We start from the raw sequence: 57,671 nt of genomic DNA, 5'->3' as shown, positions 1-57,671 counted from the left end.
CCAACTATGATATCCAGCGGATCCGGAGTGGCGGAGCCGGTGGGGAAGAAGAGATACGCAAGAGTAGTTACCAGCTCATTGCCGAGAAATCGCCCGAGACTCCCAAGCCGACACGAACGCCCAGTGCCGCCGCGGAGGCTCCGGCGGTGCGGGAATTCATTCCCACCGCCCCGCAGCCGGGCGGCGGCGACCAGCGGGCCCAAGCTCAGCCAGGCCAGCCTGGCGGCGGGCTGATCAAACGCTTCCTCAACATCCTGACCGGTCAACGCATCGAGGACCAGCCTCCCTCTCAGGAGGCGTCTCAGCCGTCCGCTGGACTGCCGTTACCCGTACCTTTCGTACAGACGGGCAAGACGGCCGGCGCGCAGGCGGAAACGGGATCGCCTCCGACCGACGACAGCGATCACTCCGGAAGCCAGCGGCGCCGCGACCACCGGGACGGCAGCAGACGGGGGGGCAACCGCCGGAAACATCCCGCCCAGCGGGACGAAACGACCGACCGACGCCATGGCGGGCCGACTTCGGACACCGAAGCCATCCAGGCTTCCGGAGCCGAGGAACCGCCCCAGACGTCGACTGACCAAGAGGAGCGGCCCAAATCCGAGGGGGGCCGCGGTCGCCGCCGGGACGGCAGAGGCCAGCGCCGGCGGGCGTCGGTTCAGCCGATCGTGGAAGCGCCGACGGAGGGCATCGCGGACGAGACGGTCGTCACTGAAATTCCTCCAGCGGGCGCGGATTTGAGCGACCCTGTGCCTGCCGCCGATTCCGGCGAAACTCCCGACCAGGGAGATGCCGTCGGCCACGAGCCGGCCGAAGGAGACAGGGTGGATGCGGAACTCCGCCTGCGGACTCCACGGTCGCGGCGGGGCGGCGTGAGACGGCGTGGCCGCGGCAGGCGGGACCGTCGCCCGGCAGCACCGGGTGAGCAGGGAAGTGAAGCTCTCGAACCGGTCGGCATCGATTGGACCGACGACACCGCCAGAGGCCGCGGCGTGGAAGCCGAAGCCAATCCGCCCGGCCCGGCGGAAATCGACGATCACCGGCGCGAGCCGTATTCATCCCCGGCGGAGCGGAAAGAGACGGCGGAATCCGACGAATACCGTGCGCCGGGTCTGCCGCCCAGAGCATGGCAGTCCCCCGCAGCGGACCTCGCCGCCCGGGACGAGCACCCCGATTCTCCGCCGCCGGTCGAACGCGGCGCCGGCTCTTCGGATTGAGCCGGGCCGTCGGACACGGACCGACACTCCGTGTCCGACGGCCCTTGCGGAGGCATCCTTCCCGGGCCGCCATTCCCCGGCACTTTGAGTGCCGCCCGTCAGTGCCGGGAAGACAGCCGTTGCGACCACAGTTCCCGCAAGCGTTTGGCGGAAACCGGATGGGCGGTTTTCATCTGCTGGGCGAACAGGGAGACGCGGAATTCTTCCAGGGCCCAGCGGAACTCATCGCGTTCAGGAGGGAGGGATGTTCCCCCTTTTTCCACCGATTCCCAATAAGGTCGCCAGAAAGCCATGATTTCTGCCTGCAGGCGGGCGTCCCGCGCCGGGTCTTGGTGGCCTTTGTCGAGCCGATGCAGTAGGGCCTTCAAGTAGCGAGGATAGTGCCGCAGGCGTTCGTAAGGCGTGGTGGCCACGAAACCGCCATGGATCAGGCGGGCGAGCTGTTCACCCGAGTCCTCGGCCGCCGGGCCGGCGCGGAGTGTCTTCGAGCAGCCTCGGCATTCACCGTACAGTGCCAGAGTCTGCTCGACGACTTTTCCCAACTCGTTGGCCTTCGCCACCAACTCGCCGCGCAGCAGTTCCACCCGGGAGTGGAATACCTCACGGCTTCGCAGTTCCGGGCGGTCGTCGATAAACAGTGCAGCCATGACCCGGTCCAGCAGGTCTTCCCGCAGATCGCGTCCAGCCGGGGAGAGCTGGCGATAGAGCAGTTCGCTGGCCGGAGTGACGGGCAGATTTTTCCGCAGGTATTTGATCTCTCTAGCCAGCGTCAGGCGCAGCAGGCGAATCAGACCAAATTCATGTTGCAGCCGGGCCTCGTCGGCCCGATCGAACACCCGCACGCCGACGGTCTCGCCTTCGTCGACGATGGCCGGAAAACCATGCAGGTCCTGGCCGTCGACCCGTCCGCTGTAAGTGGTCGGCAAATCGTCGAAGTCCCAGACCCGCCGGCCGGAGACTGCGATTTCCTGGCGGGCGATGTTCTGGAAATTGCGGCCGGCTTCGGCGCCGTAACGGGCCTGGAGCTGGCAGAGATCGCGGGAGCGGGCGATCACCACGTTGTTTTCGTCGACTAGGGCATGGTTCATCCGCAGATGCGCCGGCAGCGCGGCTTCGTCGAAGGCCGAAACCGGCGGCGCCACCCTGCCGATTTTCTTCAGCGCCTTGGCCAATTCCGCCGTCAGTGAACCGTGGCGATAGTCCATCATGGGCAGAGCGCGGTCGGCGAAATCGGGGGCAGGCACGAAATGGATGCGCCAAGTCTTGGGCAAGGACTTGATCAGGGCCACCACTTTTTCGCGATACAGCCCCGGCACCAACCAACTCAGCGGTTCGGGGTCGATCTGATTGAGCACGTGCAGCGGGACGATGGCAGTGACGCCGTCGTCCTCATGGCCCGGCTCGAAACGGTACTCCAGCTTCAGCCGCACCGGTCCCAAGGCCAGCTCGTCCGGGAAATCTCCCGCGGTTCCTCCTCCGCCGCTGTCCAGCGTGATGTCCTCGCGCGACAGCATCAACAGCCGCGGCTCGCGACGCTCGGCGGCCTTGCGCCAGACTTCGAAGCTGGCGCCGTTGACTACTTCGGCGGGCACCCGTTCGTCAAAGAAGCGGTACAGGGTCTCCTCGTCCACCACCAGGTCCAACCGGCGCTCCTTCTGCTGGGAGTATTCCGCTTCTTCCAGCAATCTACTGTTCGCCAACAGGAAGGGGGCCTTGCTGTCATAGTCCATGCGTACCAGGGCGGAGCGTATGAAGAGCTCCCGCGCCCCGGCGGGATCGACGTTCTCATATGGCACCTTGCGGCCGTTTTGCACGGTGAGGCCGTACAGGGCGGTGCGCTCGAACACGGCACCGCGCGCGGCCTTGCGCTCCCAGTGCGGCTCGTAGTAGTGGCGTTTCAACAAATGTGCGCCACACTTTTCGATCCATTCCGGCTCGATTCTGGCTACGGTGCGGGCATAGACCCGGCTGGTCTCGACCTGTTCGGCGGAGATGATCCACACGGGTCGGGTCTTGAACAGAAACGAACCGGGAAAGATCTGAAACTTCTGTCCGCGGACTCCCACATATTCGTTCTGATCCTGGCGGAAACCGACATGGCACAGCAGTCCGGTCAGTAAGGCACGGTGGATCTCGCCATAGTCGGCGGGAACCTGATTCGGTCGAAGTCCCAGTTCGCCCTTGACGACTTCCAGAATCTGCTGATGAATGTCGCGCCATTCCCGCATCCGTAAGGCCGAAAGGAAATTGTCCCGGCAATACTGGCGCAGCTTGCTGCCGGAGAGATGCTGACGCTGCTCCTCGTAGTCGTTCCACAAAGCGAGGATCGCCATGAAATCCGAATCCGGATGGCGGAAGCGGGCGTGTTTCTGGTCGGCGGCCTGAGCCTTGTCCGCCGGACGCTCGCGCGGGTCGGGCACGCTCAGGGCGGCGACGATGATGCAGACCTCGCTCAGACAGTTTTCCTCAGCTCCGGCCAGAAGGATCCGGCCCAGCCGCGGATCGACCGGCAGCCGGGCGAGGCGGCGGCCCAGTTCGGTCAACCGGCCCTGGGCGTCCAGCGCGTTGATTTCCTGCAGAGTCCTGAGGCCATCCCGCACCAGCCGCTCGTCCGGCGGTTCGACGAACGGGAAAACGCGGATGTCGCCGAGGTTCAGCGCCTTCATTTGCAGAATGACGGCGGCCAGGTTGGTGCGCAGAATCTCCGGATCGGTGAACTCCGGCCGGTTCAGGAAATCTTGCTCCGAATACAGGCGGATGCACACCCCAGGCCCGACCCGCCCACAGCGGCCGGCGCGCTGATTGGCCGAGGCCCGGGAGATTTTCTCGATCGGCAGGCGCTGCAGCTTGCTGCGGTGGCTGTAGCGGCTGATGCGGGCGTAGCCGGCATCGATCACGCCGCGGATGCCGGGTACCGTCAGCGAGGTCTCCGCCACGTTGGTGGCCAGCACGATGCGGCGGCGGCCGTGCGGCTTGAAGATTTTCTCCTGCTCGGACACCGTCAGCCGCGAATACAGCGGCAACACTTCACAGTCCGCCGGATGATGCTTGCGCAGGGACTCGGCGGTATCACGAATCTCCCGTTCGCCGCTCAGGAAAATCAGGATGTCGCCGGTGTTCTCCCGGTGCAGCTCGTCCACCGCATCCAGGATCGCCTGCTGTTCGCCGCGCTCGGTCTCGTCGCTCTCCTCTTCGGCCGAGTCGGGCGGGCGGTAGCGAATCTCCACCGGATAGGTGCGCCCGGGTACACGCACGATCGGCGCATTGTCGAAATGGCGGGAGAAGCGTTCGGGATCGATGGTGGCCGAGGTGATGACCAGCTTGAGATCGTGCCGCCGGGGCAGCAGCCATTTGAGATAGCCCAACAGGAAGTCGATGTTGAGGCTGCGCTCGTGAGCCTCGTCGACGATGAGGGTGTCGTATTGGTCGAGGAACCGGTCGGTCTGGGTTTCCGCCAGCAGAATGCCGTCGGTCATCAGCTTGATGAGACTGTCCGGGCGGGTCTGGTCGTGGAATCGGACTTTGTACCCGACGGTTTCGCCCAGCGGTCGCTTCAATTCATCGGCGATCCGCGCGGCCACACTGCGGGCGGCGATGCGGCGCGGCTGGGTATGCCCGATGTAGCCCTGAATCCCGCGCCCCGCTTCGAGGCAAATCTTGGGAAGCTGGGTGGTCTTGCCGGAACCGGTCTCGCCACACACGATCACGACCTGGTTCTGCCGGATGGCTTCGGCGATCTCGCCGCGCCGTTCCGACACTGGCAGCTCTTCGGGATACTCCAGCGGCGGCACGGCGGCCATCCGCGCCGAACACAGGGCCATCGAGGACTCGATCCGCCGGGCTATCGCTTCCAGCGCCTCCTCTGGCGGAGGGGACTTTCCGGCCGAGGCCTTCAGGCGTTGGAGTCGACGTCGCAGCGCAAACCGGTCCTTACCGAAACATTGGTCCAGCGACCGTTCCAGTCGTACGATGCGGTCAAGCATGAGGAATCATTGCGTCAGCCTGCACTCGAGGCGCCAAATGGCAAGGAGAATCATCGACACGGCAAAGGCCAGTAGCACCGCCACGTGCCCAAGCAGGGCCAAATCCAGACCGCCGGCCAGCAGCGGACGGATCAGTGCCACGACGTGAAACAACGGCAGGCATTCGCTGCCGACCCGAACGGCGGCAGGCAGAGCGTCGGATGGAAAGAACACCCCGCTCAGCAGCACCATGGGCGTGATACCCAGCGTGATGTAGTACACGAAAAAGTCGTAACTGCGTGCGAAGGAAGTCACTACCAGGGCCATGCTGCCGAAGCAGACACCGGCGAGGAAGGCCAGCGGCAGTACCGCCAGCGCCGCCCAGCCGGAAGCCAGTCCGAAACCCGCCAGTACCGTCAGAATCAGACCTGCGGCGATCAGGCTTTTGGTGCCCATCCACAACACCTCTCCCATCACGACGTCCGCCAGCGACAAAGGCGCCGCCAGCATGCCGTCCCAAGTCTTCAGTACCGCCATGCGGGTATAAGCCAGATACAGTCCCTCGAAGGTCGCGGCGTTCATGGCACTGGTCGCGAGTATGCCGCCAGCGAGGAAATCCAGATAGGGCAGTCCGGCGACCCGACCGACGTAGCTCCCCAGCCCGAATCCGAGTATGAGCAGATTGAACAAGGGTTCGACGAAGCCGCCGAGCAGCGCGGTGCGCGCACCCTTGCGCCACACCCAGGCGTTGCGCCGCCACACGGATTTCCAGCGCCTCGCCGCCTCAAGCATCGTGCAGATCCCGTCCGGTCAGCTTCAGGAACACGTCTTCCAGATTGGCGCGGCGGTAGACGTAATGCACGCCCTCCCAGGAATCCAGCGAACGGACCAGGGTTTCCAGATCGTCACCGTAGTGGAAGATGCTTTCGCCGACGCGCTCGCAGCGCTGGCCTTCGAGCCGGACCAGCGAACGACGCCAGTTTTCGGCATTGGCACCGTGCACTTCCAGTACGTGTGGTTCGATATGGTCGCGAATCAGAACCTGGGGACTGCTGTCGGCCAGAATCCGGCCGCGGTCCATCAGGATGATGCGCCCGCACAGACGCTCGGCCTCTTCCATGTAATGGGTGGTCAGGATGATCGTCAGTCCTTCGTTTTGCAGCTGGCGCAGCATGTTCCAGATATTGTGCCGCACCTGGGGATCGAGGCCGGTGGTCGGTTCGTCCAGCACCAACAGCTCGGGTTCGTTGATGAGGGCGCGGGCGATAGAAAGGCGTCGTTTCATGCCGCCGGAAAGCTGGCCGATGCGGGCATGGGCCTTGTCGGTAAGCGCCGCGAGTTCGAGGAGCCAGGGGATTCGCACCTTCAGCGCCCGCTCGGCGAGGCCGAAATAGCCGCCGTAAATCCGCAGGTTTTCCACCACCGTGAAATCGATGTCGAGATTATCCTGCTGCGGCACCACGCCGATCCTGGCGCGCATCGTGCGCCCCTCGACAGGGATGGCATAGCCCAGCACCGAAAGTTCGCCCGAGCCCGGCGGCGTGTTGCCCACCAGCATCCGCAGCGTCGTGGTTTTGCCGGCTCCATTGGGGCCGAGAATACCCACGAATTCGCCTTGCCGAATGTCGAAGCACAAACCGTCCACCACCCGCTTCTCCCCGAAATATTTGGTCAACTGGCGCGCGACGACGACTGGAGGGCGGGGTGAATTCACGGAAAGCTTGTGGAAATGAACGGGTGGGGAAAGCTTGAAAATTATACTATTGTGCTCTCCGGCGCCGCCATGCGTCGGAGCGCACTTCCGTGGCGGACCGACCGTCCCCTACGCCTCGAACAGTACGCCGTCACCGATGGCAAGCCCCAGAACCTGGTCCGCTCTCCCCAGATTGACGGCGACCTCGACCAAATCCAGCGAGTTGCGGTACCACAATGCCGTACCCGCCTCGACTGCGCAAAAAACCTCCGCATGCCGCACATGCCGGTCGTTGATACGCAACTTCCGTCCCGCGAATTCAGGACGGTAGCGCAGACCGGTCAATGCATTGCCGTAATGGTCGAAATAGACGATCGAGGCTGTGTCCGACGGCCATGCGGTCAACTCGGGGCCTGCGACGGGCCGATGTTCCCACCCGAAATCCCGTCGGGCGATCCGGGCCGCGACCGGCGCGAACAGGTCACGTCCGTGGAAGCTGGCCGACAGGGTCGTCGGCCGCCAGTCGATCCGCAACCAGCGCCGGCGTTCCGCCTGCACGGCAACGGTGTTGAGCAGACCGTTGTCCGGGCCAATGAACCAGCGCCCGTCCGCTTCCAGTGCCAGCGCCTCCCGTTCACCCCCCACTCCGGGATCGACCACGCAGAGAAAGACGCTGCCTTGCGGAAACTGCCGACAGAGCGCCGCGAGCAGGTACCCTGCGGGACGCGGAGCGGGGGCGTCGCTCACCAGGTGGATCACGTCCACACCGGGCGCGTTCAGCCGCAGCACCGCTTCCACCTGCCCCAGATAAGGTCCGGCCGGACCGAAGTCGGTGAAGAGCAGGATCATGGCCGAAGGGATCCGGGATCAATCTCCGGAAGAAGAGGAATCGCGGTGTTCGATGGATCGGGGGGTCTCGTAGGCCGGCCGAGGCTCGAAAAACCGGGAGAAGAAGAAGCCGAATTCGAACAAGAGCCAGATCGGAACCGAAAGCAGGGTCTGCGATACGACATCCGGCGGTGTCAGGACTGCGCCTATCACGAAAGCGCCCACGATCACGTAGGGACGGTTGTTGCCGATGGTTTCACGGGAGACGATGCCGCTCCATACCAGGAGGATGGTTGCGATCGGCACCTCGAAGGCGACGCCGAAGGCGAGGAAGAGGGTCAGCACGAAATCGAGGTACTTGGCGATGTCCGTCATCACCGCCACGCCGGCCGGTGCGGTGGCGGTCAAAAAACCGAACATCACGGGGAATACCACGTAATAGGCGAAGGCCACACCGGCGTAGAACAGCAGCGTGCTCGCCACCAGCAAGGGCAGCACCATGCGTCGCTCATGGCGGTAGAGGCCCGGAGCGATGAAAGCCCAGGCCTGGTAAAGGATGAAGGGGATCGACAGGAATACGCAGACCATCAAGGTCAGTTTGAACGGCGTCAGGAACGGCGACGCCACGTCGATCGCGACCATCTGCGAGCCTTCCGGCATATGCTTCAGCAACGGGCCGGCGAGGAAGGAATAAATCTCGTTGGCATAGAACGCCAGGCCAAGAAACAGCACCATGACCATCGCGAGGGCGCGAAGAATCCGCTGCCGCAATTCTACGAGGTGGGAGAGGAAAGGCTGCTCCACATCCTCCTCGGCCATTCTCGACTTACGGCTGGTCATCGGTCTGTTCCGGTGCTGCGGTTCCCGGCTCGGACGCCGGCCGCGGATTCCCCGAGGGGTTGCCGGAGCCGTCCGACAGGGACTCGAGAATCCGGCCGGATTTGGCTTCCCGTATGGCCCGTTTCAGATCCTGCATTTCCATCTCGTGTTCGATTTCGGCCCGGACCGAGGCCAGTGTACTGCGGGCCTTGCGTATCCAGTAGCCGGTCTCCCGCGCCACCTTCGGCAGCCGCTCCGGCCCAAACGCCAGCAGGGCGACCAGGCCGATCAGCAGCATTTCGGTGAAGCCGATATCGAACATGATCCGATCAGACCTTGTCCTTTTCCTTCTTGTCCACCACTTCCCCCTCGAGGGTGCGCGCCCCGCCCTCCGAGGGTTTGTCTTCGTTCTCGCTCATCGCCTGGCGGAAGCTCTTGATCGCGCCGCCCAGATCACCCCCGATGTTGCGCAAACGCTTGGTGCCGAAGACGACCAGCACGATCAGAAAAAGCAGCAGCAATTCCCAAACACCTATGCCCATGGCTCAGACCCCCGGATCGAACGTCATTTGACGAGCAGCAGCGGCTTGCCTTCCGATGCGAATTTGCAGTAGGTGCCGAGAAAATAGTCACAGTCCTTGGACTGGTCGATCACGGCCGCATCGCCCTTGAGGTGGATCTTGAGTTCGCAGTAGCGCGCTTCGCCTTCCACCTGTTTCTTCAGGACCAGCTCGTTGTCGGCCACTTTCTCCGCACTGCCACTGACCGTGTGGGAGCAGGGCCGCTTGCCTTCGTCGACGCTGCCGACCGGCTCGAAGTCAACATCCACCTCAACGCCGATTTCATCGCCGACCTTGTTGATCTTCATGTGCTGGACGTGGCCGCCATCCTGGCGCACGTAATGCTGGGCGATGGCGAACACGTTGGCGGAAAACAACAGGCCCACTACCGCGGCGGAAACTCGTTTCATGACTCTTCCTCGATTCGTTTGTTGTTGGATACTCAGTCTCTGAGCAGCTCGTTGATACCGACCTTGCCGCGGGTCTTCTCATCCACCTGTTTGATGATCACCGCACAATACAGGCTGTGACTGCCGTCCCTGGCCGGCAGGTTGCCGGACACCACGACGGAGCCGGCGGGCACCCGACCGTAGCTGATCTCGCCGGTCATCCGGTTGTAGATCTTGGTGCTCTGACCGATGTAGACGCCCATGGAGATCACCGACCCCTCTTCCACGATGACGCCTTCCACGATTTCGGAACGCGCGCCGATGAAGCAGTTGTCCTCGATGATGGTCGGGCCCGCCTGCAGCGGTTCCAGCACGCCGCCGATGCCGACGCCGCCGGAGAGGTGGACATTCTTGCCGATCTGGGCGCAGGAGCCCACCGTGGCCCAGGTGTCGACCATGGTGCCGGAATCGACGTAAGCACCGATGTTGACGTAGGACGGCATCAGGATGACACCGGGCGCGATGTAGGCGCCACGGCGGACGGCGGCGGGCGGGACCACGCGCACGCCGGCGGCGCGGAACTCCTCCGGCCCGAAGCCACCGAACTTGGGTTCCACCTTGTCGAAATAGCGCGTCTCGCCGCCGTCCATCACGCGGTTGTCGTTGATGCGGAAGGAGAGCAGCACCGCCTTCTTGAGCCACTGGTTGACCACCCAGCCGCCGTCTTTCTTCTCGGCGACGCGGGCCGCGCCGCTGTCCAACAGCCGCAGTGCCTCTGCCACCGCCTCACGCACTTCGGCACCCACCGTGCCCGGGCTGATCTGCGCACGATTCTCGAAAGCTTCGTTGATGATGTTTTCCAAAGACATGTGATCGCTGACTCAAAGGGTTTGAATGAACTGCTTGATACGGTGCGCCGCCACGACACACTCCTCCAAAGGAGCGACCAAGGCGATGCGGACGTGGCCCGTGCCCGGATCGACGCCGCCACTCGGGCGGGACAGGAAGCGCCCCGGCAGCACCGTGACATTCTGTGCCTCGAACAGGCCGGCGGCAAATGCAGTGTCGTCGATGGGGGTGCGCAGCCAGAGATAAAACCCCGCCGAAGGCACGGTCAGGTCGAGGACGTCTCCCAGCACGGTGGCAACCGCATCGAACTTCCGCCGATAAAGCGCCCGGTTCTCGCGCACGTGGATTTCGTCGGCCCAGGCGCGTTCGCTGGCCTTTTGTACGGTAAGCGGCATGGCGCAGCCATGGTAGGTCCGGTACAACAGGAAACGGCCCAGGATGTCGGCATCGCCGGCGACGAATCCCGAACGCAGGCCGGGTGCGTTGGACCGTTTGGACAGGGAATGAAACACCACGCAGCGGCGGAATTCGGTATTACCCATGGCGGCCGCGGTCTGGAGCAAACCCGCCGGCGGATCGGCCTCGTCGGCGTACAGCTCCGAATAGCATTCGTCCGATGCCACGATGAAATCGTATCTTTCCGCCAGTTCCAACAACCGCCGCTGCTGGTCGCCCCCCATCACCGCGCCGGTGGGATTGCCGGGGGAGCAGATATACACCAGCCGGCAGCGCCGCCACACCGTTTCCGGCACCGCATCGAAATCCGGCAGGAATCCCGACTCGGCCGTGGTATTGAGGAAGAAAGGTTCCGCCCCGGCCAGGATCGCCGCGCCCTCGTAGATCTGATAGAACGGATTCGGCATCAGCACGAGAGGCTGTTCCGCCGGGTCGATCACGGCCTGGGCGAAGGCGAACAACGCTTCCCGGGTGCCGTTGACCGGCAGCACCTGCCGCTCAGGGTCTACCCCGCCCTCTCCCAGGTCGAACCGCCGTTCCAGCCATTGCGCGATGCAGCGGCGCAATTCCGGGCCACCCTTGGTGGTCGGATAGGAGGCCAGACCGTGCAGGTGCTGCAGCAGAGCCTCGGCGATGAAATGCGGCGTCGGATGCTGGGGCTCGCCGATGGACATCGCAATGTGAGGTTTGTCCGCCGGCGGCAGCCGGCCTCGCTTGAGATCCGCCAGCTTCTCGAAAGGATAAGGGTGCAGGCTGGCGAGCTTGGGATTCATGTCGGGAAGAATGGAGGGCGCCGTCTTCGTTGAAAAGGGCCGCAAGTATAAGTCATGGCACCCGCTTTCTTCCAGAATCGGTCCGCGCCGGCTTCAGCCGGACAGACCGGACAGGGGACCTGGCGAGCTGTCCTGGTCCCCGAAACTGTTGATGTTCACCCCCATGAACCGCGCGATCGACACCAAGAGTTTATTGTGCGGAACGCCGCCGAACTTCAGACTGCGCCCGGTCGCCATGCCGCCGGCTGCGCCGCCTGCCAGGATGAAGGGCATGTCATCATGGTTGTGCCAGCTGCCGTTGGCGAGACAGCTGCCGTGGAAAACCAGGGTGTTGTCCAGGAGGGTTCCGCCGCCGTCAGGCGTGGCTTGCAACCGTTCGATCAGACGCGCGAAGCGCTCCATGTACCAGGCCTTGATGGTCACGAAGTCCTGTCCCGCTTCGTGCGACGCGCCGTGGCAAGTCATCGGGCTGCCGGCTTCCTTGATTACGTTGTCGTGCACCGAGTTGTTCCACTTGAGGGTGACGACCCGGGTCAGATCGCAGGCCAGGGCGTGTATCGCCACGTCCGTGTGGAGATCGGCGATCGTCCCCATCCGGCCGGCGTCCATGAACTCCGGATTCTGCCACAGCGCCGTACGCGTCACCCGGAAGCCGGTCGGATTGAAATTCCATGCGGGGCAACTTCCGGCCGCCGCCGACTGCAGCTTCTGCTCCAGCTCGCGCAAGGCGTCCAGATGGGTGTCCAGCTTGACCTTTTCCGTCGTACCCAGCCGGGCGCGCAGGGCGTTCAGTTCGCTCAGCGAATGATCCAGGGCACTGATACGGCGCTGGGCCCGCGCGCTGTCGCCGGCGCTGGCGCCGAACAGCGAGTCGAACGCCGCCAGGGGATTCATTTCGGGTACGACGGGAACGCCGTTGTTGTCGTAGGTGATGTGCTTGTCGGTGTAGATCGGGACGATGTTCAGGTTCAAATGTGGCCGTATCGTCTGGGTCTTGAAGACCTGGCCCAGGTAGTGGTCCAGCGATACTCCCAGCGTGCTGTTCTGCCCCCCCGTACCGGTCAGCAGCTTGATGACACCCCCCTCGTGGGTACCGCCGGGACCGACCATGTTCAGCCCGCTCAGGAAGATGCAGTGCTGGCGCACCCGTTCCAGCGGTTGGGTCATGGCCGGCAGCGTGAAATCGGTGCCGGTGCCCTGCGCGTGCCACTGGGCCGGGATGGCGCCATCCGGAGTGTAGACGAAGATCACCCGACGCGGGCTGGAGCCCGCCCCCTGTGCCAGCCGCGCGAAGCTCAGGCTGAGTCCGGTGGCCCCGGCCAGTTTGAGAAAGTCCCTGCGTTTGATCGAGAGATTCATTGCATTCTCCTTATTGATCGGCACGGCGCACGGTGAAGCCGGGTGCGTTGACGATGCCGAGCAGCATGGTCTGCAGGTTATGGCCGTTGGCCGAATAGGTCTGCAGGAAACTGTCGAGGGCGCAGCTGTCGGACGATGCCTCCCGTCTGCCGGTGGCAAATCGGTAGTACTGGCGCGCCGCGCACTGCGCCGCGGTCGGGCTGGCCGCGATTTTCCGGCTGAGGTCGGGGAGATCGGTGAAGCTCAGCTCCTCGGTGGGCGTGAACGTCTCCAGGCCGCGCAGGACGCCGCTGGCATCGATGGCCTGTCCGTTTTCGGATGCCCTGAAGATGCCGGCGCCGTCGTAGTTCTCGAAGCCGAAGCCCGGTCCGTCCAGGTACTGGTGGCAGCCGTAGCAGCTGGTATTGGACTTGCTGTGGAACTCGAAGCGCTGCCGCGTCGTCGCATTCGGATCCGGCTGCGGCGCCTGGATGAAGCCCGCGTTGGCCGGCAGCGGCAAATCGCGGCAAAGCAGGCGCTTGTACAGGAAACCACCGCGCTTGAACGGATGCGACTCGTTGCTGTTGGCATAGCGCGACAGCACCGCGCCGAGCGTGAGGATGCCGGTGCGGGTTCCGTCGCTCACCGTCACCGGCGCGAATCCGCTGCCCCCCGGACGGCCGAGCCCGTAGTAGTCCGCCAGGGTGTCGTCGACGACGACGTAGTTCGCGGTGAACAGCTCCGGAAAGCTCTGGGTGGACTCGAAGGCGACGTGATCGAAGAAGCCGATCAGTTCTTCGGACATTGCGGACCTGACCGCGGCGTCATACCGCGGATACACCGCCTGGTCCTTCTCCGGCAGCGTGTACGGGCTGGTACCCAGCAGCCACTGGCCGACGAAATGGCCCACCCGGTTGCGGCTGCGCGGCAGGCTCAACAGGCGCGAGGCCTGGGCGATGCGCTGGTCGGGCGTGTCCAGCAGGTTCTGGTCCGCGGCACTGACCAGTTCGCCGTCGGGCAGCGACCCCAGGAACAGATAGGAAAGGGCGCTCGCCGTTTCGTACGGCGTCAGCTTGTACGTCCCGTCCGCCTGCACCTCTCCCAGCTCGGAACGGTAGAGGAAATTCGGCGAAACCAGCATATGGGTGATGGTCGCCTCCACGCCTTCCCGGAATGAGCCCTGCCCGAACAGCGCAGCGTAGGCGTCGGCCTCTTCCGGGGTCAATGGCCGCCGGTAGGCGCGCTTGCCGAAAGCTTCGACGAACCGACGGGCACAGGCCGCATCCTGCTGTGTGCACGGCAGCAGTGCGTTCCAGTTTTGCTGCACCGCCTTTGCGGCGAGGGCTTCGGCCTGGGTCAGGAAAGCCTCGAGGCGAATGCTCGTCACCAGGTTGGTTGCGACATTGTTGTCGAAGCCATCCACGCGGTTTTCCTCCGGCAGGAGATGCACCAGGTTTTCGGACAGGCCGAGCAGGTCGTTGACCGTGTTCTGGTATTCCTGGCGGGTGAGCAGGCGCAATGCCCGTCCACCGGGCGGCGGGCTGCCGGCGCAGGCGTTGCCGCCGCCTCCGCCGCCTCCCGAAGCGGCGGCGGCAAGCACCTCGATGATGTACTTGGCGGTACCCGCCGCGCAGTTGCTGACGCAGTTCGCAGGCTTGGACGGGGGCATGCGGACGCGGATGATCTCGGTGAGCGTCGCGAGCTGGTCGGCCGTGAAATGGACCAGCGGCTTGTTGGTGAAGCCTCCCTTGCCGTCCTTCCCGTGGCAGCTGGCACAGCCCTGTTTCTGGTACTGCGACTCGCCGTACTTGAGCAAGGTCGGCAAGGAAGCGGATGCCGTCGCGGGCGGGCTGTTTCCCACCGCGTTGAAGGCATAGACCCGGTACTCGTAGTCGTTCCCCATGGCCACCGTGCCGTCGCCGAAGGACGGAACACCGGCGGCCGTTTCGGCCACGAGAGCCCAGTCGACACCGGCGGCGGTGCGGCGCTCGATCCGGAAACCCTGGGCGAATGCGTCGGCCGCCGTCCAAACCAGGTTGACGACCGCGTTGTCGGCCACGGTGGCGGACAGACCGGCCGGTGTCCCCGGCGCCACCGGCACCGGGGTCGGCGTGGGGGTGCCGCCGCCCGTGGTGGTGGCGCAAGCGGCACCATTCAGCGTCAGCACGCCGGGTACGGCGTTGGTGCCCGAATGGCTGCCGTTGAAACCGAACTCGATGGAAGCGCCGCTTGCGATCTGGCGATTCCAGCCGGCGGGCGTCACCGCGACCTGGGGGCCGGTCTGGAGGTACTGGCCGTTCCACATTCCCGTCACGGTTTGGCCGCTGGGCATGGTCCAGGCGACCGTCCAGCCGTCCAGGGCGGTGCCGTTGTTTCTGACTTTCACGTTGGCAGTGAATCCATCATTCCATTGCGCCGTCACCTGGTAGTCGGCCTGACACGGTCCGGTCGGCGCAGGCGTAGGGCTGGGGCTGGAAGTCGGCGCCGGTGTCGGCGTGGGCGCCGGACTCGGGCTCGCGGGCGGTGCCGGGCTGGGCGTCGGCGTCGGGATGGGGCTCGGCGTAGCGGTCGGCGCGGGCGTCGGGGACGGCGCAACCGTGACCAGCGCACAGGCGACACCATTGAGGCTCAGGCTCGAAGGTGCGCGGTTGGCACCGGCGTGGCTGCCGTTGAAGCCGAACTCGATGTTCGAACCCGTGGCAAGGTCCCTGTTCCAGTCGAGATGGCCGACTTCCACATGGGACCCGCTCTGGGCGAACCGACCGTTCCAGGAATTCGTGACCCGCTGGCCATCGGGCATATCCCAGACGACCGTCCACCCCGCCAGCGGGTCCCCATCGTTTCTGATCCGGACGTTGGCCGTGAAGCCGGTGTTCCACTGATCGGAAATCTGATAGGTGGCTTCGCAGGACGCCGGTCTCGGCGAGGGCGGGGGCGTGATCACGGCCATCGTGCATTTCACGCCGTTGACGCTCAGGCTCGCGGGCGTACGGTTCCTGCCGGTGTGGCTGCCGTTGAAACCGAACTCGATGTTCGAACCCGGGGGAATGTCCTTGTTCCAATCCAGGTTGCCGACGTCGACGTGTGCGCCCGTCTGGACGAAGCGGCCGTTCCAGGAATTCGTGATCTCCTGGCCGTCGGGCATCTCCCAGGCGACGTTCCAGCCCGCCAGCGCAGGGCCGTCGTTCCGGATCTTCACTTCGGCGGTAAACCCGCTGTTCCACTGTTCGGAAACCCGATAACTGGCTTCGCATGTCTCCGCGGCGGTCGCGGCAGTGGCTACAGCCGGGGACACCGTCCCGGCGCACCGCGTTCCGTTCAGGGCGATGTCCACCGGAATCCGGTTGCTCCCCTTGTGGCTCGCCTGGAAGCCGAACTCGATGACCTCGCCGGCGGCCACTTTACGGTTCGACGCATTGTTCTTCACGCTGACGGCCCCCTTCTTCCGAACGTATTTGCCGTTCCGGAGCCGAGTGATCTTCTGGCCTTCGGGCATGGTCCAGGTCACGGTCCAGCCATCGACCGCGTCACCCTGATTGACGATCCGTACCGTCACCTTGAAACCGGATGCGGTCTGATTCTCCACGACGTAATCCGCGCTGCAGGATACGGCCGCCCACGCCGCGCCGCAGAACAGGCCCCCCAGGCAGAGCCCCCCCGCCCAAAGCCAAAGGTACTTTTTCATCTTCATCGGTTCCTTCATCATCCAAGGGTATTCCGGTTCGGCGCACGAGTCGCGAAGACGGCCTGCGCCGGCGCCCGGACGGACTGCCTACGTGTCAGCAAAGATCACACCGCCGTTCCCGGTCCAAACGACGATCCTTCCCGTCCGGTAAATCTAGTTCAACCCGGAAAAACCGGGCGAACCCCGGCGCGGGAGAATCTAACCCTCGGCAAACCCGGAGAATTGGAAAAATCTGACACCCGCCCGGATCACGGTGACGCGGGCAGCGGGCACCGGCCGGCACGATCGCCCTGGGCGATCGTAGTTCGCCCGCCGAATCGTTGAAGCTATAATGTCCTGCCGGCCGTCACCCATCCGATCCCGATCTGTCCCGATGAACGCGAGTCCCGAATCCACGCCCCCTCGATCCACCGGCTGTGATGTGCTGGTCATAGGCGGGGGACCCGCCGGGTCTACGGTTGCCGCCCTGCTGGCCGAGCGCGGTTACCGCACGGTCGTGCTGGAAAAATGCCGCCATCCCCGCTTCCACATCGGCGAATCCCTGCTGCCGGCCAACCTCCCCTTGCTGGAACGATTGGGGGTCAAAGAGGAAGTCGAGCGCATCGGCATGTACAAACCCGGCGCGGAATTCGTGTCGCCCGATCACGACGGGACACTCATCTTCGAATTCGCCGACGCCTGGGACAAATCCATGCCATATGCTTACCAGGTGCGGCGATCGGAGTTCGACCACATCCTCGTCCGCAATGCGGTGAAGCGCGGCGCGGAAGTCCTGGAGGGCTGGCGCGCCACGGACATTCGGTTTCTGGCCGACGGACGGGGCGCGGAGGTCGATGCCCAGGACGACGACGGCCGGAGCCGGCGCTGGCAGGCGCGCTTCGTGGTCGATGCTTCCGGCCGTGACACTTTCATCGCCAACCGGCTGAAGCTCAAGCAGCGCAACCGGAAACACAGCAGCGCTGCGGTCTATGGCCATTTCGCCAACGCGCGCCGCTTGAACGGCCGTCACGAGGGCAGCATCTCGGTGTTCTGGTTCGAACATGGATGGTTCTGGTTCATTCCGCTGGCCGACGGGACGACCAGCGTGGGCGCGGTGACCTGGCCCTATTACATGAAACGCAGGAACAAGCCGCTGCGCGAATTCTTCCTCGACACGATCGCATCGTGCCCTGCCCTTGCCGAACGCTTGAGCGCCGCCGAACTGGTTTCGGAGGTGCAGGCCACTGGCAATTTCTCCTATGTGTCCACCCGGACGCACGGCGAGTCCTATTTGTTGATCGGCGACGCCTTCGCTTTCATCGACCCGGTGTTCTCGTCCGGCGTTCTGTTCGCCATGCAGGGCGGAGTGACCGCCGCCGAGACGGTGGATGCCTGCCTGCGCCAGCCAGGACGGGCGGCTGCGGCGCTCCAGCGCTTCGATCGGCGGATGCGACATGGCCCGCGCGAGTTTTCCTGGTTCATCTACCGGATGACCGACCCGACGATGCGGGAGCTGTTCATGGCACCGCAGAACGTGCTGCGCATGAAGGAAGCTCTGCTCTCGTTGCTGGCGGGCGACATCTTCGGCCGCACGCCGATATGGTTTTCGCTGTATGCCTTCAAGGCGGTCTATTACCTCAACAGTCTGTGGCATTTCCGCCGCACACTGGAAGCGCGGCGGCGGCGCAGCCTGAACATCCAGGACGTCGATCTCGCCTGATGTTCCCGGCCATGGTTACGCCGACGGACGGCATGCTGGCAGTCCTTTACCTGCGGCAAGCCGAACTGCCGGCCGTGCTCGACCTGATCGGGGAGCGAGGCCTCGGCGCCGTCGCCTTCGGAGCAGCGCCGCCGGCCACACTCCCCCCTTCGCTTCCCCGGTTGGGGATCGCGATGCCCCAGAGGCTGCCGGCCGAGCCGCTGGTCGAGATTTGGTTGGGCGTTTCCCGTGCGACCCGGGGCAGGACCGGAGCCATCGACTGGGCCTGCGACGGGCTCCACCTGTTCGGAAGCTTGCAGACCGAGGCGGGTGCGGACATCCGCGGCGCGACGGGGCGCGCCTATGATGCCCTGTTCCAGTTGCTGGAACGGCACGGCTACCCCCACCTCGTGCGGGTCTGGAACTACTTTCCGGGCATCAACCGGGAGGAATCGGAGCTGGAACGTTACCGGCAGTTCAACATCGGGCGGCAGGAGGCATTTCTCCGGGCCAACCGGCCGGTTTCCGGTGCTTTGCCGGCCGCCTGCGCGCTCGGTACGCACGCCGGCCCGCTGGTGGTCTATTTCGTCGCTGCGCGTATACCGGCGTTCCCCATCGAAAACCCGCGCCAGCTCAGCGCATATCGCTATCCCCCGGCCTATGGGCCACGCAGCCCGAGTTTCTCCCGTGCGACGCTGCTGCGACCGGCCAATCGGACCGCGGTTTTCATTTCCGGCACGGCGAGCATCCTTGGCCATGAGAGTGTGCATCCCGGCGACGCTGCCGCGCAGACCCGCGAAACGTTGATGAACCTCACGGCCCTGGTCGAAACCCTGAACCGGGAGTCCGGCGGCGCCGGCTTCGGCTGGAAGGATTTCCGCTACAAAGTCTATGTCCGGCCCGGCTGCCCGCTGGAACCGATACAATGTGAACTCGCAGCGATGCTACCGGTGGCGGATGACGTCCCGTTCGTGGAGGCCGAGATCTGCCGCCGCGAACTGCTGGTCGAGATCGAGGCCTTCGGAAGCAGAACACCTTGAGAAATCCAGGAGAACCGACTTGAGCCGTTTGATCCGCCCGGTGAGGACGCTGTACGAATACACCGCGCTGTACCTGGGACTGTTGCTTTACGCCTCCATGTCTCTCGCCTGGATCGGCATCGCCGTGCTGCTCTACCCGTTGCTGCCTGAACGACTGGGGCGGCCGGTCGGCCGGTATGGGATCATGTACGGCTGGCGAATCTTCTTCGGCATCATGCATGCGGCTGGCGCTTTCCGCTTCGATACCGCGGAACTGGAAGCCCTGCGCAAGGACACGCCGCTGCTGCTGGTGGCCAACCATCCCAGCCTGCTCGACGCCGTGATCGTCGCCTCGCGCCTGCCGGACCTGGTCTGCATCATGAAGGCGAACCTGAACGACAACATTTTTCTGGGCGCCGGCGCCCGCCTGGCCCGCTACATCCGCAACGATTCCGGCCATGGCATGATCAAGGCCGCCGTCGCAGAGCTGCGGAAAGGCGGACAACTGTTGGTCTTCCCCGAAGGCACCCGCACCGCGGAGCCGCCGGTCGGCCGGTTCAAAGGGGGAGCCGCCTTGATCGCCCGCCATGCCGGCGTGCCGGTGCAGACGCTGATCGTGGAAACCGATTCCCCTTTCCTGAGCAAGCGTTGGCCGGTTTACGCAAGACCCCGCCTGCCGATCCGCTTCCGCATCCGGCTGGGTCTGAGATTCGATCCCCCCGACGACCCCGTGGCCTTCACCCATGCGCTGGAAGCCTATTACGCACGGGAACTCGCCGGCGTTTCCACCCCGCCCTTCGAAACCGGTTCCTGAGACATGAATACGCCCTCCCGTACCCACCTGGTCATCATTCCCAGTTACAACCCCGGCCCCAAGGTCTACGAAACCGTCCAGGCGGCCCGCCGGTACTGGAATCCGGTCTGGGTCGTGGTGGACGGCAGCACGGACGGCACCTGGGAAGGGCTGCTGAAACTTTCGGCGGAAGACAGCGGACTGGTGGTGCTGGGAATGCCGGCCAACCGCGGCAAAGGCGCGGCCGTGCTGCGGGGATTGCTGACCAGCCGCCGCAAAGGGTTCACCCACGCCCTGGTCATGGATTCCGACGGGCAGCATCCCGCCGACCGGATTCCGGAATTCATGGCACGCTCGCAGGAAGAACCGGACGCCATGATCCTGGGCGTGCCGGTGTTCGACGACTCCGCCCCCTCCCTGCGCGTGAAAGGCCGCCGCATTTCCAACTGGTGGGCGAACCTGGAGACGCTCTGGTGCGGGATCGGCGACTCATTGTTCGGTTTCCGCGTCTACCCCATCCAGGCGCTATGCGTGATCATGCAGGATCATCAATGGATGCGGCGCTTCGATTTCGACCCGGAAGCCGCCGTCCGGCTCTGCTGGGCCGGTATCCGGCCGGTCAATCTGCCGGTGCCGGTCTATTACCCCAAGCCCGAAGAGGGCGGCACCTCGCACTTCCATTACTGGCGCGACAACGCCCTCCTCACCTGGATGCACGTCCGTCTGATGTTCGGCTTTCTGGCGCGGCTGCCGATCCTGCTCGCCAGAATCGTCCGGCGTCCGGAAATCTGAGGGTGGGAGGGACCGACGTGCGCACCAGCGTTTCTCCCGGCGAACAGGACCGGGCGTACATGCGGCTGGCAATCCAGACGATGCGGCGTGCCGGCATCGTCGACCGAACCGGCGGCCCCTTCGGAGCAGTCATCGTGCGCGGCGGACAGGTGCTCGCCGTCGCCGGCAACAGCGTGATCCGCGACAACGATCCGACGGCACATGCGGAAATCAACGCCATCCGCGAAGCCTGCCGCCGAATCGGCAGCTACGACCTTTCCGGCGCCGTGCTGTACAGCAGTTGCGAATGCTGCCCGATGTGTTACGCGTCGGCTTACTGGGCCCGGATCGACCAAATCTACTATGCCGCCTCCTGGCACGACTACGAAGACCTGTTCGACGACTCCCGGATCCATGAGGACATCGTCAAATCCTATGCCGAACGGCATTTGGCACCGCAGCAGCTCATGCGGGAGGAAGCGCTCGAGGTCTGGCGGGAGTTTCGGGCTCTGCCCAACGGGGCGAGGTACTGACAGCCCGCCGGACACCATGGAGCCGGTCAACACCGGTCCAGCAATTCCACCCAATGCCGCACCGGCCGCCGGGCACCGGACGCGAGCTGCAACAGGCAGCCGATGTTGGCCGTCGCGATCACTTCGGGTCCGCCGGCTTCCAGGTTTCTCAGCTTGTCGTCCCGCAACCGCGACGACAGCTCCGGCTGCAACAGGGAATAAGTGCCGGCGGAGCCGCAGCAGAGGGCGGCATCCGCGACCGGAGTCAATTCGAATCCCAGTCTCTGCAACAGGGACTCGACCACACCGTCGAGGCGCTGACCATGCTGAAGGGTGCAAGGCGAGTGAAAGGCAATCCGCTGGGGGGCGAGCGGCGCCAGGGGAGTCCAGTCCTCGGCGGCGACGACCTCGCCCAGATCACGCGCCAGCGCGGACACCCGCGCCGCTTTTTCCGCGTAGGCCGGATCGCGGCTCAGCAGTTCGCCGTATTCCTTCACCATCAGGCCGCAACCGCTGGCAGTGATGACGACGGCCTCGGCGCCTGCCTCGATGGCGGGCCACCAGGCGTCGATGTTGCGGCGCATGAAGTCCAGCCCCTCCTCATGGGCGCCGAGGTGGTAGCTCAAGGCGCCGCAGCAGCCGCTTGCCGGGACCCGGATCAGCGATATCCCCAAGCGGTCCAGCACCCGCGCCGCGGCCGCGTCGATGGACGGCGCCAGGACGGGCTGGACGCAGCCGCCCAGGGCCAGCATGGTGCGCCGATGGCGGACCGGTGGCCAAGACGGCGTGCCCGAAGCAGGCGGCAGCTTGTTCCGCAAGACGGCTGGCAGCAACGGCATCGACCGGCGGGCCAGGCCGACCCAAGGCGCGAACCTGGCCGGGTACGGCAGGATCATCCGCAACGACTTGCGCTCGAGCCTCTCGATGGCCGGCCTCGGCGCCCGCTCCTCGACGATGCCGCGGGCAATGTCGGCGAGCCGGCCATAGCGCACGCCGGACGGACAGGCGCTTTCGCAGGCACGGCAGCCCAGGCAGCGGTCCAGGTGGCTTCTGGTGCGCTCGGTCACCGGTTCGCCTTCCAGCATCGCTTTGATCAGGTAGATCCGGCCGCGCGGGCCGTCGCGTTCGTCGCCGAGTAACCGGTAGGTCGGACAGGCTGCCGTGCAGAAACCGCAATGGACACAGGCAGCGAGGATCGCCTCGGCCTCCTCCCCTTCAGGCGTGCCGCCGAACTGCGGATCGATGCGGGTGAGCATTCAAAAAACCTCTGGCAACAGTCCACGGTTGAGAATCCCTGCCGGATCGAAGGCCGCCTTCACCCGCCGGTGCAGGGCGGCCAGCGCCGGGGCCAGAGGGGCGCTGCGCATCGCCGGAGGATTGGCGCTCCGAAACAAGCGGGCATGCCCGCCGGCGGCCTGAGCGGCGGCAAGTACCTCGGCCGGACCCGCGTCTGTGCGCAGCCAGCGCTGGGCGCCGCCCCAGTCGATGAGCCAGCTGCCGGACAGGTCGCCGGTGTCCGCGGCCGGCGGCAGCGATAGCCGCCAGAGGTCGCCCTCGCCGGCGAAGAAGCCGTGTGTCTGCTCGCGCAGGCCGTTCCATACCGCATCCCCCTCGCCCGCCCGATCCCCGCCGATACGGCGGACAGCAGTGGAAACCGCCTGCTCCGGCCCCGCCAGGCGCAGGTGCAGCCGCCCGTCCCAGGCCAGGCCGGTGACCGGCAGGCCGCTGCCGCCCCAGCGGATCATCCGTTCACGGCCTTCCGCGAACGGGCATTCGAAACACAGCGTGATTTCGCACTCCGGCCGGGGCAGCACCTTCACCGAGATTTCCAGCAGCAGTCCCAGCGTCCCGAGCGCGCCGGCCATCAGGCGGGAAACGTCGAAACCGGCGACGTTCTTCATGACCTGGCCGCCGAACGACAACACCTCCCCTCGCCCGTTGACGATCCGGCAACCCAGTACCGCGTCGCGCACGCTGCCGGACCAGGGACGGCGCGGTCCGGACAATCCGCAGGCCACGGTCCCTCCCCAGGTCGCGCCGGAACCGAAATGCGGCGGCTCGAAGCCCAGCATCTGGCCGGATTCCGCCAGCACCGCCTCGATCGCGGCGAGCGCCGTGCCGCTGCGGGCCGTGAGCACCAGTTCGGTGGGTTCGTAATGGACGATGCCGGTGTGGGTCCGGGTCGACAGCGGCTGGCCCGCGCAGGGCCCGGCATAGAACTCCTTGCTGCCGCTGCCTCGAATCCGCAATGGCCCGCCCTGGGCACAGGCTTCTGCCACCCGCCCCGCCAGACTTTCCGAGTCGTCCTGGCTATGCATGGTGGCCGTCAGAACCGCTCCAGTTCGGGGTGGGGGAGGCGGCCGCCGTGCACGTGCATCCGGCCGAGTTCGGCGCAGCGCATCAGCGTCGGCACGGCCTTGCCGGGATTGAGCAGCCCGCCGGCGTCGAAGGCCGCCTTCAACGCGTGAAACTGCCGCAGCTCCGGCGCGCCGAACTGGACACACATCGGACCGAGCTTCTCGATGCCGACCCCGTGCTCGCCGGTCACGGTTCCGCCGACCTCGACGCAGAGGGTGAGGATTTCCTCCCCCAGCGCCTCGGCGCGCTCCAGTTCGCCGGGATGGGAGGCATCGTAGAGGATCAGGGGATGCAGGTTCCCGTCGCCGGCATGGAAGACGTTGCCCACGGCCAAGCCGAATTGCTCCGAAAGCTCGCCTATCCGCCCCAGCACTTCCGCCAGCCGCTTCCTGGGAATCGTCCCGTCGATGCAGTAATAATCCGGAGCGATCCGTCCGACCGCCGGGAAAGCCGCCTTGCGCCCGGCCCAGAACTTCCGGCGCTCGGCTTCGTCACGGGCTTCGCGTACTTCGGTCGCGCCGTGCGACTCCAGCACCCGGCGTACCCGGGCGATCTCGGCTTCGACCTGCTCGGCCATGCCGTCCATTTCGCACAGCACGACGGCCGCCGCGTCGATCGGGTAGCCGGCGTGGACGAAGTTCTCCGTCGCTCGAAGTGTGAGGTTGTCCATCATCTCCAGCCCGGCCGGCACCAGCCCCGCCCCGATCACGGCGGCCACGGCATCGCCAGCCGCCTCGATGCTGCTGAACGCCGCGAGCAATGTCCGGGCCGTTTCCGGCACCGGCAGCAGCTTGACGACGACCTCGACGATCACGCCGAGCAAGCCCTCCGAGCCGTTGATCAGGGCGAGCAGATCGTAGCCGGGACCGTCCAACCCCAGCGAACCCAGTGTCAGCGGTTCGCCTTCGACGGTCAGCAGACTGACTTGCAGCACATTGTGCACGGTCAAGCCGTACTTCAGGCAATGCACCCCGCCGGAATTCTCCGCCACGTTGCCGCCGATGGTGCAGGCCACCTGAGAGGAGGGGTCCGGAGCGTAATACAGGCCGAAAGGCGCCGCCGCCTCGGAGATGGCGAGGTTGCGGACGCCCGGCTGCACCCGGGCCATGCGGTTGGCGGGATCGATTTCCAGGATACGGTCGAACTTGGCCAGGCTCAGCAGCACGCCGTCAGCCACGGGCAAGGCACCGCCGGAAAGACCGGTTCCGGCCCCCCGGGCCACGACCGGCACGTTCTGCGAATGGCACAGACGCAGCACCGCCCGGACCTGTTCCACGGTTTCCGGCAGCACGGCGATCCAAGGCAGGACGGTGTAGGCAGCAAGCGCATCGCATTCGAAGGGCCTCAGATCCTCCGGGTCGCTCAACAGGGCCTCCTCCGGGAGGACACGCTTCAACTCGCGGAGAAAGGCCGCCCGTTCCACGCTTCGTTCCGGAAGACTCACGCGCGCCCCCGGCGCAAGCCGGTCTCTTCCGGCGGTTCGCGTTCCGGCAGCAGGAACAGGCGGTGCGTGAGCACCCCGATGATGAATCCGCCCAGGTGTCCCCACCACGCCACGTCCGAATACGGCGCATGGCTGGCGAAACCAGTGGTCGCCTTGTAAAGCTGGAAGATGACCCAGGCACCGAGAAAAGCGATCGCCGGCACGGTGACGAACAGCGGCAGGAAGAATACCCAGACCACCAGCCTGGCGTACGGATACAGAAAGAAATAGGCCCCCATGACGCCGGCGATGGCGCCGGACGCCCCCACGGCAGGGACCGTCGACTGTGGGTTGAAATAGACCTGGAGCCCCGCTGCCACCACGCCGCACAACAGATAGAAGAACAGGAACCGCACCCCGCCCATGCGGTCCTCGATGTTATCGCCGAAGATCCAGAGCAGCCACATGTTGCCGACCAGATGGAACCAGCTCCCATGCAGGAACATGCTCGTGATGAAAGGGCTGTATTCGTCGGGCGGGAAGCCCGCCGTCACCGCCCAGTCCGGGAATCCATAGCGCGCCGGCACCAGTCCGTGCAGGGTGAGCAGCGCCTGCAACGCCCTGGGCGGCAGCGTTTGCGTGTAACCATGAACCGCGAGATTGCACACCATCAGGCTCCACGTCACCCAGGGCGTATAGCGGCAGGGGATGGTATCGCGGTAGGGAATCACGCCGCCCCGCTCTCCGCTGCGGGCAAGCGGCGGAAATTCGCCAGCGCATCGGCGGCGCCCAGTACCGCCAGCCCGACGGCGCCGAACTGGGGCACGAAAACCAGGGCGAGATACGGCGGCAACCAGCCCGTCCAGCCGATGCCGCGCTGGGCCACCACACCGTGGACCACCGCCAGCCCCTGGAACGCATATATCATGATGCCCACCAGCAGGATGTGCATTTCGAGCGCAGGACGTAGGAAATGCACGAGCAGCAGCAATGCCACCACCGCCGCCAGGGCGGTGCGGGGCAGGCGGAGGCGCTGGAATTCCGGTCCGAACTGGTCCGGGTTATAGAGCAGCGATTGCCACCAGCGGGCCAGGAGCAGCGTCAGAAACGCGCTGGCGCCGACCAGGAGCGGGATGAGACCATTCATCAGCACCAGTGTGCCATTCTCCTCGAAGCCCTGGACGGTCGCACCCTTGACCCCCTTCACGGCATGCTGCAGCCAGCCTTTCCAGAACGCCGCGGCATCGCCGGAGATCAGCTCTATGGCGATGGCTCCGGCCATGCACACCGCGCCGATGAACAGCAGCGGAGGACCTTGCCGCCCGTCACGACGCAGCAGGGCTGCCGCACCCAGCACCAGCGGACCGATCAGGACGAGCAAGGGCAGTTCCAGGCCCGGCCGCGGCGGGAAAAGATAGCCGCAGACCGTGATCGGCACGGCGACCGCCAGAGCCAGAACCACTCCCTTCACCGCGCCCTGGCGCAGACCGACCAGGCCGATCGCGGCCGCGCAGAACGACGCGGCGGGGAGAAAATACAGGGACAATGCGCCCAACAGGCTCGCGACGAGGAAGGCAAGCCCCTCCCCCCGCATGATCAGCCCGGCGAAGTCCCGCATGACCTCTCGCATATTCAAGACCTCCGTTTCGTTGTTATGGACTTAAGTTAACTTAGCCGGCGGGCAATAAAAACCCCGGCACGAGTGGGATATCCGACGCCGTGGCGCCGCGGTTGGAATTTTGTAAGACTGTAGACGACGAGATGCGGAGTACCGCGCGCACCCTGGCCCTACGAAACGAAAGCCCGACATGAAGCCTTTCATCGAACCGGAAACCCTTCCTTCCGCAATCCCCAGTTCGGGGCCGGACCGCCGGCGCTTCCTGAAAGCGGGGCTGGCCGTCACCGGCGCCGCCCTGACCGGTGGCGTCCGGGCGGCGCCGCCGCCTTGGATGACGCGGCCCGGCGCCCCGCTTTCCAATTACGGCCAGCCCTCGCCGCACGAACGCGCCGTCATCCGCTGGGTCGCGGCCAATCCCGATGCGCCGGGGAACGGCATTTCCTGGACACCGCTGGAACGTCTGGAAGGCATCATCACCCCCAGCGGCTTGCACTTCGAGCGCCACCACAACGGCGTGCCGCAAATCGATCCCGCCGTCCATCGCCTGGTCGTGCACGGACTGGTTGTCAAGTCCTCGAGTTTCGGCATCGACGACCTCCTGCGCTACCCGCAGACCTCGCGCCAGTGTTTCGTCGAATGCGGTGGCAACGGCAATGCCGGCTGGCACCTGGAGCCGATGCAAGCCCCGGCCGGTAACGTCCACGGCCTTGCTTCCTGCAGCGAATGGACTGGCGTACCGCTGGCTACCGTGTTGGAGGAATGTGGCCTGCAACCGAACGCCAAATGGCTGATCGCGGAAGGCGCCGATGCCGCGGCGATGAACGTCAGCATTCCCCTGGAAAAGGCGCTGGACGATGCCCTGCTCGCCCTGTACCAGAACGGCGAGCGCCTGCGGCCGGAGAACGGTTATCCACTGCGGCTCATCCTGCCCGGCTGGGAAGGCGTCACCAACGTCAAATGGTTGCACCGCCTGCAGCTTGCGGAGCAGCCCGCGATGGCCCGTAACGAAACCGCGAAATACACCGAGCTGCTGCCCTCCGGCCAGGCCCGGCAGTTCAGTTTCGTCATGGAGGCCAAGTCGCTCATCACCCGTCCCTCCGCCGGCCAGTCCTTGCCCGGCCCCGGCTTGCACCCGATCTCCGGGCTGGCCTGGAGCGGCCGGGGCGCGATCCGACGGGTGGAAGTTTCGGCCGATGGCGGCAAGACCTGGCAGGACGCGGCGCTCGACCCGCCCGTGCTGCCCAAGTGCTTCACCCGCTTCCGCCTGCCCTGGCGCTGGGACGGCTCGCCTGCCGTACTCAAGAGCCGGGCCACCGACGAAACCGGCTATGTCCAGCCCGAACGCCAGACCCTGATCGCCGAGCGCGGGCGCCACGGCTACTTCCACTACAATGCGATCGTATCCTGGGCCGTCGCCGCCGATGGGAGCGTCAGCCATGTCTATGCGTGAGGGTAGCCTCGCTCTGTTCATCGCGCTGGCCGGCACTCCTGCACTGAGCGCCCCCGAGGGCCCGCGCCTGGGCCAACCCCTGGAGCCGGCCGCGATCTCCGCCTTGGACATCACCGTCTTCCCCGACGGCACCGGCCTTCCGCCAGGCCAGGGCACGGCGGTCGAAGGCAAGGCCGTTTACGAAGCCAGATGCGCCGCCTGCCACGGCCCGAACGGCAGAGGCGGCAGCGCCGAGGAGCTGGCCGGAGGCCGGAATCCCCTGACCAGCGTCGAGCCCGACAAGACCATCGGCACTTACTGGCCCTATGCCAGCACCGTGTTCGACTTCATCCGCCGTTCCATGCCGCTGGACGCACCGCGGTCACTGAGCGACGACGAGACTTATGCCCTCACCGCCTACCTGCTCCACGCCAACGGTATCATTGGCGAACGTGATCCGATCAACGCCTCGACGTTACCGAAAATACGCATGCCGAACGCCGCCGGCTTCGTTTGGGCCTATCCCGAACGGCAACCCCGCTGAGACTCCGATCGAAACGACCATGCAGTTCCCCGAAGATCAGTCCCCCCGCGACCGCGAATCGATCTCCATCCACGCCGGTCCGATCCGGCAATGGCTGGATGCCAATATCCTCGAACTCGGCCGCTAGATCCGCCTCAGTTACCTGCCCCCGCTCATGGTCTACCTGGCCGCCGGCATTTCGGGACTGACCGGCATCGTCGGCACCTTCTTCGTCAAGGAATATCTGGGGCTTTCGGCCGAATTCCTCGCCTCGCTCGGCTTCTGGGCCATGCTGCCCTGGGCGATGAAGATGCCCATGGGGCACCTGGTCGATCTACTCTGGCGCCACAAGGGACGGCTGATCTATTTCGGCGCGGGACTCGTCGCCCTGAGTCTCCTCATCATGATCGGCTTGCTCGCCAAACCGGCGGCGATGCGGGAAATCATGTCGCCCGAAAGCTGGTATGTGCTCTCCGTTCTGCTGGCGCCGATGGGCTATGTCATCCAGGACACGGTGGCCGACGCCATGACCGTGGAAGCCGTACCCCGCGTGGATGAGGAAGGCAACGCCATTCCCGACGAACAACTCAAACTGGCCCACACCACCATGCAGACCTTGGGACGTGTCGCCATCATCGGCGGCACCCTGCTGGTCGCCGCGGTCAACGTGTTCATGTTCAGTGGTGTGGAAAACATGGACATCGACCAGAAAAAAGGAATCTACCTCGAAATCTATCGGCTGGCCCTCGTCATCCCCGCCGTTTCCGTCGCCGGTGTCTGGCTGTCCGCGATGGTCCGCAATCGTGACGCCCGGCGCCTCGCCGCCCAGGGATTCGAACTGGACGCGATCGAAAAAATGCAGAGCGCGCATGTCGAAACGCCGGAGGTGAACTGGTGGATACTCGGCGGCAGTCTCGCCTTCCTGGCGTTCTCCGTCGTCATGGGACTGGCCGATTTCAAATTCAGCGCCGAAATCGTCTTCGCCGGCTCCATGGGCATAGTGCTGTTCCTGATGCGGCAGCTCACCCGCGACATCGCCCCCGACGCCCGCCTCGAACTCTTCGGCACGGCCGCCGTTATCTTCGTGTTCCGCGCCGTTCCCACCAGCGGCGCCGGCTCCACCTGGTGGATGATCGACGAACTCGGCTTCGACCAACAGTTCCTTTCCAAGCTGTCTCTACTGGCTAGCGCGCTGGCGCTGCTCGGCATGTTCGTCTTCCGCCGCTTCATGGCCGAACGCTCGGTGATCTATGTGTTCGGCGCGCTCACCGTCGCCGGCGCCCTGCTCTACCTGCCAAACATCGCCATGTTCTACGGCTTTCATCACTGGACCTCGGCGCTCACCCACGGCCTGATCGACGCCCGTGCCATCGCCCTGATCGACACCGCACTCGAATCGCCTCTCGGCCAGATCGCCATGATCCCGATGCTGACCTGGATCGCCCGCTCGGCCCCCCCGGCGCTCAAGGCCACCTACTTTGCCGTCATGGCTGCCTTCACCAACCTGGCGCTGTCACTCTCGCAGCTCGGCACGAAATATCTGAACCAGGTATTCACCGTGACCCGCCAAATAACGGACGGTGTCACCGGCGCCATCAAAGTCCCGGCCGACTACAGCCAGCTCGGCGAGTTGTACATCAGCGTCACATTGCTCGGACTGATTCTTCCACTCGCCACGATCTACCTGGTGCAGCGCCATGCGCCGCGGCTTGCGCGACAGGAGGCGCGAAACTGAAGCCACTCTGGGAGAGCCTGGTCATCCCACCACGCGCAACCGGATGAAGAGACCGTGTCGCGGGAACTGCCGAACCGGGCGGCGTCGTTTCTTCGCAAGGCCTCGGCCGAACCCGCCCGCTCGTCACGGTGTTTCACGCCGTTCAGGAGGATCTCCCGAGCGCGGGCCGCTCTCCATGAAGAAGACCCGCGCTCCGCAAAGGCACCGGTCATGGACACGGATTCGGGGATTGGTTAAATCAACCCCGGCAAAGCCGGAGGCTCATAATTTTCGGGCAATTTGAATCGCACTCTTACCCTCGATGTAACCCACCACGTTCGACACCGCGTACTGATGCTGATGCTCCTATGCACGTGGTCCGCCATCAGATGACCCTCCACGATCTTCGAATCCGCGTGCCCGGCAAACCCATGGAACAGCTTGCCCAAATGCCGCTTCAGCGCCCCAAAAAGCCGCTTCTTCCGTCTCTCCGGAATGAATACCACGTGATATTTACAATCCCATCGGGTGTGAGACAAACTCTGTTAGTCCTTCATCGTGGACCTCTATCTCTTGGCCGAGATTTCAGGTTCACGAAGACCGCTGCAAAGGTCCAACCCCGTGAGCCCCCGGCAGAGCCGGGGGCTTGCCTCAATGAGTTACACACGAGAAAGCCACCTCATAGCCTTGGATGAAATTCTGGCTATACTCGAAATCTAAAAGTCTTACAAAGCCAAAAGCGGTACAACACTGTATGCAGACGGGCGGGGGCATTAGCCCAGCCCGCGGCTAACCATTGCCGTTGGACAATCCCTTGCCAAAAATAAAATCACGATTACAGAACAAGGAAAATCGTATGAACAGACAACCTGAAGACTTCGATCCGCTCTCTACGGCCGGCCAACGCTGCGGTCACGCCTTTGGCATGAGACACTTTCAGGTTGTCGGGACCGCTGTCGCCGACCAAACGCTCACTGAATCCGGCGTACAAATCGGTGTTCATGGCCTCCGCCCGCGCAATTTCCTTCCAAAATGATTGCATCCGCAGCGCCTGCCGACGCATTCCGTCCCGGACTTCACGGGGTGATTTCCGGGCATCCACTCTTGCCATGCCCAATGTCGCATCACTGACCGCTATTTGATAGCCTGGTTGATAACCATATGCTTTTGGTCAAAATAATAAAGAATATTTTCAATGAAAAATCAAAATATTTCGGGACCAGCCAATGCAAGGTAAGCGTCCTTATACCAGCTTACAATCATGAGCTGTATGTGGAAGAAACCGTGAGAAGCATCTGGGACCAGAACTACCAAAATTTCGAGATAGTCGCCGTCGACGACGCGTCAGGCGACGACACCTTTGCCATTTTAGAGGGGCTTAGGAAAATTTCGCCCATACCTATGAGGGTGTATAAAAACGAGGTGAATCGCGGCCCTGCATTCACCCTGAACCGAGCGGCCTCGATGGCGAGCGGAGATCTATTCATCCCTTTTTCTTCAGATGACCTGTTTTTGCCTGGCAGAATAGAGAGGCAAGTTGATATATTGAAAAATAATAGCGACATATATATTTTATATTGCAATGGACATGGTTTGGACGACTCCACGAACACGAGAAAAGGCGTGTGTCATACGCCACATGCGATTGAGCTTCTGCAAAAGGATGCCAAAGATGTTTACCTATATCTTATAACACATAAGAATTGTATTTTCGTCCATACCTCCATGATCAGACGCAGCCTTTTTGAAGCTGTGGGCGGCTATGACGAAACGATGCTGGCCGAAGACTGGAGCCTCAATGTAAAGATTTTTCGTTATTTGTCTGCACTCCCGGATAAGCACCATGCCTTCTGCGATGAACCTGTCTTTGAATACAGGGTTCATGCTGCTCAAAACTCTCGAAATGATAAACGTCAACTTGAATCCAAATGGAGAATGATAGAGCGATATACGCCTGATCATCTGAAGCTTCAGGCGAGTAACAATATCATTCTGGGACATCTCGACGCCCCTTGGTGCCGTTTGACCGATACGGAACGCACTGAACAGCTTGTCAAACTTGTAAGGTTCCATGCGTCTCTGGGTGAGTGGTCGTCTGTACTGAGGCTTTGCTCCAGGTATGTTCGTTTATATCCAGACAATGAAGACCTGCGATTCCTGAAAACTGCCGCCGAGAATCATGTACATTCAAACACCGATGCAGCGCCGCATTAGGCCATCGAGGCGGATATGATATTTTGGCGCCTCTTGCAGGAATTTGCATCTACGACCATCCATGGAACCAAAGGTATTTGCCATGCCGAGGAATTAATAGAGAAAGGACAGATAGATAAGGCGGAACAAGCCGTTCTGGCCCTGCTTGAGCGCAAGCCCAACGACGCAAATATATTGCATCTTGCCGGAGTTGTCGCTCTTCGAAAAGGACAGAACTCGCGGGCTGTCGCCTTGATTTCCAAGGCACTCGAATACGCGCCCAATGAGAGCCTTTATTATTTTAACCTGGGCAACGCATACCTTGCAGACGGTGCCATCGATCTCGGCATTCAGGCTCTGCAGGATGCCACGCGGCTTGATCCGGAGCGTATTGAGGCATGGATGAACCTCGGGCTGGCGCTGGTAGAAGCGAAACGTCATCCCGAAGCCGTGGCCGCGTTCGAACGGCTGCTGGAAATTGATCCCGATCATGAGGCCGACGTCGCTTTCGCTTCTGCCCTCGTAGGCGCGGGGATCATGCTCAAAGAGTCGGCGATGGTGGATCGGGGAATCTCGGTACTCGAGTCGAAACTCAGGGACGGCTATGAACGCTATGCGGCGGGGGTCATTCTGGCCCGGGCGCTGGAGCACCGGAATCGGCTCAGTGAGGCCATCCGGCAACACCAGGCGTTGCTGGAAGCAAATCCCGAACACATCGGAATCCGCAATAATCTCGCTCGCTGTTTGGTTCAGCTCGGGCGCGTAGAGGAAGCCCGAACACACTATCGGTTGTGCGTGAAGTCGGCACCAGACAAATACCATGCATTTTCGGCATTGCTCGCCGGCCTGAATTATGAACCCAATTTGACGGCTGCGAGGCACGAAGCTGAAGTGCGAAACTGGGAAAAACAACTGGCCTTATCCCATTATCCGGTCGAGCCGGAATTTCCGAACGAGCGCGATCCGGAGCGTCCCCTCAAGATAGGATATCTATCGCCGGACCTCAGACAGCACGTCGTCGGCCACAATTTCCTGCCTGTACTCGAGCACCGGAACCGCGAGCGGTTCTCGGTCTTTTGTTATCACATCGGGGAAAAGCAAGACGACATGAGCCGCAGGATTGCTGCACTTGCGGATCACTGGCGCCATGTTCATGGCGCTTCCGACGATGAAGTGGCTGCGCTCATCCGTGAGGACCGTGTCGATATTCTCGTGGACTTGTCAGGGCATACCTCCCATACCCAGCCCTTGGTTTTTGCCCGTAAACCAGCGCCAGTCCAGGTGAGCTGGCTCGGCTATTTCGATACCACGGGGCTGGCCACGATGGATTGGTTCATCACCGATCCGTATTCATCCCCTCCTGATCAAAAACAGTATTTCTCCGAAAGGCTGTACCGTATGCCGCATACTCGTCTTTATTACCATCCTTATCCCGACATGCCGGAGGTGGGGCAACTACCTGCGAAGCGGAACGGTTACATCACCTTCGGTTGTCTGAACAATTTGGCAAAGATCAACACCGAGGTACTCGACCTCTGGGCACAAATTCTGGCGGCGTCGCCGACCAGCCGCTTGCTCATTCAGACGGTCGCGCTGTGCGACAGGCTCAATCTCGAGAGGTTTCGCGCTCTTTGTGTCGAACGAGGCTTAGACCCGGCGCGGCTGGAACTTCGGCCCGCAACTTCTCTGGAAAAGTTCGCACAGACCTATCACGAAATCGACATTGCACTCGATCCCTTCCCCTTTTGCGGCGGTTTCACCAGTTTCGACGCATTGTGGATGGGGGTGCCGGTGATCACATTGGAACAGCAACGACTGGCAGGTCGTCAGACGCTCAGTATGTTGATGAATCTAGGATTGCCGCACCTTATCGCCAGCAATAAAACCGACTATGTATCCATTGCGCTCGAACTCAGCCGTGATTCGTCAGAAATCGAGCAATTGAGATCGGAACTCCGGTCCCGTTTTCTCCAATCCCCATTGATCGACCATTGCCGGTTTACACGGGAACTGGAGAAAGCATATCGCTTCTTTTGGAGTCACTGGTGTACCGAGAAAAAACAAAGTTCCGCGCGGAAAGGGATAAGCGCCCCGATGGACGCTTATCCAAGCCGTCGCCAAATATCAGCGACATGAACCAGGAACATATCTAGCCGGAGCGCCGGTGCACGACCAGACCGCCGATCCCAGCGTACTATTCCAACTGGGGGTCAAGGTGATACTCACGGCTGCGCCCACGCTGTCAGTGGCAGTACTTCCCTGTATCACGATCGTTCCGTTGTCGCCAACGTCGCTGCCTGTTGCTATCTTGCCCCCAATCGCAACCGTCATGCTCGTTCCTGAGCCGGTACATGTACCAGCCAGCTGGCACTTTTCGGTGATATCCGTCCTGAATTTGCTGCCGGCAAGAATCAATTCCGACACTTTCGCCCGGACCGTATAGTCCTGATAGGCAGGCAGAGCGACCGCTGCCAGGACACCGATGATCGCCACGACGATCATCAGCTCGATCAGTGTAAAACCTTTCTGTAGCGCTTTCATATCATCTCCTTGTTTTAATCACCACCTGCGGGATTAGTGGCTTGCACCACTTGCATAAACATAGCAGAGACTTCGCGTTGCCGGAAGGGCGGAGCGTTCATCCGAGGTCATGATCCACTCGACGGGCGACGGTACCCAGTTTCCATGCGATATCACGCAGCACGGGTGCCCAGTCGCCCGCGCGGGGCTGACGGAACAGCCGCACCGAGGGGTACCACGGCATGGTCTCTCCCGAGGCGAGATACCGCCATTCCGGCACCCGGGGAACCAGTACCCAGGCTGGACGTCCCAAGGCTCCGGTCAAATGAACGATCGACGTGCACACCGTGATGATTTTGTCCAGCGCCATGACCAAAGCAGCGGTTTCATCATAGTCGTCGATGGCTTCCTGCCAATGATGGATAACGATTCCGTGCCGTTCCTCCAAAGCCTGCAATTCCTGACGACAGTCGGTGTATTGCAGGCTCACGAAATGCCTACCCTCGGCCGCCAGGATCGGATGCCACTCCTGGAGGGGAATCGAACGTGCCTCCCGCCGGGTTTTTCCCTGGCCCCCGCGCCAGGAGATGCCGATTTTCAACCCCGGCCCCAGTGCGGCGAGTCGTTCTTTCCAAAATGTCACGCGCTTCGGATCGGCCACGAGATAACCCCGATGATTGGGAAAAGCGGCCTCCTCGGCGCGAAACATACCGGGAAGATCCCCTATCGCCGTCTGGAAATCGATGGTCGCCCCATTGGCGAGACCATCGACACCGGTTTGTGCTTTCGACCCGCCGATGACCGTTACTTCCGGAAACGAACGCCGAAACAGGCTTTCCAAACGGACGTTACATTCCAGAACTATTTTCGCCCCGGTTTTCTCCTGCAAATCCCTGAGGCAGGATGCAAACATGATTTCATCCCCCAACCCTTGCTCGCCGTAAACCAGTAAGGTTTTTCCGGTACACGGCTGGCCGTCCCAGTTCGGAAACGGGAAAGAGCGGCTCTGCGTGCCACGGTAACGCCAGCGGAGGTGATACTCCCGCCATCCCTCGCCGAAGCGCCGGTTCTTCAGGAGCACGATGGAACGGTGAAACCTGACTTCTTCACGAAACGGTTCTGCCAGCATGGATTCGAAACCCGCGAGGGCTTCATCGACCTTGCCCGCATCCGCCTTGGCCTGATAAAGATTGAAGCGCGCCTCGGTCAGACAGGGATTCAATTGCAGTGCCCGCATGAAGCAGTCCAATGCTTTGTCGACATCGCCTTTTCCATAATGCCACTGCAGCCCCAAATTGTTATGCGCCGAAGCATCCAGAGGATTCAGCGCAATCACTTCCTCCCAGGTGCAAATCGCCAGATCGGTTTCATCCAAATCGTCATAGATCAATGCAAGCTGGGCCAAAAAGTCCACCGATCCGGAATGACGATCCTTGGCTTCCCTGAGGAGAGCGAGGGCTTCTGACCTATTTCCGAGAGTGACGCAATTTCTGGCCAGCTTATGCAGAATTTCAGAGGAATCCGGGGAGCAGCGTAAGGCCATCCGTAAACAGTAATCCGCCTCGACCGGATCATTTGTGCGTTGATAGATGTCACCCAACGCGGCATACGCGGAGGAGTATTCAGGATCGTGGTCTATGGCTCGTTCAAGCCATCTCAGCGCGGAATCAATATCGTTTGCGGCCAGTTCCGCCATCCCGTGCTGAAAACATATTTCCGCCTCACTCTGAACCTCGTCCAATACGGATACCATCGTCGAGCCACCCTATGTCAGATAAATTCACGGGGTGATGATACGGTCGTCATACATGCGAGTTCATTACCTACTTCGGCCATGACCGGTTCCCAATAAAGTGGCTTCACCTGCCGGAACAAGCGGGCTGCCGGGTACCAGGGCATGCGTGATCCCTCGCGCCCGTACCGCCAGCCCGGCGAACTCGGTACCAGAACCCACACCGGTACTCCCAGGGCGCCGGCCAGATGGACGACCGCCGTACAGACGCTGACGACCAGATCCAGGCTGGCGACCAAAGCGGCCGTCTCCTCGAAATCGCTTCCTATCTGGCGCCAGGAATGAATCCGAATGCCATAGCGTGAGTGGAGCGAATCCAGTTCGGACCGGCAATCGGTATACTGTAGGCTTACGAAATGCGCCTCCCTCAGCCGTAATATCGGCAACCAGATTTCCAGGGGTATCGACCGTAAATACGCATTGGTTCTGCTGGTCCCGCCTCGCCATGACAAGCCGATTTTCAACCCCGGCCCCAGTGCGGCGAGTCGTTCTTTCCAGCGTCCGACACGCCGTGGATCGGCCGTCAGATAGCCGGAATGGAAGGGAAACTCGCAAACTTCGTTGCGGAAAAACCGGGGAAGGCTGCCCAGGGGTATTTGCAGGTCGATGGGGTGGAATGCTTCCAGCCAGGTGTCCGGATTTTTGAACCTTTTACCGGCAAATTCGGCCTGTGGAAAAGAACGCCGATACAGAGTTTCGAGTCGGGGATCGCATTCGATCACGCAGCGGCCGCCTCTTGCAAACAGATCCGGAAAGCAGCCGGCCAACATGATTTCATCGCCGATTCCCTGTTCGGCGCAGACCAGCAGGTTTTTTCCGGCAAGGTCCTCCCCTTTCCATTCGGGGAACGGGAAACGATCGCGTGGAAACTCCGGAGCCAGACGCCTGTATTCCTGTTCCTCCCAGCCTTCACGGAAACGCCCGACCGAAAGCAGCAGGTGGGCTTTGGTCAGATGGATGTCGCCGCACTGCGGCTCCATCTCCAGTGCCTGATCGAAGGCTGCGATCGCATCGTCGAACTTGCCGAAGTCCTGCAGCACGACACCGATATTGGTCTGGGCCAACGCAAACCCCGGCTTCAGCGACAAAGCCCGTTCGAGTATCTCCAGCGCTTCCGCGGGCCTGCCCAAGTCTCTCAGCAGCAGCCCGCAATTATGCATGGCCTCGGCGAAATCCGGTTTCAGTTCCAAAGCGCGCCGAAAACATGTCAAAGCGTCCCCGAGGTCGCCTTTGCGCTGCAAGGCGATCCCCAGATTGCACCAGGCGTAGGCATGGGCGTCGTCCCTGGCCAGGACCGAACGGAAACATGTCTCCGCTCGTGCGCAGTCGTCCAGGTCCAGCCAGACGATCCCGATGCGGTTGAGGGTTTTCGCGTCGAGGCCGGGCGAGTGTTCGGCCCGCTCCAGACATTCCGAGGCTTCCGCCAGACGCCTTTGAGCGAGCCTGATCCTGGCGAGATGGAGACGGGTCAGGGCCGCATCAGGCTGCAGTTCCAGAGCTTTCCGGCAGCATCTTTCGGCAAGGGCCAGATCGCCCGCCGTCAAAGCTTGCTCGATCTGCTGATGAAGCCGATCGATCCCCGCCTCACCGGAGGCGACGGATTCCGCATCATCGGAACTGCGACGAACCATTCCGGACGGCGGGGCTTCGTCGGCCTCCGTTTCCCGCAAAACGCCCGCTCTGCCCGGAGAGCAGAGGTTTTTGAGTAGCCGCAGCAACATTGGGGGAGTCCCGCGCCGGACCGAGAGCCAGCCGTCAGCGGGCCTGTCTCTGGTCGACCCGTAACATGCCGGCGAGTTCGGCCCGCCACTCTTCGGAATATTCGCAGTCGCGGTACTCCTCGAAATAGGGGCCGCCGATGGTGTAATGCGCGAGTGATACTTCGGGCGAGGGGGTGTCGTATCCCACCAGATGATTCCAGCGATGAGGTATCTCACCGATCAAGGCCTCGTCATCCAGCCACTTGAACTGATGTAGTTCAAGGCCGGATGCGGTATTCACGTAATCCGGCGTCAAGGCTTTGCATTTTGCGTTGTCGAAAAGCATGACACTGGACCAGTTCTTCTTCTCGTAGCGGATTTGTGCCGCGTCCAGGAATTTGATTTCTTCGGCTGGAACGTGGTCATGTTTGACCACCTGTACCGCATAGCGCTCATCCCGCAGGTCCCAGAGCTTTGCGATGTCGTCGAGGACGAGCATGTCGCAGTCCAGGAAAACGGACCAGCCGGAAAATCCCGACAGATACGGGACCAAGAATCGGCTGAAAGAAAAATCCGTCGACTGGAGCGGATTGCGCTCCCGCCGGTAGACCTGGCCGAGCTGGCTCAGCATCAAAGGCGTGATGGAGACCGGCCGGGACGCCCGAACGTGGATGCTGTGGGCCAGCACACTGAAAGCCAGCGCTTCGCGCGGATCGTAACCGATGAATATTCGAATGGGGGATATTTTTTGCATGGGCTTTTTTCAGAATTCCGTCTTTCTCTTTACCAAAGGGGCCGAAGCCGATGATTTTGCTTCCACTCAGCCCGACGCACGGCATTGCCAAGAGTCAAGAGACCGATACCCTGTATCTGCTCCCCTCGCCTCATCAGTCGGAGGGTAGAGGCCGTTCAATCGAGGACAACCCGCCGTTCCGACGGGGAATGCCGGAATCCAGAAGCCGGTGGGCGACACCCGTACCCTCCCTCGTGCCCTGCATAGTGACCTAAGCATACAGCATCATATATTTCAATGCCTTAACATCACTTTATAGACGTCCGGCGGCTGATATCAAGGGCGGTGTGGCTTCATGCCAACAACCCTCATATCCCGGGGTTCTCTCAATTTGAATCGGGCGGGCTCCTGACGCACGTCGACCAACCCGGCTTGACGCATGATTTCCGCAAGACTCTCGGGCGTATAACCCCAGCGGTGAACCATCAGCGGATCACGCCAGGAAGGATCGCCGTAAAGCGCCCACATCGACCGCTGGCATTCCATCCCGTCCCCTTTCGCGGCATCGGGATTCCGGAGAATTTCCCGACACGCCGCGATCAAATTCGGACACTCCAGAATCATCCTTCCGCCGGGTTTCAGAACCCTGACCCATTCCCGCAGCACACCCTGTACCTCCCATCGCCAAAAATGCTCGATGACGTGAACGGAAAGAATCTCGTCCACCAAATCGCCATCGAACGGCAAGGCGTGAAGATCGCAGATGATGTCCGGCGCCTTCCCGGCCCGGCGGGAGGCGACGTCGACGTTCAGATGGCCGGGAAGTATTTTGTCCCCACAGCCGAGATTCAAACGCAGCGGATCGGCATCAGCCGTGACTCGTTCGCGAACCGTGCCGGCGCCGGCTTCGACGATGAGATCCAGCCAGCGGGCCCCTATGTGCTCCGGAGTCAGATTATCTTTTATGAATGCCTGGGCCTGTGCCACCTGGTTCGGCACCATGTCCGGATGCGTCAATGCCCATCTGATGCCCGTCACCAAATCTTCGCTGATCCAGGCCCAGTCGATGAAATCCTGGTAGGCCGGCAGCGGATGGGCAACGACGTATTTCCCGGCCCAAAGCGCTTCGGTCAGTCTGTTGTGACTCTTGACGGATTCCCGCATGCCTGCGGGATCGCCGGGGATGATGACCAGGTCGCAGCGTTCCAGGGCGCCTTCCACAACCCGGGGCGACCACTCGGAGAACAGGATGCGGAAGTCCTTCCTGGCCGCCGTCGCATGCGTCGACAACCAACCCTCCAAACCGGTGTTTCTGGCGGTGACGATGTCCAGCTCCAGCGGGTATTGCTGCGCCAATGCCGAGAGTGAAGGAATCACCGCCAGCAGAGCCGGTATGTTGGACGGATGCCCAAACCACAACAGGCGTACGGTTTCTCGAGCGCCCGCAAACAGGCGCACGCGTCGCCGCCCGATGGCTCTCATGGCGGAAGGCGCCTTTCGCTGCCCTTCGACCGGATCGGGGACGACGGCCGCGATCAGACCGGTGTGCTGCAGAACCGCCTTGCCCATCGCCTCGGTCGGTACGATCACCCGGTCTGCCAGCGCCGCCATCGTCTGGTAGTGGGTGCCGAATTCGGGATGAATGAAATGATTGTCACTGACGTCGAACAGGACCTTCGCGCCGTTCGCCCGGGCGAACGAAGCGGCCTGCTCGTTGGTCGGGTTGAAGCTCTTGGAAAATATGACGACCTCGGCATCCAGCGAATCCCGCGGATAGGCATCCCAGTTCACCTCCGGGCCGACACCGTGAAACTCCACCGTATGTCCCTGGCTTTGGATGTACCTGCCCGGCAAGAGCATGCGATAGCGCGCGCTGGCCACGTCCGAGGTGATTGCGCCGTTCTCGGTACGGAGACTGGCGAAGGTGATCCAGCTAATTTTCATCGCGACAGGCGAGCAGTTCATTTCTCACGCGAAGAACGACCTCGTCCCAGGCAAAAGGTGCTGTCTGCCTGAAGACGCGGCAAGTGGGGTACCAAGGCATCGTGCCTTCACCCGTCGTCCCGTACCGCCATTCCGGACCCAAGGGCGCCATGACCCACACCGGCCGCCCCAGCGCACCGCCCAGATGCACCGCCGCCGTACAGACGCTGATGACCAGATCGAGCGCCCCCAACAGCGCGGCCGTTTCATCGTAATCGGCAATGGCCGCAGGAAAATGGTGGAGGATCGATCCGTGGACCGACCCGAGCCTTGCGATCTCGTCCCGGCATTCGCCGTACTGCAGACTGACGAAATGCGCACCGGGAACTTCGAATAGCGGCGCCAGCGTCTCCAAGGGCATGGAACGATAGCTCTGGCGGGTCTGACGGGTCCCGCCCCTCCAGCTGATACCGATCTTCAAGCCGGGGCCGAGCGCTGCCAGCGACCGGCGCCAATATGACACACGTGCTTCGTCCGCCTTCAGATAGCCGGCGTGTTGCGGAAAATCCTCCAGTCGCCGGCGGAAATGCAGAGGCAGGCTGCCGACCGGGATGCAGCAATCGATCGGCGGCAGATGTGACAGCCGGCCCGGCTCGTCATGTTGGCTGCCGCCATGCACGGCGGCGGTCGGGAATGAACGTCGGAACATCGGCGCCAGTCTTTCGTGGCATTCGATCACGCAATGGCCGGACCGGGCGATGAGGTCGGGCAGACAGGAGGCGAACATGATTTCATCGCCCAGGCCCTGTTCGGCGTAGACCAAAATGGTTTTTCCGCTCAGGTCCGTTCCGTCCCAGCGTGGAAACCGGAAATTCCGCCTGGGGTACTCCTCGCCGAGCAGGCGGAGTTCGTAACCGGTCCACCCTTCCTCGAAATCGTGGACCAGCAGCTTGGCGAGTGACCGGTGGAAACGCACCGCGCGGTTTTCCGGCTCCAGCTGCAGGGCCTTGTCATAGCTGGCGAGCGCTTCGTCGATGCGGCCCAGGTCCTGCAAGGCGATGCCGTGATTGCCGTGCAGTTCCGCATGGTTCATTCCCAGCGCTACCGCCCGGTCGAAATGGGCGATGGCCAGATCGGGCCGGAAGCGGTGCTTGAGGTACATGAATCCCACTGCGGCCTGCGCTTCGGCGTCGTCTGGCGCGGTATCGGCCCAATGCTCCAGGAGCTCCGCGGCACCATCCGGCCAATCGAGCTTCGCCTGGATACCTACCCAATGCCGCAGCGCCAGACCAAAACGGGGGTTCAGGTCCAACGCCCGCCGGAAGCTCTCGGACGCCTCCGTCAGTTGGGAGCGCTTTTGCTGGCAGAGTCCTAAGTTACACCACGCCAAGACACTGGTCTCGTCCACGGCAAGCGCTCGTCGATAGGCCGACTCGGCCTCCTCCGGCTTATCCGACGTCAGCTGGACATTGCCGAGGTCGATCCAGGCTTCCGTGAAATCGGGTTTGAGCCGCACCGCCTTGGCCAGATTCCGGCCAGCGGTCGCCAACTCGCCACGCATGCCCTGCAAGCGTCCGAGGCCATGGAGAGCCACCGGCGATTCCGGGTTTTGCCGAAGGAGGGAAACCCAAACGGCTTCGGCATTTTCCGCATCGCCTGATGCCAACCGTGCGTCTATTTCTTCCCAAGCGGCGGGAGAAATCTCGCGTCCACGCTTGCCGCGGTCCGCCCATACCCTGGCGGCCCGTTTGAGGACCTGAGCGAGCATGCGTTTTCGGACTTACGGAAGTTATTTTCTACTGAGATGGACGATCAGTCCTTCGGTCGCCACCTCGATGAATTCCTTGCTGTAGCCGAGCTCTTTCAATTCCCAGCGGAACGTGTTGCCGAATTTGGCTTTCCTGTACATACCCAGGGCCTTTTCCTGGTTGAACCGTTTGGCCTTCGCATAGGCATCTTCGAGGATTTTGGTGAGCCGGTTGGCGGAAATCTTCTTCTCCGGGGCGGTGTCCATGGATGGCGGGTAGCGTTTGGCGATGTCCTGCGCCAGCGTTTTGGCGAACAGGTCGACTTCTTCATTGGCGGAGAACCAGGAGAACAGGCCCATGTCGTTGCATTCCTCGACTGTATTTGGAATTTTTGATCAATGCGCTGTGAAGCATTTGCGGCGGGAGAAAACTAGCAGATTTGCAGCGTTCCGCAAGGGAGCACGCCCCGCGCGCGCCCACCGGACGCACACGGACATACCCTTCCCGGCGCCAGGAAACGCCGTCTAATTTCGGTGTCAACGACTTGACGAAAACGTCCTGCGGCCCAACAGTTCCCTTCGAGGGCGCGAAAGAACGCCCGACCGCTTTCCTACCCGATGCCCGGAACATGGCCGAACACCTATACCCCGGATTTTTCAGCGAACTCCTGGTACTGCTCTTGGCGTCCCTCGCCAGCGTATTGCTGTTTCAGCGTCTGCGCCTGCCCGACATCCTGGCCTATCTGTTCGCCGGCGGTCTGGTGGGGCCGTTCGGCTTCGGCATGGTGACCAACGATGCCAACATCCATTTCCTGTCCGAGCTGGGCCTGGTGTTCCTGATGTTCGAACTGGGGCTGGAGTTCTCGGTCCGCCAGTTGCTGCACCTCAGCCGCGCGGTATTCGGCCTGGGTTCCCTGCAGATGCTGCTCACTCTGTCGGTTTTCGCATCGGCGCTTTTCTTCGCTCTGCACTGGCCCATCGGTGCCACGCTGGTGGTCGCTGGCTCCCTGGCACTGTCTTCGACGGCTCTGGTCGTCCGCGAGCTGCGCTCGCTCAAGCTCATCAACCGCCATCATGCCCAGCTCGCGGTGGGCGTGCTGATCTTTCAGGATCTGGCCGCGCTGCTCGGCCTGATCCTGGTACCCGCCCTGGCCGGAAACGGCGAGCGCGCCCTGCACGAACAACTGCTCCACGTCGCGGAAAAGGGCGGCATTCTGGTCGTGATACTGACAGGTGCCGGCAAATGGCTGCTGCCGAGCATCTTTCACGAGGTCGCCCGGAGCCGCTCGGAGGAAATCTTCGTCCTGACGGTGCTCGTCATCATCCTGCTGTCGGCCTGGCTGACGCAGGCTTTCGGTCTGTCGATGGCGCTCGGCGCGTTCCTCACCGGGGTGATGCTCGGGGAAGGCGAATTCCGCCATCAGGTGGAAGTGGACATCCGCCCATTCAAGGACATCCTGATGGGCGTGTTTTTCGCCAGCGTCGGCATGCAGATCGATTTCGGCCTGCTGGTAGAGGAAGGCCGCATCGTTCTGCTCGGCATCGTCCTGCTGATCCTGGCCAAGTCGGTGGTGATCACCCTCGCCGCCCGGCTCATGGGCGAATCAGCGACGACGGGGAGCAAGACCGGCATCATACTTGCCCAGGCCAGCGAATTCGGGCTGGCCCTGATCACCTTGGGAGCGCAACTCGGCGTGCTCGCCCCACGGATCGCGTCGCTGGCGTTGGCCATCGTCGTCGGCAGCCTGATCCTCGCGCCCTGGCTGATCCGCTACAACTTCGAAATCAGCCAGTGGGTCGGCCGTCTGGTGGGCCAGAAAGTGTCGGGCCGGGATCGCGAGATGAGTCGGATTCCGCCCCATCTGTCCGATCACATCATCCTCGCGGGCTACGGACGGGTCGGCCAGATGATCGCCAAGTTTCTCAAGAACAACGGCATTCCCTTCATCGCCTTGGACCCCGACGGCAACCGGATCAAGGAAGGCCGCGCCGCCGGCGATCCGGTGATTTACGGCTCCTGCGCCCGGATCGACCTGCTGCGGCGCTGCCACATGGAACGTGCCCGCCTCGCCATCCTCACGTTCAAGTCGCTGAGCGAGGCGCGCCGGATCATCACCCAGATACGCCGCCAGGGCTATACCTTGCCGATCGTGGTCCGCACCCAGAACGAAGCGGACCATGCCGAACTGATCGCGGCCGGCGCCGACTATGTCATCCCGGAAATGCTGGAATCGAGTCTGGTGATCGCAGCCGAAGTCCTGAGCCTGCTGGGTTATTCCAAGACCGTGGTGCAACCGCAGATCGACGCCGAAAGGGCGCTGCATGCGCAGATCAAAGAATCCGCCGCGCCGGATCCCGGGGAGGGATAGCCACGGCCTTGGGTAAACGCCGGGATCGAGCCGATTCTTGCGTGAGGCGAACCTGGCCCCATGCGGTGCGATCTGCCAGATCAGGAAATGGCCGGCGGCGTGCCGGACACGGCTTAGCGGGGCATGTGAAAATGGAACTCGCGCACGAATGCGACGAGCGTGATCAGTGACACCGTGGCCGTTGCCGCGATCCAGTAGGCAGGCGTGAGCGGGTTGCCGGTCCGGTCGATCAGCCACGCCGCGATCAGCGGTGTGCTGCCGCCGAAGCACCCCACCGCCGCATTGTAGGCAAAGGCCAGACCGGTGCAGCGTACCTCCGCCGGCACCAGCTCGACGTTGGTGGCGACGATGCCGCCGCTGATCAAACCGATGGTCAGTGCAAAGCCGGCTTCGCCCAGAAAGATGGTGGGAGGGCCGGCGGTGTGGATCAGATGAAACAAGGGAATCGCGCCCAGGGCGAGCAGGCCGAAGCCGGCGACCAGCACCGGCTTGCGGCCGAACCGGTCGGACGCCCAGGCTGCGGCGGGCAGCAGGACCAGAAGCAGAGCCATCGCCCAGGTGTTCAGATTGAAAACCGTCGCGTCCGGCAGATGGTCGATGTTCTTGATGTAGCTCACGGCATAGATGAAAGCGGCGTAGAAGCCCACGCCGAAACCGAGGTTCAGCAGCGCAACCCGCAGCATTGCCCCTTTGTGCCTGGCGAACACGGCCCGGACCGGGCTGGCGTGTTCCGCATTCGGAAGTTCCGGCTCCAGCCCCTGGCGGAGCCAATAACCCGTTAGCGCCACCAGCCCCCCGGCCAGGAACGGCAAACGCCAGCCCCAGTTCAGGACTTGTTCTTCACTCAGGACATGGGTCAGCAGATCACCTGCACCCGATCCCAGCAGTATGCCCGCAGATGCGCCCCAACTTCCCCACACTGCGGTGAAGGCCCGACGTTCGCCCGGCGCATTCTCCACCAGAAACACGAGGGAGTTGGTAAATTCCCCGCCGACGGACAAGCCCTGAACGATGCGGAGCAGGACGATGGCAACCGGGGCGGCGATACCGGCGGAAGCATGGGTCGGCAGGAACGCCATGAGCACCGTGGGCACGGCCATTGCCATGACCGACCAGGTGAGTGCCTGCTGCCGCCCCAGGCGGTCTCCGATCCGGCCGAATAGCAATCCGCCGACCGGCCTGACGATGAAGCCAGCGGCGAACGCTCCGAACGAGGCGATCAGCGAAGCCGCGGGATCATCCGCCGGAAAAAACAGCTTGCCGATCACAACGGCGAAATAGCCGTAAACGGCAAAGTCGTACCACTCCATCACGTTGCCGATCAGTCCGGCGAGGATGATGCGGTCGTGACGGCGACGCAACGGGGGTGCAGATGTCATGGGGATGGTGGAATCCTTGTCGGGGAGGGGTTTGGAGCGGGCTATCCTCCGGAATTGTGTGGCCGGAGACAAGCTCGCCATCCGCTTCCACCGGAAATACAATTCACCTCCGAATGCCGGATTCCTCATCTGCAATCCCTTTGGAACCGAGAAGCTTACCCACGCCCAGCAGTACCGAATCCGATGCTCCCGTGCCTTCGCTCGCGGCACTCCAGGCCGGCCAGGTTCATGTCTGGCATGGGGATCTGAGCCGCCTGTCCGCCCTGGCGCAGAACTGGCTTTGCGAGGAAGAAACCCTCCGCGCGGCCCGCTTCGGTATGGCCGCGGCGCGGTTCCAGTTCGTGACCGGGCGCAGGCTGCTGCGGGGCGTGCTCGGCCATTATCTCAACCGCGAACCGGCCTCGCTCGGCTTCGTGACCGGCCCCCATGGCAAACCGGCACTACGTGGCGAAGGCGTCGAATCCGGGCTTCAGTTCAACCTCAGCCACTCCGGCGGCGCGATCGCGCTGGCGCTGGCCTGGCAATCCCCGGTCGGGATCGACGTCGAGGCATGGCGCTCCCTGGCTCGTCTCGATGGGCTGGCCCGGCGTTGTCTGGCACCGAGCGAACGGAGGGAGCTCGACGGCCTGGATGACGACGCGGCGACGCGCGCTTTCTTCCGCTTCTGGGTGCGCAAGGAAGCATTGGGCAAGGCCACGGGAGAGGGCGTGACGCTCGGCCTTCAGCACTGCGTGTCCAGCCTCGAAGGCCCGCCGCGCTGGCTCGGAATTCCGTCGCGATTGGGGGACGTCGGAGGCTGGTCGCTCGCCGAATTCCCGGTACGGGATGGATTCGCGGGGGCGGTCACGGTACACGCGGCGAATGCCCGGTTCTACTGGGGAGGAATGGGATTCGACGGCGAAAATCTGGAGTTTGAAAACCTCATATCGCTTCTGTATGCTACGCCGGACTGCGTATTGGGAAACGCGGCAGCGGATTCATCGCGGTACCCTTCCCGGTAAAGCCACTTGTGCCATCGATCTCCTGCTACCAGTTCGCCCGGTCGCCGTCGGCAGCGGCATAGTTCGATCCACACTGACAGAGATGAGAGAGATGAGTCAAGTTCAGCAGGGCACCGTCAAATGGTTCAATGAGACAAAAGGATACGGCTTCATCCAGCGTGAGAGTGGCGCCGATCTGTTCGTCCATTTCCGCTCCATCCTGGGCGAGGGTTTCAAGACCTTGAAGGAAGGACAGCGAGTCAGCTTCGTGGAAGTCCAGGGCGCGAAAGGTCCGCAGGCGGATCAGGTCAGCGTCATCTGATTTCCCGCTCCCGGATGCTTCCGGAGAAACAGGCCCTGCGGGGCCTGTTTTTTTAACCCCCTTCCGGCCGTCGGTTTCCAAGCTTGGACGCCAAGCTGTGCTAGAATGCCGCACATTTTGAGGTTGTGTCCCGCTCCCGGCGTGCCGCCATCCCGATCCGCACCCGGCGACCGGACCGAGATCCAGACTTCGATTAGAAAAATCCCGGGAAGGGCAAAACACATGAAAATCAACCTGATATTGGCCTATGTATTCAAGTTCGTCACCTTCGTGTTCTTCAGCTTCATCATTTTGGTCTATGCCGGCCTGCTGATCCTGCTGCCGCTGGACATCATGTTCCAGGTCATCCGCATCTTCGCGGGCATCGGATTTCCCACGGTCATCGCCGCTCTGGTCGGCATGGGCGCCCTGGGCTATGTCGGCTACAAGGTCTACCTCGCGCCTGCCCTGTACAAGCTGGTGTTCGACGTCGGCTACCAGTTGATCGAATTCACCCGCCTGCAGTTGAGGCGTTTCGATGACCTCATCGCCGCCGAACAGGGCGGCAAGGGCTGAGCGCCGCGGGTCGGCCCGACGTCCCCCGATGCCCGGCGGCGCCGGGCATCGCTCGTTTTGAGACCCCGCACTTTCGATATTGGCCATGTCCGCTGACCTGAAACAATCCCGACTCGCCGACTGGCGCCAGCGCGCGCTGGCTTTCGAGCGCGAAGTCGGCAAGGCCGTGATCGGGCTGGAACGCCCCATCCGTCATATCCTGATCGCCGTCTTCGCCCGCGGCCATGTGATGCTCGAAGGCGATGTGGGGGTCGGCAAGACCACCCTGCTGAGGGCCGTGGCCCGCTGCCTGGGCGGCGCCTACGAACGGGTCGAAGGCACCATCGACCTGATGCCGAATGACCTGGTCTACCACACCTACATCAACGAGCTCGGCAAGCCGCAGGTCGAACCCGGCCCCGTCCTCAAGCACGGCGAGGAACTCTCCGTCTTCTTCTTCAACGAGGTCAACCGCGCCCGCCCGCAGGTGCATTCGCTGTTGCTGCGGATCATGGCCGAGCATGCCGTCAGCGCTTTCAACCGCGAGCATTTCTTTCCCTACCTGCAAGTCTTCGCCGACCGCAACCGGGTGGAGAAAGAGGAAACCTTCGAGATTCCCTCGGCGGCACGTGACCGCTTCATGATGGAACTGCACGTCGAGACGCCGGCCGACCCCGCGTTGCGACGCGCCCTGATGTTCGACCCGAAATTCCACGACGTCGACCGCCTGCTCGATACCTTGACTCCGGGCATCCTGCCCTACCGTGAAATCCCGCAGATCGCGCCCGTCATCCAGCAATCGGTCACGGCCAGCGAGACCCTGCAGCAGTATGCGCTGGACCTGTGGGAGGCCACACGCCGCCCGGCCGACTACGGCGTGAAACTAGAGGGCATCGACATGGACCGGCTGATCCTGGCCGGAGCCAGCGCCCGCGGTGTGAGCATGATGATGCGCGCCGCCCGGGTCGCCGCCTGGCTGGACGGGCGCGATTACCTCGTTCCGGAGGACATCCATGATGTGTTCCGCGAGACCATCGGCCACCGTGTATTCTTCAATCCGGTGTACGAGCTGCGGCGGACGGCGCTGATCGATGAACTCCTGCACGCCATCCGGCAAAAGGTCGCGGCGCCGTGATCCCGGAGTTCCACTACCGGGTCCGCTGGCGTGCCGCCGGCGCGCATCCCGGCCGCCATGCCAGCCACCGGACCGGCGGCGGCTACGAATTCGCAGGACACCAGCCGTTTGCGGCCTTCCCCGACCCGCGCAACATCGATTCCCATGCCACCCTGAACGATCCCTTTGGGCAACTCATGGTGAAGACTTTCCGCCAGCGCAGCGCCATCCCCGTGTTCGTGCTCGCCGACCTGTCGGCTTCGATGGGTTACGCCGACAAGGTGCAGGTCCTGGCCGAATTCACCTCGGCCGCGGCTTATTCCGCCTACCGCAGTGGCGATCCTTTCGGCCTCATCGTCTGCGGGGAGACCATCCGCTGGGATGTCAGCCTCCCGCTGCGCTGGCACAAGGGCGGTCTGCCCGCCGACACGGCCGCAAATCTCGCCCGGATCCGCCCGGATGCCCGCAGCGCTGCGGCCCTGGAAGCCGCCGTGCCCCATCTCGGACGCGGCAGGGCCCTGGTGCTGCTGGTGTCCGACTTTCATCTGGATGATGCCTTCCTGGAGTCGCTGTTCGACGCACTGCGTCCGCACGACGTGGTACCGGTCGCCGTGTGGAGCCGGGCCGAATACGACGCGCTCCCCGACTGGGGCCTGATCCATCTGCGCGATCCCGAAACCGGCCAGCGACGGCGATTGTTCATGCGCCCGGCCCTCAAGCGCCGATTCCGGGACGTGTTCCAGGCGCGGCGGGAGCGTCTGCGGGAGCTGGCTGTCCGCCACGGCGCCCGCGAACCCTTCCTGCTCGAAGACCGCCTCGACGCCGACGCACTGACCCGGTATTTCTACGAAACCTGAAAGGCGGCCTCATGCGCAAGTTCACCCTGCCGCTCGCCAGTATGCTCGCCATCGTGGCGGCTGCCGCCTGGCTGACGAGTATGAGCGACCGGGCCGTGCCGGCGAGGCTGGAGAGCCAAGACGGTCACACCGTCACCCATACGATGGGCGATCTGATCGTGCGCGATGTCGTGGTCTCCGTCCATGGCGGCCGAATCGACCCCGCCTCGCTCCCCGCTCCCGGTCCGATCAACGAATGGGCGGAGATTCGCAAGGTCGAAACCGACTCGGCCGGCGAACGGACACGGGTCCGCATCACCTATCAGGTCTTCCATGGCGTGCGCGGGCCGGAAACCGCCGAGCTGCCGCCTCTGCGGCTGCGTTTCTCGGGCACCGGCGGTTCGCCCGACGTCGAAGTGCCGCCGCTGCCGGTCAGCTTCATGCCGCTGATCCCTCCGGGCATCCCCGACGAGAAAGTGATGATCCGGACCACGCGGCCGGCCGAACCCCGGCCGTTTGCGCCTTACGGGCCGTGGCTGGGTCTCGGCCTGGCTCTGGGCGCGGGGGCCGGCTTTTACCTGCTGTGGCTGCGCGGTCTCCTGCCGATACTCGCCGGGCCGCTGCCGTTCCGCCGCGCCAGCCGCGAATTGCGGCGACTGGCGAATCAGCCTTTGGCGGGCCGGCCGGCCTGCCTCATCCTGCACCGCGCGTTGAACGAGACCGCCGGCGAAGCGGTGTTCGGTGACGACCTGGAGGCTTTCCTCGCTCGCCATCCGGAATTCATCGGTCTTCGCGGGCTGCTGAGCGAATTTTTCGCCGCATCCCGACGGCTGTTCTTTGCGGAAGACTCCGATGACGGAGTCTACCCGCTTTGCCTGAAGCTCGCGCACCTCGCCCAGCGACTGGAAAGGCGGCGGTCATGAGCTTCGGATTCGTCTCCCCCTGGTGGCTGCTGCTCGGCGCCGGTGCTCTGCTACCCTGGTTGCGTCCGGGCCAGCCGGCGGTCGATTATTCCAGCCTGGCCATGATGCCGGAAGACCGGTTGTCCGTTGCCATCGACCGTGGACTGCGCGCCCTCACCTCGCTGGCGTTGGCGGCACTCGCCGCCGGCATCGCTGGCCCTTACGCTCTGGAGCAATGGGAGGAGCGGCTGGGCACCGGCGCCCACATCGTCCTGCTCATGGATCGCAGCAGCAGCATGAACGAGAACTTTTCGGGACGGTACCTCGGCGGTACCGCCGGGGAGTCCAAGAACGCCGTCGCCCGCCGGCTGCTCGCGGACTTCGTCCGCCGGCGCGGCGACGATCTGTTCGCCATGGTGGCCTTCAGCGCCGCACCGCGCTACGTGATGCCTCTGACCCAGGACCGCGAGGCGGTGCTGGCCGCCATAGACAGCGTTGGCGACCGCGGCCACGGCATCACGAACATTGCGCCGGGTCTGGCCATGGCATTGGATTTTTTCAATGGCCGGCCTGCGACCGGCGCCCGTATCATTCTGCTGGTCTCCGATGGCGCCACCCGTATCGAGGAGGAATCGCAGGACATGATCCGGCAATGGTTCCAGGACAGCCAGTCGCGCCTGTACTGGATCTATCTCCGCAGCACGAACAGCGCTCCGCTGGACCGGCCACCCACGGGAGCCAGCGACGACGCATCGCCCGAATACCTGCTGCACCGATACTTCCAGAGTCTGGGAGTGCCCTACACAGCCTACGAGGCGACGAATCCGCGGGCAGTGGAAGAAGCCATCGCCGATATCGGACGGCTGGCCAACCAGCCTCTGCGCTATCTCGAGAAAGTCCCGCGCAAGGACCTGTCCGGATGGTGCTACGGCTGCGCCCTGATCCTGCTCCTGCCGCTCCTCGCCGCCAAATCCCTGGAGGTGCACGCATGGTGACGCAGGCCAGACTGCGCGAAAACGCGGCCTTGGGGCTGCTCGTCCTCGGCCTGGGACTGGCCGGATGGGCTGGCTGCCACCTGGTCGTCGTGGCACGGGAAAATGCCGCCATCGCGGATCCGCGGAGCCTGGAGCTGGACGAGGATACGGCACCGGAACTGATCCTGGCCAAGGCGCAGGCGTTGGACCTCGGCGGCGACTACCGGGAAGCGTTGCGGCTCTACCATACGCTCCGGAACGACCCCTCCCCCGCCTTCCGGCAACGGGTCCACTACAACATGGGCACGATCTACTTGCGGGAGGCGGCCGGCCTGTGGAACTCGCACGGTGTGCTGGAATATGCGCGCGTCAACGCTCTGGTGACGCTCGCCAAGGAAAATCTCAAAGAGGCCCTGCGGCTGAAACCGGACGACCAGGATGCACGTTTCAATCTCGAGTACGCCTTCCGCATCACGCCGCCGCCCAAGGAAAAGGAAAAAGCCAACTGGCAGGGCACCAAGTCCTCCGTGTTCTCGACCCTGCCCGGCATCCCCGGGGGGGGGCCATGAAGGCGCGTGTCGGCCGGCCCTTCGCGGGGCTGGCGGCCGCCGCGGTCCTCACCCTGCTGGCATGGGCTGATCCCCGGATTCCGCTGGAACGGCCGGTGTTCCGCTACCTGTTCGTGCTCGACATCACCCAGAGCATGAACGCCCGTGACTATCATCTCGAAGGGCTGCCAGCCGACCGGCTGGGCTTCGCCAAGGCCGCCATCCGCCGCGCCATCACCGATTTGCCTTGCGGCTCGCAAGCCGGTCTCGGCCTGTTCACGACCCAGAACGTGGAACTGCTGTTCGAGCCGCTGGAAGTCTGCCGCCACGCCGGGGTGATCGAAGACGTGCTGGAGCACGTCGACTGGCGCATGGCCTGGGCCGCCGACAGCTTCATCGCCCAGGGGCTCAACGCCGCGCTGCGCATCGTCAAGAAACGCGATCCGGCGCCGCGCCTGGTGTTCCTCAGCGATGGCCAGCAGACGCCGGAGGACCCGGTCAGACCGGAGCTCAAGATCAAGCCGGGTGAAGTCCAAGGGCTCATCGTCGGCGTCGGCGACGTCAAGCCGGTGCCGATACCGCGGCTCGACCGGGAAAACCGGCCGCTGGGATTCTGGGAAAAGGCCGACATCCTGGCCCCGGTGACCACCACCGCCTATCTGGACGCTTCCGCCGATACCAGCCATCGGCGCGGAAACGACGGCAGTCTGTACCTGTCCTGGCTGCACGAGACGGAACTCAGGGATTTCGCCGACACCGCCGGCTTGGGCTACCTGCGGCTCGACACGCCGGAAGGGCTGAGCCTGGCTCTGCGCGATCCCGCGCTGGGCGAACTGCGCGTCGTACCCACGGGCATCGGCTGGACGCTCGCACTCATCGCCTGGCTGCTGGTAATCTGGCCACATCTCGTTCCTGACCCGAGGGCCCGCCATGTCTCTGGCTAAGCTGCTGATCGTCGTCGGACTCGGTATCGCCGCCCTGGGCGCGCTGCTGCATCTCGCGCCCGGCCTGCTCGGCTGGTTCGGTCGGCTGCCCGGCGATATCCGGCTGGGCGACGAAAACCGCTACGTTTTCATCCCGATCACCTCCATGATCGTGATCAGCCTCATCATCAGCCTGATATTGAACCTGTTCTTCCGCCGCTGAACACCTCCGCCGGGGGAACGCGGGCTGAATCCACTCCCTCGGCGCTCCCCCGCCACGACCATGACCGATACGCTGAACGCCGACCCGCCCCGCCGCATCCGCAGCTTCGTGCTCCGGCAAGGCCGCATCACCGCCTCGCAGAAGAATGCCCTGGAAAACCTGTGGCCGCGCTATGGCCTGGATCCGGAAGCGGCGTTCGACCCTGCGGCCGTATTCGGCCGACGGGCGCCGCTCACCCTGGAAATCGGCTTCGGCAACGGCGAAAGCCTGGCAGCGATGGCCCAGAGCCTGCCGGCAGAGGACTTCATCGGCGCGGAAGTCCATCCTCCCGGCATCGGCCATCTGCTGATCGAGCTGGAGCGGCGGGGACTGGACAACGTCCGGGTGTTCCGGGTCGATGCCGTCGAACTGTTGGAGAATTGCATCCCCGAAGGCGCCCTGGCGCGGATCCTGGTGTTCTTTCCCGATCCCTGGCACAAGCAGCGGCACAAGAAACGCCGCCTCGTCTCGCCGGCATTCGCCCGGCTGGCCGCCTCCCGCCTGGCGCCGGGAGGCGTGTTCCATGCCGCCACCGACTGGGAGGATTATGCGATGCAGATGCTGGAGGTATTGAACGGCTGCGAGACGCTGGTAAACCAGGCGCCGGACGGGCGCTTCAGCGAACGCCCCGCTTACCGCACGCCGACCAAGTTCGAACAGCGCGGTCAGCGCCTGGGACACGGCGTGTGGGATCTGGTCTACCGGCGATCCTGAACCGCGCCCTCCCGGGACAACCAACCGGCGATCTCATCCGCCGGCACCGGCCGGCTGAAGTAGAACCCCTGTACCTCGTCGCACCCGGCCCGTTCGAGGAATTCGAGTTGCTCCGCAGTCTCCACGCCCTCGGCGACCACCTTCAAGTGCAGCTGCTTGGCCAGGGCAATGATGGCCCGAGTGATCGCGGCATGGTCTTCCCTGCGGGTCACGTCACGAATGAACGACTGGTCGATCTTCAGCTTGTCGACCGGAAAACGGTTGAGGTATCCGAGCGAACTGTAGCCGGTGCCGAAATCGTCGATGGAAAAGCGTGTGCCGCGCTCCTTCAGTTTCCGCAGCATGTCGGACATCCGTCCGACGTCGCGCATGACCGCCGTCTCGGTCAGCTCCAGTTCGAGGAGTCCCGGCGCCAGTCTGCAGCCGGACAGCAACGCTTCCACCTGTTCCGGGAAATCGTCCTTCTGCAATTGCAGCGGTGACAGGTTGACCGCGACGGGAACGATGCACAGACCTGCGGCCTGCCATTCGCGCTGCTGGCGGCAGGCCTCCTCCAGAACCCATCGACCGATCCGATGGATGATGCCGGTCTCTTCGGCCAACGGGATGAAGCGTAGCGGCGGCACCCAGCCCACCTCCGGATGCCGCCAGCGGATCAACGCTTCCAGCCCGATCAGCCGGCGGGAGCAGACCTCGATCTGTGGCTGATAATAAAGCCGGAACTCCCCGTTCGACAGGGCCTGGTGCAAGGCATTTTCCAGGGCCAGCCGCTCGGTGGCCACGGCGCTCATTTCCGCTGAGAAAAACTGGTAGGTGTTGCGGCCCAAAGACTTCGCGTGGTACATCGCCGCGTCGGCGCTCTTGATCAGGCTCTCGGAGTCGCCGGCGTCGTGGGGATAGAGACTGATCCCTAAGCTCGGCGTCACGATCAGTGTCCGGCCACCGACGACGGCAGGTTTCGCTATGGCCGAGATCATCGCGTTCGCGACCCGCGCCGCCCGAACGGCATCGGAGTCTGCCAGGATGACGACGAATTCGTCACCCCCCTGGCGAGCCACGAAGTCACCCTGTCCGGTACAGTCCTGGATTCGCTCAGCTACCTGGCACAGAAGCTCGTCGCCCACGCTGTGCCCCAGCGAATCGTTGATGGTCTTGAAACGGTCCAGATCGAGCACGACCAGGGCGATCTGCCTCCGGTCCCGTGCCGCAGCTTCGATGAGCTGGTCCAGCCGCGCCTGGAAATAGGCCCGGTTCGGCAGGCCCGTGAGATCGTCATGGTAGGAGAGATAGCGGATCTGCGCTTCGGCCCGCTTGAACTCGCTGATGTCGGTGAAGATGCTGACATAGTGGGTCGTGCTGCCATCGGGGCCTTTGACCGCCGATACCGACTGCCATGCGGGGAAAATGTGACCGTCCCGGTGGCGGTTCCAGATCTCGCCGCTCCAATGCCCTTCGGTCTCGAGCGCCTGCCAGAACCGCCGGTAGAAAGCGCCGTCATGACGCCCGGACTGGAGCATTCTGGGCGTGCGTCCGACCACTTCCCCGGCACTGTAGCCGGTGATGGTTTCGAAAGCAGGATTGACCTGCAGGATCCGGGCCCGGGCGTCGGTGATCAGCACCGCATCGCGGGTATGCTGGAAGGCGGTTTCGATCAGGCGCAGCTGCGCCGTGGCCTTCTGCCTGTCGGTCACGTCGACCAGAGAGAACAGCAGGTATTCGACCTCGCCTTTGCCGTCGAGAACCGGCACCAGGTTCCAGTCCCAGTAGGTGACGCCCCGTTCCGGCTGGTCCGGAAATGTGAAAGGGCGCGCAACCGCTTCGAACGGCTGGCGGGTGCGCACGACCTCCTCGAAGATGAACCGGGCATCCGAAGGGTATAGCTCGAAATGGTTGCGGCCTTCGAACTCGGCGACATCCCGGCGGCAGGCCCGCGCATAGGCCGGATTGACACGGATGAAATTGAACTGGGGATCCAGAACGACGAGGCACGAGACACTGTATTGGAAGACCATTTCCACCAATTTGAGCCGCTCCTGCAACGTCGCTTTCAGCCGTTCCATTTCCGTGATGTCACGAATGATCGCGGATACGCCGGTCAGGCGGTTTTCGGCGTCGAAAAGCGGCGAAACCGTCAGCGATATCGGGAAATCGCGGCCGTCCTTGTGCAGACCCCGGCTCTCGAAACGGACGACCTCGTGCTCATCGATGACTCGCCGCAATATCTGCCCCGGTTCGCCCTGCTTTGCGAGCGGTGGCAGAACGGTGACCGGCTGCCCTATGATTTCCTCTGCCGCATAGCCCCACATCCGTTCCGCGCCTTTGTTCCAGGTACGGATTCTGCCTTGGAGATCGCTGACGATGACGGTGTCACCGGTCGATTCCACGATGGCAGCGAGTCGGTGAAGTTTCTCTTCGGTTTCATGAAAGGATGTGACGTCCCATACCGTCCCCACCGATCGCAAGGGCCGCCCATCTTCGCTGTAAAAGGTTTGGCAACGCTCGCGGACGTGTTTGACGCGGCCGTCTGGCATGAGCAGCCGATGGACGATTTCATAGGACCCTCTGTCGGCGATCGAGCGGCGGTAGGCCGCGTCTACCCTCTCCCTGTCGTCGGGATGCACGAGGGCGAGGAAGGCTTCGTAGGACGCCTCGAACCGTTCGGGATCGATCTCGAAAATCCGGAACACCTGGTCCGACCATTCCAGCCGGCCTTGCACCAGATCGAGTTCCCAACTGCCGAGATTGGCCACCTGCTGCGCTTCGCGCAGATGGAACGCGCTCCGTCGCAGCGCCGCTTCG

Annotated in this window: 50 protein-coding genes and 1 pseudogene (2 of these 51 only partly in view); 23 read left to right on the top strand and 28 right to left on the bottom strand. The window is 63.3% G+C overall.

Annotated elements, in window-relative coordinates; genetic code table 11:
* Positions 1-1,217, top strand: partial view of a ribonuclease E/G gene (locus ACSHWJ_RS01490; protein WP_218797722.1) — the end only. It extends 1,441 nt beyond the left edge of the window; the window shows 1,217 of its 2,658 coding nt (coding positions 1,442-2,658); the start codon falls outside the window, past its left edge; it ends in the stop codon at positions 1,215-1,217.
* 98 nt (positions 1,218-1,315) lie between these two features.
* On the opposite strand, the gene hrpA is transcribed toward ACSHWJ_RS01490, so the two are convergent.
* The 12 genes from hrpA to ACSHWJ_RS01430 form a co-directional block, all read right to left on the bottom strand.
* A complete protein-coding gene (gene hrpA / locus ACSHWJ_RS01485) occupies positions 1,316-5,200 on the bottom strand; it encodes an ATP-dependent RNA helicase HrpA (protein WP_010960758.1) in 3,885 nt (1,294 codons plus the stop codon).
* A gap of 6 nt (positions 5,201-5,206) precedes the next feature.
* A complete protein-coding gene (locus ACSHWJ_RS01480; protein WP_010960759.1) occupies positions 5,207-5,971 on the bottom strand; it encodes an ABC transporter permease in 765 nt (254 codons plus the stop codon).
* Positions 5,964-6,893 (bottom strand): ATP-binding cassette domain-containing protein, encoded by a 930-nt coding sequence (locus ACSHWJ_RS01475; RefSeq protein WP_010960760.1) that lies wholly within the window; start codon positions 6,891-6,893, stop codon positions 5,964-5,966. The genes ACSHWJ_RS01480 and ACSHWJ_RS01475 overlap by 8 nt, the downstream gene beginning before the upstream one ends.
* A gap of 108 nt (positions 6,894-7,001) precedes the next feature.
* Positions 7,002-7,721, bottom strand: coding sequence for an SAM hydrolase/SAM-dependent halogenase family protein (locus ACSHWJ_RS01470; RefSeq protein ID WP_010960761.1), 720 nt, complete (start codon positions 7,719-7,721; stop codon positions 7,002-7,004).
* Between the two features lie 18 nt (positions 7,722-7,739).
* A complete protein-coding gene (gene tatC / locus ACSHWJ_RS01465) occupies positions 7,740-8,540 on the bottom strand; it encodes a twin-arginine translocase subunit TatC (protein ID WP_228370305.1) in 801 nt (266 codons plus the stop codon).
* Positions 8,527-8,841 carry a Sec-independent protein translocase protein TatB gene (tatB, locus tag ACSHWJ_RS01460; protein WP_218797724.1) on the bottom strand — a complete coding sequence of 105 codons (315 nt, stop codon included), beginning with the start codon at positions 8,839-8,841 and terminating at the stop codon, positions 8,527-8,529. Before tatB ends, tatC begins: the two co-directional genes overlap by 14 nt.
* Before the next feature lie 7 nt (positions 8,842-8,848).
* Positions 8,849-9,061, bottom strand: coding sequence for a twin-arginine translocase TatA/TatE family subunit (gene tatA, locus ACSHWJ_RS01455; protein WP_010960764.1), 213 nt, complete (start codon positions 9,059-9,061; stop codon positions 8,849-8,851).
* A gap of 23 nt (positions 9,062-9,084) precedes the next feature.
* Entirely contained in the window at positions 9,085-9,489 is a 405-nt protein-coding gene (locus ACSHWJ_RS01450; RefSeq protein ID WP_010960765.1) for a hypothetical protein, read from the bottom strand.
* Between the two features lie 32 nt (positions 9,490-9,521).
* A complete protein-coding gene (dapD, locus tag ACSHWJ_RS01445) occupies positions 9,522-10,337 on the bottom strand; it encodes a 2,3,4,5-tetrahydropyridine-2,6-dicarboxylate N-succinyltransferase (RefSeq protein ID WP_010960766.1) in 816 nt (271 codons plus the stop codon).
* A 12-nt stretch (positions 10,338-10,349) separates the two neighbouring features.
* A complete protein-coding gene (dapC, locus tag ACSHWJ_RS01440) occupies positions 10,350-11,546 on the bottom strand; it encodes a succinyldiaminopimelate transaminase (RefSeq protein WP_218797725.1) in 1,197 nt (398 codons plus the stop codon).
* A gap of 93 nt (positions 11,547-11,639) precedes the next feature.
* Positions 11,640-12,905 carry a DUF1552 domain-containing protein gene (locus ACSHWJ_RS01435; protein WP_218797726.1) on the bottom strand — a complete coding sequence of 422 codons (1,266 nt, stop codon included), beginning with the start codon at positions 12,903-12,905 and terminating at the stop codon, positions 11,640-11,642.
* Between the two features lie 10 nt (positions 12,906-12,915).
* Positions 12,916-16,569 carry a cellulose binding domain-containing protein gene (locus tag ACSHWJ_RS01430; RefSeq protein WP_256992898.1) on the bottom strand — a complete coding sequence of 1,218 codons (3,654 nt, stop codon included), beginning with the start codon at positions 16,567-16,569 and terminating at the stop codon, positions 12,916-12,918.
* A gap of 373 nt (positions 16,570-16,942) precedes the next feature.
* Here ACSHWJ_RS01430 and ACSHWJ_RS01425 point away from each other — a divergent pair, with 373 nt between their 5' ends.
* The 5 genes from ACSHWJ_RS01425 to ACSHWJ_RS01405 are packed head-to-tail and all read left to right on the top strand — an operon-like array spanning position 16,943 to position 21,363.
* Positions 16,943-18,268 carry an NAD(P)/FAD-dependent oxidoreductase gene (locus ACSHWJ_RS01425; protein ID WP_256992899.1) on the top strand — a complete coding sequence of 442 codons (1,326 nt, stop codon included), beginning with the start codon at positions 16,943-16,945 and terminating at the stop codon, positions 18,266-18,268.
* A gap of 11 nt (positions 18,269-18,279) precedes the next feature.
* Entirely contained in the window at positions 18,280-19,287 is a 1,008-nt protein-coding gene (locus ACSHWJ_RS01420; protein WP_256992900.1) for a hypothetical protein, read from the top strand.
* Between the two features lie 19 nt (positions 19,288-19,306).
* Positions 19,307-20,080 carry a lysophospholipid acyltransferase family protein gene (locus tag ACSHWJ_RS01415; protein ID WP_017365653.1) on the top strand — a complete coding sequence of 258 codons (774 nt, stop codon included), beginning with the start codon at positions 19,307-19,309 and terminating at the stop codon, positions 20,078-20,080.
* Positions 20,081-20,083: 3 nt separating this feature from the next.
* Positions 20,084-20,851, top strand: a complete 768-nt coding sequence (locus ACSHWJ_RS01410; RefSeq protein ID WP_218797730.1) for a glycosyltransferase family 2 protein — start codon at positions 20,084-20,086, stop codon at positions 20,849-20,851.
* A 2-nt stretch (positions 20,852-20,853) separates the two neighbouring features.
* Positions 20,854-21,363 (top strand): nucleoside deaminase, encoded by a 510-nt coding sequence (locus tag ACSHWJ_RS01405; RefSeq protein ID WP_017365655.1) that lies wholly within the window; start codon positions 20,854-20,856, stop codon positions 21,361-21,363.
* Between the two features lie 26 nt (positions 21,364-21,389).
* Here ACSHWJ_RS01405 and glcF read toward each other — a convergent pair whose 3' ends face one another.
* From glcF to ACSHWJ_RS01380, 5 genes are read right to left on the bottom strand one after another with little or no spacing between them, the layout of a single operon-like run.
* A complete protein-coding gene (gene glcF, locus ACSHWJ_RS01400; RefSeq protein ID WP_218797731.1) occupies positions 21,390-22,598 on the bottom strand; it encodes a glycolate oxidase subunit GlcF in 1,209 nt (402 codons plus the stop codon).
* On the bottom strand, positions 22,599-23,660 hold the full coding sequence (gene glcE / locus ACSHWJ_RS01395) for a glycolate oxidase subunit GlcE (protein ID WP_218800080.1): 1,062 nt from the start codon (positions 23,658-23,660) through the stop codon (positions 22,599-22,601).
* 8 nt (positions 23,661-23,668) lie between these two features.
* Positions 23,669-25,123 carry an FAD-linked oxidase C-terminal domain-containing protein gene (locus ACSHWJ_RS01390; protein ID WP_256992903.1) on the bottom strand — a complete coding sequence of 485 codons (1,455 nt, stop codon included), beginning with the start codon at positions 25,121-25,123 and terminating at the stop codon, positions 23,669-23,671.
* A 17-nt stretch (positions 25,124-25,140) separates the two neighbouring features.
* Entirely contained in the window at positions 25,141-25,854 is a 714-nt protein-coding gene (locus tag ACSHWJ_RS01385; protein WP_017365659.1) for a rhomboid family intramembrane serine protease, read from the bottom strand.
* Complete coding sequence (locus tag ACSHWJ_RS01380; protein ID WP_218800081.1) at positions 25,851-26,753, bottom strand: hypothetical protein; 903 nt, start codon at positions 26,751-26,753, stop codon at positions 25,851-25,853. Before ACSHWJ_RS01380 ends, ACSHWJ_RS01385 begins: the two co-directional genes overlap by 4 nt.
* Positions 26,754-26,931: 178 nt before the next feature.
* Between ACSHWJ_RS01380 and soxC the strand changes: the two genes are divergently transcribed.
* From soxC to ACSHWJ_RS01365, 3 genes are all read left to right on the top strand, one after another.
* A complete protein-coding gene (gene soxC, locus ACSHWJ_RS01375; RefSeq protein ID WP_010960780.1) occupies positions 26,932-28,191 on the top strand; it encodes a sulfite dehydrogenase in 1,260 nt (419 codons plus the stop codon).
* Positions 28,178-28,714: a c-type cytochrome gene (locus tag ACSHWJ_RS01370; protein WP_228370307.1), complete on the top strand. Its 537-nt coding sequence runs from the start codon at positions 28,178-28,180 to the stop codon at positions 28,712-28,714. Before soxC ends, ACSHWJ_RS01370 begins: the two co-directional genes overlap by 14 nt.
* A 154-nt stretch (positions 28,715-28,868) precedes the next feature.
* A complete protein-coding gene (locus ACSHWJ_RS01365) occupies positions 28,869-30,428 on the top strand; it encodes a hypothetical protein (protein WP_432539189.1) in 1,560 nt (519 codons plus the stop codon).
* 267 nt (positions 30,429-30,695) lie between these two features.
* Here ACSHWJ_RS01365 and tnpA read toward each other — a convergent pair.
* Positions 30,696-30,946: pseudogene (gene tnpA / locus ACSHWJ_RS01360) on the bottom strand (IS200/IS605 family transposase); the annotation flags it as partial.
* Between the two features lie 296 nt (positions 30,947-31,242).
* Positions 31,243-31,518, bottom strand: coding sequence for a hypothetical protein (locus tag ACSHWJ_RS01355; RefSeq protein ID WP_218800082.1), 276 nt, complete (start codon positions 31,516-31,518; stop codon positions 31,243-31,245).
* A 50-nt stretch (positions 31,519-31,568) separates the two neighbouring features.
* Here ACSHWJ_RS01355 and ACSHWJ_RS01350 point away from each other — a divergent pair, with 50 nt between their 5' ends.
* Together ACSHWJ_RS01350 and ACSHWJ_RS01345 are read left to right on the top strand one after the other, a co-directional pair.
* The gene (locus ACSHWJ_RS01350; RefSeq protein ID WP_218797736.1) at positions 31,569-32,621 is read left to right on the top strand and encodes a glycosyltransferase family 2 protein; all 1,053 of its coding nucleotides are present in this window, start codon (positions 31,569-31,571) and stop codon (positions 32,619-32,621) included.
* Positions 32,622-32,636: 15 nt separating this feature from the next.
* Positions 32,637-34,736 carry an O-linked N-acetylglucosamine transferase family protein gene (locus tag ACSHWJ_RS01345; RefSeq protein ID WP_218797737.1) on the top strand — a complete coding sequence of 700 codons (2,100 nt, stop codon included), beginning with the start codon at positions 32,637-32,639 and terminating at the stop codon, positions 34,734-34,736.
* On the opposite strand, the gene ACSHWJ_RS01340 is transcribed toward ACSHWJ_RS01345, so the two are convergent.
* The 7 genes from ACSHWJ_RS01340 to ACSHWJ_RS01310 form a co-directional block, all read right to left on the bottom strand.
* Positions 34,725-35,141, bottom strand: a complete 417-nt coding sequence (locus ACSHWJ_RS01340; RefSeq protein WP_010960785.1) for a pilin — start codon at positions 35,139-35,141, stop codon at positions 34,725-34,727. The two genes, ACSHWJ_RS01345 and ACSHWJ_RS01340, sit on opposite strands and share 12 nt — an antisense overlap.
* Before the next feature lie 97 nt (positions 35,142-35,238).
* A complete protein-coding gene (locus ACSHWJ_RS01335; protein WP_435920132.1) occupies positions 35,239-36,873 on the bottom strand; it encodes a tetratricopeptide repeat protein in 1,635 nt (544 codons plus the stop codon).
* A 17-nt stretch (positions 36,874-36,890) separates the two neighbouring features.
* Positions 36,891-38,543, bottom strand: a complete 1,653-nt coding sequence (locus ACSHWJ_RS01330) for a tetratricopeptide repeat protein (RefSeq protein ID WP_432539187.1) — start codon at positions 38,541-38,543, stop codon at positions 36,891-36,893.
* Positions 38,544-38,667: 124 nt separating this feature from the next.
* Positions 38,668-39,366: a glycosyltransferase gene (locus tag ACSHWJ_RS01325; protein ID WP_432539186.1), complete on the bottom strand. Its 699-nt coding sequence runs from the start codon at positions 39,364-39,366 to the stop codon at positions 38,668-38,670.
* A gap of 315 nt (positions 39,367-39,681) precedes the next feature.
* On the bottom strand, positions 39,682-41,289 hold the full coding sequence (locus ACSHWJ_RS01320; protein WP_218800085.1) for a methyltransferase domain-containing protein: 1,608 nt from the start codon (positions 41,287-41,289) through the stop codon (positions 39,682-39,684).
* Positions 41,279-42,862: a tetratricopeptide repeat protein gene (locus ACSHWJ_RS01315; RefSeq protein ID WP_432539185.1), complete on the bottom strand. Its 1,584-nt coding sequence runs from the start codon at positions 42,860-42,862 to the stop codon at positions 41,279-41,281. Before ACSHWJ_RS01315 ends, ACSHWJ_RS01320 begins: the two co-directional genes overlap by 11 nt.
* 195 nt (positions 42,863-43,057) lie before the next feature.
* On the bottom strand, positions 43,058-43,375 hold the full coding sequence (locus tag ACSHWJ_RS01310; RefSeq protein WP_041361053.1) for a hypothetical protein: 318 nt from the start codon (positions 43,373-43,375) through the stop codon (positions 43,058-43,060).
* Positions 43,376-43,644: 269 nt separating this feature from the next.
* Between ACSHWJ_RS01310 and ACSHWJ_RS01305 the strand changes: the two genes are divergently transcribed.
* Positions 43,645-45,384 carry a cation:proton antiporter gene (locus tag ACSHWJ_RS01305; RefSeq protein WP_218800088.1) on the top strand — a complete coding sequence of 580 codons (1,740 nt, stop codon included), beginning with the start codon at positions 43,645-43,647 and terminating at the stop codon, positions 45,382-45,384.
* Positions 45,385-45,497: 113 nt separating this feature from the next.
* Here ACSHWJ_RS01305 and ACSHWJ_RS01300 read toward each other — a convergent pair whose 3' ends face one another.
* On the bottom strand, positions 45,498-46,763 hold the full coding sequence (locus ACSHWJ_RS01300; RefSeq protein ID WP_432539184.1) for an MFS transporter: 1,266 nt from the start codon (positions 46,761-46,763) through the stop codon (positions 45,498-45,500).
* A 191-nt stretch (positions 46,764-46,954) separates the two neighbouring features.
* On the opposite strand from ACSHWJ_RS01300, the gene ACSHWJ_RS01295 reads away from it, so the two are divergent.
* The 11 genes from ACSHWJ_RS01295 (at position 46,955) to trmB (ending at position 54,872) form a co-directional block, all read left to right on the top strand.
* Positions 46,955-47,764 (top strand): 4'-phosphopantetheinyl transferase family protein, encoded by an 810-nt coding sequence (locus ACSHWJ_RS01295; protein ID WP_432539183.1) that lies wholly within the window; start codon positions 46,955-46,957, stop codon positions 47,762-47,764.
* Positions 47,765-47,855: 91 nt separating this feature from the next.
* Positions 47,856-48,065 carry a cold-shock protein gene (locus ACSHWJ_RS01290; protein WP_010960796.1) on the top strand — a complete coding sequence of 70 codons (210 nt, stop codon included), beginning with the start codon at positions 47,856-47,858 and terminating at the stop codon, positions 48,063-48,065.
* Between the two features lie 222 nt (positions 48,066-48,287).
* Complete coding sequence (locus ACSHWJ_RS01285; RefSeq protein ID WP_041361058.1) at positions 48,288-48,620, top strand: hypothetical protein; 333 nt, start codon at positions 48,288-48,290, stop codon at positions 48,618-48,620.
* Between the two features lie 85 nt (positions 48,621-48,705).
* Positions 48,706-49,734, top strand: coding sequence for an AAA family ATPase (locus ACSHWJ_RS01280; protein ID WP_010960798.1), 1,029 nt, complete (start codon positions 48,706-48,708; stop codon positions 49,732-49,734).
* Entirely contained in the window at positions 49,731-50,570 is an 840-nt protein-coding gene (locus ACSHWJ_RS01275) for a DUF58 domain-containing protein (RefSeq protein WP_010960799.1), read from the top strand. The genes ACSHWJ_RS01280 and ACSHWJ_RS01275 overlap by 4 nt, the downstream gene beginning before the upstream one ends.
* Before the next feature lie 11 nt (positions 50,571-50,581).
* Entirely contained in the window at positions 50,582-51,472 is an 891-nt protein-coding gene (locus ACSHWJ_RS01270; protein WP_218797744.1) for a hypothetical protein, read from the top strand.
* The gene (locus ACSHWJ_RS01265; protein ID WP_017365676.1) at positions 51,469-52,446 is read left to right on the top strand and encodes a vWA domain-containing protein; all 978 of its coding nucleotides are present in this window, start codon (positions 51,469-51,471) and stop codon (positions 52,444-52,446) included. The genes ACSHWJ_RS01270 and ACSHWJ_RS01265 overlap by 4 nt, the downstream gene beginning before the upstream one ends.
* A complete protein-coding gene (locus ACSHWJ_RS01260) occupies positions 52,440-52,994 on the top strand; it encodes a hypothetical protein (RefSeq protein WP_017365677.1) in 555 nt (184 codons plus the stop codon). Before ACSHWJ_RS01265 ends, ACSHWJ_RS01260 begins: the two co-directional genes overlap by 7 nt.
* Complete coding sequence (locus ACSHWJ_RS01255; RefSeq protein ID WP_017365678.1) at positions 52,991-53,917, top strand: vWA domain-containing protein; 927 nt, start codon at positions 52,991-52,993, stop codon at positions 53,915-53,917. Before ACSHWJ_RS01260 ends, ACSHWJ_RS01255 begins: the two co-directional genes overlap by 4 nt.
* Positions 53,904-54,119: a DUF2905 family protein gene (locus ACSHWJ_RS01250; protein ID WP_017365679.1), complete on the top strand. Its 216-nt coding sequence runs from the start codon at positions 53,904-53,906 to the stop codon at positions 54,117-54,119. Before ACSHWJ_RS01255 ends, ACSHWJ_RS01250 begins: the two co-directional genes overlap by 14 nt.
* A gap of 60 nt (positions 54,120-54,179) precedes the next feature.
* Positions 54,180-54,872 carry a tRNA (guanosine(46)-N7)-methyltransferase TrmB gene (gene trmB / locus ACSHWJ_RS01245; RefSeq protein ID WP_218797745.1) on the top strand — a complete coding sequence of 231 codons (693 nt, stop codon included), beginning with the start codon at positions 54,180-54,182 and terminating at the stop codon, positions 54,870-54,872.
* Here the strand turns inward: trmB and ACSHWJ_RS01240 are convergent.
* A protein-coding gene (locus ACSHWJ_RS01240; protein ID WP_017365681.1) for an EAL domain-containing protein crosses the window boundary here: on the bottom strand, positions 54,857-57,671 show its 3' portion. It continues 83 nt past the right edge of the window; 2,815 of the gene's 2,898 nt are visible here — the last part of the coding sequence; its start codon lies off the right edge, out of view; it ends in the stop codon at positions 54,857-54,859. The genes trmB and ACSHWJ_RS01240 overlap by 16 nt on opposite strands.

Source organism: Methylococcus sp. S1M (assembly GCF_051295855.1).
Taxonomy (GTDB): Bacteria; Pseudomonadota; Gammaproteobacteria; order Methylococcales; family Methylococcaceae; genus Methylococcus; species Methylococcus capsulatus.
Note: the sequence above shows the minus strand (reverse complement) of the source record. Positions and strands in the feature narration are given on the sequence as shown.

What these genes read in the sequence shown, in the direction of transcription:
- glcE (WP_218800080.1), bottom strand. Translation starts at nt 23,660, where the DNA reads ATGCATAGCCAGGACGACTCGGAAAGTCTGGCGGGGCGGGTGGCAGAA.
- ACSHWJ_RS01280 (WP_010960798.1), top strand. Translation starts at nt 48,706, where the DNA reads ATGTCCGCTGACCTGAAACAATCCCGACTCGCCGACTGGCGCCAGCGC.
- ACSHWJ_RS01340 (WP_010960785.1), bottom strand. Translation starts at nt 35,141, where the DNA reads ATGAAAGCGCTACAGAAAGGTTTTACACTGATCGAGCTGATGATCGTC.
- ACSHWJ_RS01260 (WP_017365677.1), top strand. Translation starts at nt 52,440, where the DNA reads ATGGTGACGCAGGCCAGACTGCGCGAAAACGCGGCCTTGGGGCTGCTC.
- hrpA (WP_010960758.1), bottom strand. Translation starts at nt 5,200, where the DNA reads ATGCTTGACCGCATCGTACGACTGGAACGGTCGCTGGACCAATGTTTC.
- ACSHWJ_RS01470 (WP_010960761.1), bottom strand. Translation starts at nt 7,721, where the DNA reads ATGATCCTGCTCTTCACCGACTTCGGTCCGGCCGGACCTTATCTGGGG.
- dapD (WP_010960766.1), bottom strand. Translation starts at nt 10,337, where the DNA reads ATGTCTTTGGAAAACATCATCAACGAAGCTTTCGAGAATCGTGCGCAG.
- ACSHWJ_RS01320 (WP_218800085.1), bottom strand. Translation starts at nt 41,289, where the DNA reads ATGAAAATTAGCTGGATCACCTTCGCCAGTCTCCGTACCGAGAACGGC.
- ACSHWJ_RS01450 (WP_010960765.1), bottom strand. Translation starts at nt 9,489, where the DNA reads ATGAAACGAGTTTCCGCCGCGGTAGTGGGCCTGTTGTTTTCCGCCAAC.
- ACSHWJ_RS01310 (WP_041361053.1), bottom strand. Translation starts at nt 43,375, where the DNA reads ATGGGCCTGTTCTCCTGGTTCTCCGCCAATGAAGAAGTCGACCTGTTC.
- ACSHWJ_RS01380 (WP_218800081.1), bottom strand. Translation starts at nt 26,753, where the DNA reads ATGCGAGAGGTCATGCGGGACTTCGCCGGGCTGATCATGCGGGGGGAG.
- ACSHWJ_RS01355 (WP_218800082.1), bottom strand. Translation starts at nt 31,518, where the DNA reads ATGGCAAGAGTGGATGCCCGGAAATCACCCCGTGAAGTCCGGGACGGA.
- tatB (WP_218797724.1), bottom strand. Translation starts at nt 8,841, where the DNA reads ATGTTCGATATCGGCTTCACCGAAATGCTGCTGATCGGCCTGGTCGCC.
- ACSHWJ_RS01480 (WP_010960759.1), bottom strand. Translation starts at nt 5,971, where the DNA reads ATGCTTGAGGCGGCGAGGCGCTGGAAATCCGTGTGGCGGCGCAACGCC.
- ACSHWJ_RS01345 (WP_218797737.1), top strand. Translation starts at nt 32,637, where the DNA reads ATGATATTTTGGCGCCTCTTGCAGGAATTTGCATCTACGACCATCCAT.
- trmB (WP_218797745.1), top strand. Translation starts at nt 54,180, where the DNA reads ATGACCGATACGCTGAACGCCGACCCGCCCCGCCGCATCCGCAGCTTC.
- ACSHWJ_RS01350 (WP_218797736.1), top strand. Translation starts at nt 31,569, where the DNA reads ATGCTTTTGGTCAAAATAATAAAGAATATTTTCAATGAAAAATCAAAA.
- soxC (WP_010960780.1), top strand. Translation starts at nt 26,932, where the DNA reads ATGAAGCCTTTCATCGAACCGGAAACCCTTCCTTCCGCAATCCCCAGT.
- ACSHWJ_RS01410 (WP_218797730.1), top strand. Translation starts at nt 20,084, where the DNA reads ATGAATACGCCCTCCCGTACCCACCTGGTCATCATTCCCAGTTACAAC.
- tatA (WP_010960764.1), bottom strand. Translation starts at nt 9,061, where the DNA reads ATGGGCATAGGTGTTTGGGAATTGCTGCTGCTTTTTCTGATCGTGCTG.
- ACSHWJ_RS01330 (WP_432539187.1), bottom strand. Translation starts at nt 38,543, where the DNA reads ATGGTTCGTCGCAGTTCCGATGATGCGGAATCCGTCGCCTCCGGTGAG.
- glcF (WP_218797731.1), bottom strand. Translation starts at nt 22,598, where the DNA reads ATGCTCACCCGCATCGATCCGCAGTTCGGCGGCACGCCTGAAGGGGAG.
- dapC (WP_218797725.1), bottom strand. Translation starts at nt 11,546, where the DNA reads ATGAATCCCAAGCTCGCCAGCCTGCACCCTTATCCTTTCGAGAAGCTG.
- ACSHWJ_RS01365 (WP_432539189.1), top strand. Translation starts at nt 28,869, where the DNA reads ATGGTCTACCTGGCCGCCGGCATTTCGGGACTGACCGGCATCGTCGGC.
- ACSHWJ_RS01255 (WP_017365678.1), top strand. Translation starts at nt 52,991, where the DNA reads ATGAAGGCGCGTGTCGGCCGGCCCTTCGCGGGGCTGGCGGCCGCCGCG.
- ACSHWJ_RS01430 (WP_256992898.1), bottom strand. Translation starts at nt 16,569, where the DNA reads ATGAAAAAGTACCTTTGGCTTTGGGCGGGGGGGCTCTGCCTGGGGGGC.
- ACSHWJ_RS01335 (WP_435920132.1), bottom strand. Translation starts at nt 36,873, where the DNA reads ATGGTATCCGTATTGGACGAGGTTCAGAGTGAGGCGGAAATATGTTTT.
- tatC (WP_228370305.1), bottom strand. Translation starts at nt 8,540, where the DNA reads ATGACCAGCCGTAAGTCGAGAATGGCCGAGGAGGATGTGGAGCAGCCT.
- ACSHWJ_RS01420 (WP_256992900.1), top strand. Translation starts at nt 18,280, where the DNA reads ATGGTTACGCCGACGGACGGCATGCTGGCAGTCCTTTACCTGCGGCAA.
- ACSHWJ_RS01300 (WP_432539184.1), bottom strand. Translation starts at nt 46,763, where the DNA reads ATGACATCTGCACCCCCGTTGCGTCGCCGTCACGACCGCATCATCCTC.
- ACSHWJ_RS01325 (WP_432539186.1), bottom strand. Translation starts at nt 39,366, where the DNA reads ATGCAAAAAATATCCCCCATTCGAATATTCATCGGTTACGATCCGCGC.
- ACSHWJ_RS01290 (WP_010960796.1), top strand. Translation starts at nt 47,856, where the DNA reads ATGAGTCAAGTTCAGCAGGGCACCGTCAAATGGTTCAATGAGACAAAA.
- ACSHWJ_RS01305 (WP_218800088.1), top strand. Translation starts at nt 43,645, where the DNA reads ATGGCCGAACACCTATACCCCGGATTTTTCAGCGAACTCCTGGTACTG.
- ACSHWJ_RS01285 (WP_041361058.1), top strand. Translation starts at nt 48,288, where the DNA reads ATGAAAATCAACCTGATATTGGCCTATGTATTCAAGTTCGTCACCTTC.
- ACSHWJ_RS01370 (WP_228370307.1), top strand. Translation starts at nt 28,178, where the DNA reads ATGTCTATGCGTGAGGGTAGCCTCGCTCTGTTCATCGCGCTGGCCGGC.
- ACSHWJ_RS01270 (WP_218797744.1), top strand. Translation starts at nt 50,582, where the DNA reads ATGCGCAAGTTCACCCTGCCGCTCGCCAGTATGCTCGCCATCGTGGCG.
- ACSHWJ_RS01435 (WP_218797726.1), bottom strand. Translation starts at nt 12,905, where the DNA reads ATGAATCTCTCGATCAAACGCAGGGACTTTCTCAAACTGGCCGGGGCC.
- ACSHWJ_RS01265 (WP_017365676.1), top strand. Translation starts at nt 51,469, where the DNA reads ATGAGCTTCGGATTCGTCTCCCCCTGGTGGCTGCTGCTCGGCGCCGGT.
- ACSHWJ_RS01425 (WP_256992899.1), top strand. Translation starts at nt 16,943, where the DNA reads ATGAACGCGAGTCCCGAATCCACGCCCCCTCGATCCACCGGCTGTGAT.
- ACSHWJ_RS01250 (WP_017365679.1), top strand. Translation starts at nt 53,904, where the DNA reads ATGTCTCTGGCTAAGCTGCTGATCGTCGTCGGACTCGGTATCGCCGCC.